Below are 55,035 nucleotides of genomic sequence, written 5' to 3' on the forward strand. Positions count from 1 at the left end.
CCGCCGCCCGTCCGGACCCGGTCAAATATATGCTCACATAGCTATGTATGCAACTGTCGGGTGACCGCCACCGGCGCCGGGGCGCCACGACGCCCGGGCTCAGCCGGTCGGGTCGATGGTGGTCAGCCGCTGGGTGGCCCGGGAGAGCGCCACGTACAGGGTGCGTACTCCGGAGCCCCGGTCGGCGCGGATCTCGCTCGGCCCGACCAGCACCACCCCGTCGTACTCCATGCCCTTGGCCTCCAGGCTGGTCACCACCTGGAGCCGGGGCGCGCCCAGCCCGCCCAGCCAGCCGGCGACCTCGGCCCGGCGCGGCACCGGGGTGATCACGCCGACCGTCCCCTCCACCTCGGCGAGCAGCGCGGAGGCCGCCTCCACCACGGCGGTCTCCAGCTCCGCGGCCGGCACCACCAGCTCGACCGGGTCGACCCCGGTGGAGCGGACCGCGGTGGGCAGTGGCAGGTCGGGATAGAGCCGGCGGATCTCCGTCGCCGCCACCGCGAAGATCTCCGCCGAGTTGCGGTAGTTGGTGGTGAGCGTGAACTGGTGCCGCTTGCGCCGGCCCAGCGCCTGGTCCCGGGCCCGGGTCAGCTCCGCCGGGTCACCGGTCCACGCGGTCTGCGCCGGATCGCCGACCACCGTCCAGGACGCCAGCCGGCCCCGCCGGCCGATCATGCGCCACTGCATCGGCGAGACGTCCTGTGACTCGTCGACCACCACGTGGGCGTACTCGCGGTAGTCCTCCGGGCGCTGCCGGGCCGCCTCACGGGTGGCCCGCTGCCGGTCGGCGAAGGTGCTCAGCTCGCGGACCCCGCCGGCCAACTGGAACGGGTCCCGCTTCGGTCGGGCCGGGCGCACCGGCTTGCCGAGCAGCGCGTCCAGCTCGTCCAGCAGGGCGACGTCGGCGATGGTCAACCCCGCGCTGTCCAGCGTCCGGTACGCGGCCGTGAGTAGGCGGATCTCCGGGCCGGAGAGGATGCCGCCGGCGTACCGGCGCAGCCGCTGCGGGTCGGCCAGCCAGCCGAGCACGTGCCGCGGGTGCAGCCGGGGCCACCACGCCTTGAGGAACTCCCGGAACTCCGGACGGTCGGCCAGCTCGTCCTCGAAGGCGCGCTGCTCCGGCAGCCGGCCGATGTGCAGCCGGCGGGCCTGTGCCCAGAGTGCGGCGAAGACACCGTCGAAGCCGGCCCGGCGCACCTCGTTGCGGCGGGCGCCCCGGGGCAGGGCGCGGTCCCGGATGGCGTCCAGCTCGGCCCGCTCCAGCCGGAGCAGTTCGCCCCGGTAGAGCAGCCGCAGCTCGGCCGGTTGGTCCGGCACCGCGTCCCGGACCGCCCGCTCCAGCACCCGGCGCATCCGCAGCGAGCCCTTCACCGCCGCCACCTCCGGCGGGTCGGTGCGGGTGGCGGTCATCCCGGGGAAGAGGCTGCCCAGCGAGCGTAGCGTGGCGGTGTCCTCGCCCAGCGACGGCAGCACCGAGGCGATGTACTCGACGAAGACCGTGGACGGGCCGACCACCAGGATCCCGCCGCCGGCGTACCGGCTGCGGTCGGAGTAGAGCAGGTACGCGGCGCGATGCAGGGCAACCGCCGTCTTGCCGGTGCCCGGGCCGCCGGACACGATCGTCACGCCCGAGCCGGGGGAGCGGATCGCCTCGTCCTGCTCCCGCTGGATGGTGGCGACGATGTCGCGCATGCCCCGGCCGGTGGCCTTGGAGAGGGTGGCGAGCAGCGCCCCGTCGCCGACCACCGCCAGGTCGGCCGGCGCGGCCGCCGGATCGAGCAGGTCGTCCTCGATCCGGGTGACCCGCTCGCCGGACGACTGGATCATGCGGCGGCGGACCACGTTCAGTGGCTGCGCCGGGGTGGCCCGGTAGAAGGCGGCGGCCGCCGGGGCCCGCCAGTCGACCACCAGGGTGGCCGCGTTCTCGTCCCGGATGCCGAGCCGTCCGACGTGCAGCACCTGACGGTCGCGCAGGTCGAGCCGGCCGAAGACCAGCCCCTCGTGCTCGGCGTCCAGCACGTGCCGGCGCTGCGCGGCGTGGAAGACCATCGCGTCCCGTTCCACCAGCGCGCCGAAGTTGCCCACCCGGGCGAGCCGGTAGCCCTCCCGCTCGGCGCGGACCGCGGACCGGCGCAGTTCCGCCAGTCGGGCGTACACCCGGTCGAGATGCCGCTGTTCGACGGCGATCTCCTGCTCCAGGGTGGTCTGGTCGGTCAACGCTCGCACTCCTCCGACAGCGGTGGGCGGCCGCGACGGGGCGTGCGGCCGCGCGCCGAGGCTGACCGGGTGAGGGTACGGCAGCGCCGTCACCGGCGGCCGAGGCGTACGCGATCCGTGACCCCGGTGACCCGTCGGCCGTCCGCCCACCCGGCCGGACCGGGTGACCCGCCGGCCGGGCTCAGCCGGCCGGCGCCGCCGGCGCCGCCGGCCGAGCCGTGACCTGCTGGACCACGCCGAGCAGGGCGGCGTTGACCTCCTCCGGCCGTTCCATCATCAGCATGTGCCCGGCGCCGGGACAGACGGTCAGCTCGGTGGCGGGCAGTGCCCCGGCGATCGATTCGGCGCACGGCGGCGGGGTGAGCCGGTCCCGGTCGCCGACCAGCGCGGCGGCCGGCAGCTGGCCGAGCGCGGCGAGGGTCTCCAGCCGGTGCTGCGCCCCGATGGAGGCGCGGAAGCCACCGATCGAGCGCAGCGAGGCCCGGGCCACCGCCGAGGTGACCAGCCGGATGTCGGATGGGTCGCAGCGGTCACCGAACAGCATCCAGCGGATGCTGGGGCGCAACGCGCGCAGCAACGCCCGCGGCGGCCGCCAGGACCCGCAGCGGGCCAGTACGCCGGCCCCGGTGGTCTCGGCCAACCGGATCAACCGGGCGATCCGGGGCGACAGGCCGTAGACGGTGTGCGTGTGCCCCTCGGCGGTGGTGGCGACGAACACCAGCCCGGCGATGCGGGCGGCGAAGTGCTCGGGGTGCCGGTGGGCGTACTCCATCACCGTCATGCCGCCCATCGAGTGCCCGACCAGCACGACCCGGCCGGTCGGGGCCGCCTCGTCCAGCACCGCTGCCAGGTCGTCGCCGAGCTGGGCCAGGGTGGCCGTCGGCAGCGCCATGCAGCTGGACCGGCCGTGCCCGCGGGCGTCGTAGGTGACCACCCGCACCGACCCGGCGGTGGCGTCGCGCAGCGCGGCGAGCTGCCGGTGCCAGCTGCGCCCGTCCAGCGTCCAGCCGTGCAGCAGCACCACGGTGACGTCGGCGTCGGCCGGCCCGGTGCACTCCACGTGCAGGCGTACGTCGTCGGGCAGACGTAGGTCGAGCTGCTCCGGCATCGCCACCTCCCCGGGCCGCACGGATCCGCAACACCGGGGATACCCGGTGGTAACACCGGCTACCCGTCATGACACCACGCCAACCGCACTCAGAGAAAGATTCACGACTGGGCGGCCTCGGGCGGCCGGTCCGAGCAGGCTGGGGGACATGCGCTCCCCACGGGCAGTCCCGACCGGTGCCGGTGGTGCCGGTGGTGCCGGTGGTGCCGGTGGTGCCGGTGGTGCCGGCGGTGGTCCCGGTGGTGCCGGCGGTGGTGCCGGCGGTGGTCCCGGTGGTGTCGGTGGTGCCGGTCGGGACGGTCGTGCGGCCGGCGGGACGCCGCGTGCCGCGCTGGCCGAGCTGCTGGCCGGCAACCGGCGGTTCGTCAGCGGCCAGCCGATCCACGGGCACGACGTGACCGCCGCCGCGGCCAGCGCCTCCGGCGACCAGCAGCCGTACGCGGTGGTGCTGGGCTGCATCGACTCGCGGGTGCCGCTGGAGGCGATCTTCGACCAGACGTTCGGCTCGATCTGCGTGATCCGCACCGGCGGGCACGTGCTGGACCGTGCGGTGCTGGGCTCGATCGAGTACGTCGTCGACGAGCTGGGCGTACCGCTGGTGATGGTGCTCGGGCACGAGCGGTGCGGAGCGGTCGCCTCGGCGCTGGACGCGGTGCGCGGCGGGCGGCGGCCGGCCGGCTCGCTGGCTCACCTGGTCGACCAGATCGCCCCGGCGGTGCACGAGGTGGGCGTCGACGACCCGGGCGCGCACCCGATGGCGATCCGCCGGCACGTGCTCCGCACGGTGGCCGCGCTGCGCGCCGACGACCTGCTGGCCGCTCCCGTAAAGGCCGGCCGGGTCGACGTGGTCGGCGCCCTCTACGACCTCTCCACCGCCCAGGTAACCCTCCTCAACCCCGCCCCCTGACCCGGTTGATCATGAGGTTGGCGGCGGTTTCCGAGATCGGGATCGCCGCCAACCTCATGATCAACGGGGTGGTGTCGGCAGGGGAGATGCGAAAACGCCCGTCGGGGGGTCCCGACGGGCGTTTCCGGATGGTGCTCGGGGAGGCTCAGGCCTCGAAGACGCCGGCCTCGACGAGACGCTTCTCGGTGGCGTCCCAGCCGTCGCCCGGGTGGGCGGCGTTGAGGGTGTTGAGCTCGGCCCGGATCTTGGCGGCGTGACCGGCCGCGGCCAGCACCCGGATCTCCTCGATGAAGGCCTCGGAGTCGGTGCGCAGGTGCGCGGTCTTGCCGTTGGTCAGGTTCCGCACGTAGGCGTGCTTGCCGCCGTTGAGCGGGATGACGTACTTGAACTCGCCCAGCACGCTGAGGGCGCCACCCTGGCCAGCCTGGCCGGCCCGGACGGACGCGCGCGCGGTCTTAGAGGTGTTGCTCGCCACGGAGGTACTCCTTGCAAGACGTACGGGAGGACGGAACGTCCGGGGGCTGTGCGGGTGATGCCCGGAAGGGGCGTCGGCCCGCGGAAGATGTGCGCGGCACAGGCCGCCGATGGAACTTTACACGACCACGATCCCTGGCTGGTCATCGCGTTCGAGAGGCTCAACCGAGCTCACCCGTCCGGCTATTCCGGCCGGCGAATTTTCCGATTCGGTGGCGCACCATCCGTCACACCAGTCATCATGTGTTCCAGTAGCCACTCGGGTGTGAGGTCGTAGGGGAAGACGCACCTCGCTCTCCGGGAGGTCACCGTGCCAACGCGTGGCGTCGTATACGTCCACTCGACCCCGCTCGCCGTGTGCTCACACGTCGAGTGGGCGATCGCGCGCGTCCTTGCCGCGCCGGTCGACCTGCAGTGGACGGCTCAGCCCGTCGATCCCGGCGCCCGCCGGGCCGAGTGCGGGTGGACCGGTCGTCCGGGGACGGGCGCCGAACTGGCTGCTGCCCTCCGGCAGTGGCCCATGATCCGTTTCGAGGTCACCGAGGAGCCGAGTCCCGGCGCCGACGGCGAGCGCTTCATGTACGTACCGGGCCGCGGGCTGTTCCGCGCCACGGTCGGGGCGGCCGGTGACATCCAGCTCGGCGAGGACCGGCTACGCAGCATCATGGCCGGCGCCCGGGCGCCGGAGGCGCTGGCGCACGCGCTGGACAAGGCCCTCGGCACCGCCTGGGACGCCGAACTGGAGCCCTACCGCTACGCCGGGGACGGCGCACCGGTGACCCTGCTCACCCGGGTCGGCTGACCGCCGCGTGCGCCGGGGGTCCGCGCCCCGGCGCGGCGGCACCCGGCGGATCGGCGCGCGTAAGGTCGGGTTGCCCCGATAAGCGTCGAACTGGTGGGATGGCTCGCGTGTCGATATCTCCGCGACGTGCCGGCGTCGCGCTCGCCGCACTGACCGCACTGCTCCTGTCCGGCTGCGCGGACAAGCCGGACCGTCCGCGTCCCGCCCCGCCGGCGAGCGGCTCCGCCCCGGCGGCGACCCCGAGCGCCACTCCCGCCGGCGACCCCGCCGCCCGGGCCGCCGCCCTGGTCGGCACGCTCGCCGACGAGGACCTGGTCGGGCAGGTGCTGATGCCCTACGCGTACGGGGACGCGGCGACCAAGGTCTCGCCCGGCTCGGCGGCCGGCAACCGGGCCCTCGCCGGAGTGGACACCCCGGCCGAGATGGTCACGAAGTACCGGCTCGGCGGGCTGATCCTGGTCGGCTTCAGCGCCGACGACCCGACCAGCGGCAACCAGGAGACCACCAACGTCGACAACCCGAAGCAGGTCCGCGAGCTGACCACCGGGCTGCGCGCCGCCGCCGGCAAGCTGCCCACCGGGGCGGCCCCGTTCCTGATCGGCACCGACCAGGAGCACGGCGTGGTCACCCGGATCACCGACGGGGTCACCCTGCTGCCCAGCGCGCTGGCCGCCGGCGCGGCCGGCGACCCGGCGCTGACCGAGGCCGCCTGGAAGGCCGCCGGCACCGAACTCGCCGCGATGGGCGTCAACCTGGACTTCGCCCCGGTCGCCGACGTGCTCGCCACCCGCAGCACGGTGATCGGCTCCCGGTCCTTCGGTGCCGATCCGCAGCGGGCCGCGGCGCAGGTCGGCGGCGCGGTGCGCGGCCTGCAGGGCGCGGGCGTGGCGGCCACCGTCAAGCACTTCCCGGGGCACGGCCACAGCGCCGCCGACTCGCACAAGGACCTGCCGGTCCTCAACCAGTCCCGATCGGCGCTCGCCGCCGGGGCGTGGCCGCCGTTCACCGCCGGCATCGACGCCGGCGCGATGGCGGTGATGTCCGCCCACCTCGACGTACGGTCGGTCGACCCGGGCACCCCGGCCACCTTCTCGCACAAGCTGCTCACCGAGGTGCTCCGCGGCCAGCTCGGTTTCCAGGGCGTGGTGATCACCGACGGAATGAACATGGCGCCGGCCAAGCGCTGGTCGCCGGGGGAGGCAGCGGTGCGGGCGCTCAAGGCCGGCAACGACCTGATCCTGATGCCGCCGCACGTCGGCCAGGCGTACGGCGGCCTGCTCGCCGCGCTCCGCGACGGCTCGCTGCCCCGGACCCGCCTGGTCGACGCGGCCACCCGGGTGCTGACCATGAAGTTCAAGCTGGCCGACCGGCCGGCCCCCGAGCTGTCCACGCTGGCCGCCCCGACCCACCGGGAGGCGGCGCAACGGCTGGCCGCGGCGGCGGTGACGGTGCTGCGCGGCACCTGCGGCGGCGGCGTCCGGGGCCCGGTGACGGTGACCTCCTCCGGCGGTCGGGACCACACCCGGGCGGCGCTGACCGAGGCGCTGACCTCGGCCGGCGTGAAGGTGGTGCCCAACGGCGGGACGGTGGTGCACCTGGTCGGTTACGGCGACGGCGCCGGCGACCTGCGCGCCGACGCCGCCGTCACGGTGGCCATGGACACCCCGTACGTGCTGGGGAGCGCGAAGTCGCCGACGCTGCTGGCGACCTACTCGTCCAGCCGGGCGTCGATGACCGCGCTCGCCGGAGTGCTGGCCGGCAAGGCGCAGCCGTCCGGCCGCTCCCCGGTCAAGGTGCCCGGCCTGCCCGCCACCACCTGCGCCGCCTGACCTGGTACGGCGTCGGCTCAGCCGGCCGCGCGGAGGGCGGCGACCAGCCACTCCACGGCCGGCACCGCCGGCTCGAACGGCGGCCGGCGGTTGAGCACGCCGATCAGCTGCCAGTACCGCTCCACCCGCCGGTCGGTGAAGGCGGCGATCGAGTCGGCCAGCGCCCGGCGCTGCTCCGGGCTGAGCGTCGGGTCCACCATCTGGTCCAGCACCGCCCGCCCCTCGGGCGAGGCCGGATCCGTGCCGGCGGCCAGCGCGGCGCGCGCCAGCTCCAGCCTCGTCATCGGCTCCGGCGGGGGCGGCGTCGCGTCGCCCGTCCCGGCCACCGCCATCTGGCGTACCCGGCGGCGGAAGTCCGGGTCGGCCACCAGCTCGGCCAGCTCCAGCCAGGCGTCCACCTCCTCGTCGCTGGGCTCGTCCGGCAGGTCGGCGGGGAGCGCCCGCATGGCCTGCGCCAGCCCGGCGGCCGGGCCGTTGACGCCGGCGAACACCTCGGCCACGAAGTCGTCGATGATCTGCTGCCGCTCCCGCGCGGAGAGCCGGGCAAGGTCGTTCACGAGTCTCAACTCCTCGGTCGTACTGCCACGTCGGGTGACCGACCGCAGCACCGCCCGGCGCAGCCGCAACGTCCGGATCTCCGCGTCCAGCGCCCGGGCGTGCGCCTGCGCCACGTCCCGGACGGTGCTCTGCCGGTCCACGATCCGGCGCGCGTCGTCCAGGCCGATGCCCAGCTCACGCAGGGTGCGCAGCAGCTCCAGGCGGGCCACGGCGGCCGCGTCGTAGAGCCGGTAGCCGCCGGGCGAACGGCGGGTCGGCGGCAGCAGGTCGAGGTCGGACCAGAAGCGGATGGTCCGGACCGACAGGCCGGTCCGGCGGGCGAGCTGCCCGATGGTGAACAGTTCGGTGCGGTCGTCCACGTCGGTCAGCCTCCTGTCTCCAGCCACTGGAGAGTCAACCCGGAAAACCACTCGCGGTGGTGGGCCGCGGCTGGCAGCCTCGCCGGCATGGGAACGGCGCAGGGTTTTCAGTACGTGCAGCGGACCGACGGCACGGTGGTGATCACCCATCACGGGCGGGTGGCCGGCACCCTGCGGGGCGGTCGGGCCGCGCAGTTCCTCGCCGAGGTGGAGGACGACCCGCAGCTGGTGATGGCGCGGTGGACCGGCAACTACCGCCGGGGCAACGAGCGCACCGCGAAGCGTCACCCGCGCAACCAGGGCTGAAGGGCGCGCGAGCGCGGGCTCCGCGACGGTAGGTGCGGCCTCCGGAGCAGGTGGTCGACCGGGCCGTGCGTGGTGCCGCCGGTGCTGGTCGGGCTGCCGCTAGAGCGGGATGTTGCCGTGCGCGCCCCGGGCGGCCGGCGCCGCGACCAGCGCCTCGGCGATCCGGCGTCGGGTCTCCGCCGGCTTGATCACGTCGTCCACCACGCCGATCTCCAGCGCCCGGTTGACCCCGCCGGCCACCCGGACCTGCTCCTCGATCAGCTGGGCGCGCAGCGCCTCCCGCTCGTCCGCGGGGGCGGCGGCCAGCCTCTTGCGGTGCAGGATGTTCACGGCCGCGCTGGCACCCATCACCGCGACCTCCGCGTTCGGCCAGGCGAAGACCGCGGTCGCGCCGAGCGAGCGGGAGTTCATCGCGATGTACGCCCCGCCGTACGCCTTGCGGGTCACCAGGGTCACCCGCGGCACCACCGCCTCGGCGAAGGCGTGCAGCAGCTTCGCGCCGCGCCGGACCACGCCGTCCCACTCCTGGCCCAGGCCGGGCAGGTAACCGGGGACGTCGACCAGCACGATCAGCGGCACCCCGAGCGAGTCGCACATCCGCACGAACCGGGCCGCCTTCTCGGCGCTGGAGGCGTCCAGACAGCCGCCGAGGCGCAGCGGGTTGTTGGCGATCACGCCGACCGTCCGGCCGGCGAACCGGCCGAGCGTGGTGACGATGTTCGGCGCCCACTTGGCGTGCAGTTCCACGCCGGGGGCGTCGAGCAGCGCCTTGACCACCGGCTTGACGTCGTACGCCCGGTTGGCCTCGGCCGGCATCTTCGCGGCCAGGTCGTGGCCCTCCCGGGCGTCGGCCGGCACGTCGTCCGGGCAGAGCCGGCCCTGGCGGCCCAGCAGCGCGGCGAGCCGGCGCGACTCGGCCAACGCGGTCCCGTCGTCCGGACACGTCACGTGCACCACGCCGGAGCGCCGGCCGTGCGGCTCGGGGCCGCCGAGGCGCTCCATGTCGACCTGCTCGCCGGTGACGCTGCGGACCACCTCGGGACCGGTGACGAAGATCCGGCCCGCGCCGCTCATCACCACGATGTCGGTGAGCGCCGGCCCGTACGCGGCGCCGCCGGCCGCCGGACCGAGCACCACGGAAATCTGTGGCACCCGGCCCGACGCCCGGACCATGGCGGCGAAGACCTGACCGACCGCGTCCAGCGCGACCACGCCCTCGGCGAGCCGGGCCCCGCCGGAGTGCCAGAGGCCGAGCACCGGGACCCGCTCCCGCACCGCGGTGTCGATCGCGTCGACGATGTGCCGGCACCCGTCGGCGCCCATCGCGCCACCCATCCGCGTGGCGTCGGTGGCGTACGCGACGGCCGGCGTGCCCTCGATCTCGCCCCGCGCCCAGAGCACCCCGGAGGTGTCCCGGGGTGCCAGCAGGCGCAGCGTGCCGGCGTCGAAGAGCGCCCGCAGCCGCACCTCTGGGTCGCGGTGGTCCACTGTCGAGGTGTCGGCGCCGACGGCGGTGCTGGTCACATCAGCCTCCCGGGAGGTGGGGTCAGGCCCGCGCGAAGACGAGAGCCACGTTGTGGCCCCCGAAACCGAACGCGTTGTTCAACGCGGCGGGGATCTCCATGTGGCGCGCCTTGTGGGCGGCCACCTCCATGGTGAGGCCGTCGTCCGGGTCCTCGAGGTTGATGGTCGGAGGAACGACACCGTCGCGGATGGCCAGGATGGTGGCGATCGACTCCAGCGCCCCGGCCGCGCCGAGCAGGTGACCGGTCATCGACTTGGTCGCCGCCAGCACCGGGTGGTCACCGAGCGCCTGGTGCAGCGCGCCGATCTCCAGCATGTCGCCGACCGGTGTCGAGGTGGCGTGCGCGTTGACGTGCACGATGTCGCGCTTGGCCACGTCCGCGTCGGCGATGGCCTTCGCGATCGCCCGGATAGCGCCCTCGCCCTCGGCGTGCGGCTGCACGATGTCGTACGCGTCGGAGGTGATGCCGGCGCCGGCGAGGCGGGCGTACACCCGGGCCCCCCGGGCGGCGGCGTGGTCGGCGCGCTCCAGGACGACCACCCCCGCGCCCTCGCCGAGCACGAAGCCGTCCCGGCCCTTGTCCCACGGACGGGAGGCCCGCTCCGGCTCGTCGTTGCGGGTCGACATGGCCCGCATCGAGGCGAACCCGGCGATCGGCAGCGGGTGGATGACCGCCTCGGTGCCGCCGGCCACCACCACGTCGGCGCGGCCGGCGCGGATGATGTCCAGGCCCAGCGCGATCGCCTCCGCACCGGTCGCGCAGGCGCTGGCCACCGAGTGCACGCCGGCCTTGGCGCCGAGTTCCAGCCCGACCCAGGCGGCCGGGCCGTTCGGCATCAGCATCGGCACGGTGTGCGGGGAGACCCGGCGCGGCCCGGACGACTCGAGGATGTCGTCCTGGGCGAGCAGGGTGGTGGCGCCGCCGATGCCGGAGCCGACGCTGACCGCCAGCCGCTCCGGGTCCAGCCCGGAGTCGGCCAGGCCGGCGTCCGCCCAGGCCTGCTTCGCCGCGATGATGGCGATCGCCTCGGACCGGTCCAGCCGGCGCAGCTTGACCCGCTCCAGCACCTCGGACGGCTCCACCGCCAGCTGTGCGGCGATCCGGACCGGCAGTTCCGCCGCCCACTCCTGGGTGAGCGGACCCACCCCGGAGCGGCCGGCGACCATGGCGTCCCAGGTCGACGCGACGTCCCCGCCGAGCGGGGTCGTCGCGCCGAGCCCGGTGACGACGACGTCGGGGCGATTCATGATCAGGACTGCGCCTCGATGTAGCTGACGGCGTCCCCGACGGTCTTCAGGTTCTGCACCTCGTTGTCCGGGATCTTGACGCCGAACTTCTCCTCGGCCGCCACCACGACCTCCACCATGGAGAGCGAGTCGACGTCCAGGTCGTCGGTGAAGGACTTCCCCTCGGCCACGTCGTCCGGGTTCACCCCGGCAACCTCTTCGAGGATCTCGGCGAGGCCGGCGGTGATCTCGTCACGGGTCATTGCGGTCTGGTTCCTCTCATCGGGGGTTTCACTCGACGGCGGCGGCGCCGGCCGTCTCTCCGGCGCTGGCGCACCGGAGGGGTCTTCAGGGGCAGCGGACGACCTGACCGGCGTAGGTCAGGCCGCCGCCGAAGCCGAACAGCAGCACCGGGGCGCCGGAGGGCACCTCGCGCCGTTCGACCAGCTTGGACAGGGCCAGCGGCACGCTCGCCGCCGAGGTGTTGCCGGACTCGACGATGTCCTTCGCGATGATCGCGTCGGGGATGTTCAGCCGCTTCGCGATGCCGTCGATGATCCGGGCGTTGGCCTGGTGCGGCACGAACGCGGCCAGCTCGGCCGGGTCCACCCCGGCGCGCTCGCAGGCCTGCCGGGCCAGCGGCGCCAGCTCGGTGGTGGCCCAGCGGAACACCGCCTGCCCCTCCTGCTGGATGTACGGCCGCCAGCCCTCGATGCGCACCGCGTCGCTCTTCTCCGGCACCGAGCCCCAGACCACCGGGCCGACCCCGGCGGGCTCGCCGTCGGCGCTGGCGGTGACCACCGCGGCGCCCGCGCCGTCGGCGAAGATGATGCAGGTGGAGCGGTCCGTCCAGTCGGTGAAGTCGGAGAGCTTCTCGGCGCCGATGACGATGGCGTTGCGCGAGGCACCGGCCCGGATGGCGTGGTCGACGGTGCCCAGCGCGTACGCGAACCCGGAGCACGCGGTGTTGATGTCGTACGCCCCGGGCGCGGTGATGCCGAGCTTCGCGGCGACCCGGCAGGCCACGTTCGGGCTGCGGTCCACCGACGTGCAGGTCGCCACCACGACCAGGTCGATGTCGGCGGCGGTCAGCCCCGAGTTGGCCAGCGCCTTGCCGGCCGCGGCCGCGGCCATGTCGGCCACCGTCTCGCCGTCGGCGATCCGCCGGGTGACGATGCCGACCCGGTCCCGGATCCACTCGTCGCTGGTCTCCACGAGCTGGGCGATCTCGTCGTTGGTCACCACCCGGGAGGGCTGGTAGTGGCCGAGGGCGACGATGCGGCTTCCGGCAGCCATCAGTGCTGTCCTCCGATGCGGGCGAGCGGTTGGCCCGGGGCGACCGGGTCGTCGTGGTGGGCGAGCCACTCGGTGAGCACGCCGCTGTCGTGGGCGGTGACCTCGACCGGCCCCTGCCGGGTGGCCACCTGGCCGATGGGCTGGCCGGCCCGGACCGATGCGCCCTCGGCGAGGCCCTGGGCGGGCGCGAAGGTGCCGGCGGCGGGGGCCACCACCACCCGGAACGCGATGGTCGGTTCGTGGCTCGGCGCCATCCCGTGGCGGGCGATCAGGTCGCGGGCGGCGGGCAGGTCGTCCGGGGTGTTCACGGTGACGATCTCCGGCGCGCCAACGCCCTTGAGCTCCCGCTTGACCAGGCCAGCCAGCGTGCCGGCCGGGGGCAGCTCGATCACCCCGGTCACCCCGAGGTCGGCCAGCGTCCGCATGCACAGGTCCCAGCGGACCGGCGCGGTGACCTGCCGGACCAGCCGCTGCACCAACTCCCGACCGTGGTTGACCGCGGTGCCGTCGAGGTTGGACAGCAGGATCCGGCTCGGGTCGGCCGGGGTGATCCCGGCGGCCACCGCGGCCAGCGCCGACTCGGCCGGCGCCATGTACGGGGTGTGGAACGCCCCGGCCACCTGGAGCCGGATGACCCGGGTCCGGGCCGGCGGCTCGGCGGCGAACTTGTCCAGGTTCTCCACCGCGCCGGCGGCGACGATCTGGCCGGCGCCGTTGCGGTTGGCGGCGTGCAGCCCGTGCGCCTCGATCGCGGCGAGCACCTCGTCCGGGTCGCCGCCGAGCACGGCCGCCATCCCGGTGGGCTCCAACGCGCAGGCGGCGGCCATCTCGCGCCCCCGCACCCCGGCCAGCGTGATCGCCGCCTCGGCCGGCAGCACCCCGGCCAGCGCCGCCGCGCCCAGTTCGCCGACGCTGTGCCCGGCGGTCAGCGCGACGTCGTACATCGGCAGGTGCTCGCCGGCCAGCAGCGCCGCCGCGACCAGCAGCGGCTGGGTGCGGGCGGTGTCCTTGATCTCGTCGGCGTCGGCGGCGGTGCCGAGGTGCACCAGGTCGACCCCGGCCAGCGCCGACCACCAGCGCAGCCGCGCCTCGGCGCCGGGCAGGTCGAGCCAGGGGGTCAGGAAGCCGGGTTTCTGGGAACCCTGGCCGGGAGAGAGTACGGCGAGCACGTCTACAGACTCTCCCGGATACGCGTCGGTAGCGCTGTGCCGACCGCCACCAAACCACACTAGGACCTTTGGAGGGATCCTACAAAAATCGGCGGTGGTCATCACCCGTCTGTGAGGTTTTACTGACCCCTGGGGCCATTGTCTGGCTCGGGACCACCGGGACCACTGGGTCGAGCCGGCCCACCGTCAGCGCCACCCGGAGCGCGAACGCGTCCCGCGGCGCGAGCGGGGAGAAGCCGGTGACCTCGGCGATCCGCCGCAACCGGTAGCGGACCGTGTTCGGGTGCACGAAGAGGGCGCGCGCCGCGCTCTCCAACGTCCCGCCAGCGGCGAAGAAGGCGTCCAGCGTCTCCAGCAGCTCACCCCCGGCGCGCACCAGCGTCGCGTACACGTCGTGCCGCAGCCGGCGGCGCGCCTCCGCGTCCCCGGCCAGCGCCCGCTCCGGCAGCAGGTCGCCGGCCGGCACCGGCCGGGGCGCGGTCGGCCAGGCCGGCGCGGCGCGGAAACCGGCCAGCGCCGCCCGGGCCGACTCGGTGGCCTCGTCCAGGCTCGGCACCGCCGGGCCGACCACCACCGGCCCGTCCCCGAAGGCGCTGAGCAGCTTCCCGGTGGCGGCCACCGGGTCGGCGGCGCCACCGAGCACGATCACCAGCCGGTCGCCGTGCACGCCACCGATCACCTCGACGCCGATCCGCCGGGCCTGCCGGTAGACGGTGTGCAGGACGGCGGAGACCTCGCCGCCGGGGGAGCGGCCGACCGCGACCGCCACCGGCGGCGCGTCCGACCAGCCCAGCGCGGCGGCCCGGCTGGCCAGCACGTCCGGCGAGTCGCCGCGCAGCAGCGCGTCCACCAGCAGGGCCTGCAACCGGGCGTCCCACGCGCCGCGGGACTCGGCGGCGCGGGCGTAGACCCGGGCGGCGGCGAAGGCGATCTCCCGGGAGAAGCGCAGCACGGCCTCGCGCAACTGCTGCTCCTCGCCCTCCGCGGCCAGGTGGGAGACCTGCTCCTCGACCACGTCGATGGTCACCTTGATCAGCGCGACGGTCTGCTGGAGGCTGATCGACCGGGCCAGCGCCTGCGGTGCGGCGGCGAAGACCTCGTCGGAGACCTCCTGGGTGCTGTCGGCGGTGCCGCCACCGTCGCGCAGCCACTGCACCAGCGAGCGGGCGCCGGCCTGGGCCACCAGCATGACCCAGGAGCGCTGGTCGGCCGGTAGGGTGCGGAACCAGGGCAGGGTCTCGTCCATCCGGGAGACGCTGGCGGTGGCCAGCGCCCCCGCCGCGCGTTCGATCCGGCGCAGCGTGGCCGACAGCTCGCTACCGCCCGGCTCGTTCACCGCTCCAGCCTGACATGTCCTGACCAGGCGCTTCACGCCGCCCCGGCGGTCAGGCCGACGGGGGAGCGGGCAGGCCCAGCTCCTGGGCCAGGATGGCGGCCTGCACCCGGCTGCGCAGGTCGAGCTTCGCGAGGATCCGGCTGACGTGGGTCTTGGTGGTGCTCTCCGCCATCGACAGCCGGTCGGCGATCTGCTGGTTGGACAGGCCGAGCCCGAGGCACGCCAGCACGTCGCGCTCCCGCGGGGTCAGCGCCGCCACCGCCGCCCGGGTGGCGGCGGAGGCGGCCGGGGCGGTCGCCGCGAACGCCGTGATCAGTCGCCGGGTCACCGCGGGAGCGATGAACCCCTCGCCCCGGGCGACCGTCCGCACGGCCGCCACCAGCCCTTCGGCGTCGGTGTCCTTGAGCAGGAAGCCGGCGGCCCCGGGCTGGCCGCCGCCTATCTCGGCTTCTCGGTGGCCTTCGGCCACTCGATGGTCCGCTGGGCCGACCAGCGGTTCGCGCACCGGTTCGCCGGCGGCCCGCCGCCGGTGAAGCCGCCGCGCGCCGGCTGGGCCCGGACCCGTTACGAGTGGCGGGAGTGGAAAAAGCCTGGTCGGCTGGGCGATCGCCCTGCGGGCTGCTCGGCGCCGCGATCCTCTGGGTCGACGACGCGGAGCGGACCCGGGAGCTGGCGAACTGGATCGGCAAGCTCACCATCGCCATCGTGATCTGGCTGGTCGCCTTCCCGCTCGGGGAGACGATCTTCCCCCGCCGGGCCCGCCGCTGACCCGGGTATGCGCTGCACGGCTCGTCGGTCCCGGCCAGTACGGTGACAGGGCACGTCGGGGCCAGCACCGGCGGGCGACGGCGAGCGTGAGGAGACCGGGATGGCGCACGGGGAGGCCGACCACGGCTGCGCCCAGGGTGAGCCCTGCCGGTCGGGTCACCACGAGCAGCAGCCGGTCACCAAGCACCACCGCCGGCTGGTCGGCGGGCCGCCGGTCGGGCCGGGCGAGCCGGGCCGCCAGCCCGAGCGGGACGAGGATCCGCCGGTGCCCCGGCAGCGGGCCGTCGAGCCGGTCGTGCCGGAGGTGGAGCCGGTCGGCACCGGCGGCTGCCGCAGCGACCTGCCCGGCTGGGCGGGCGCGCACCGGCACGGTCCGGTCCGCCCGCCGCGGCGCGCGACCCGCCGGGAGCGGCCCCCACACCGTTGGTGCTGACCACGCGGGCGCGCCCCGCCGGTTAGCGTGGTGGTCGTGGAGGCGATCGCCATCGACGCGTACGGGCCGGCCGACCTGCTCGCCGTGCGTGAGCTTCCGGAGCCGCCGGTCGGCCCGGACACGGTCCTGGTGCGGGTGCGTGTCGCCGGGGTGAACCCGGTCGACTGGAAGGTGCGCGAGGGTCACCTGGCCGCGGCCTTTCCCAGCCACTTCCCGCTGGTGCCGGGGTGGGACGCGGCCGGCGTGGTGGCCGCGGTGGGCCCCGCGGTGACCGGGTTCGCGGTGGGCGACGAGGTCATCGGGTACGTCCGGCGCGACGACATCCAACACGGCACGTACGCCCAACTCGTGCCCGCCCCGGAGCGGACGCTGGCCGACAAGCCGGTGCAGGCGTCCTGGGCCGAGGCGGGCGGGCTGCCGCTGGCCGGGCTCACCGCCTACCAGGCCCTCCGGTCGGTCCGCACCGGTAGCGGGGACACCGTGCTGGTGCACGGCGCGGCCGGCGGGGTCGGCCACCTGGCCGTGCAGCTCGCCCGGGCCCTCGGTGCGCAGCAGGTGATCGGCACGGCGAGCCCGGACAACCACGACTTCGTCCGGTCGCTGGGCGCGGAGCCGGTCAGCTACGGCGACGGCCTGCTCGACCGGGTCCGGGCGGTGGCGCCGGACGGGGTGGACGTGGCGCTCGACCTGTTCGGCGGCGCCGCGCTGGATGTCTCGGCCCAGCTGCTGGAGCGGCCGGCCCGGCTGGTCTCCACGGCCGACCCGGAGCACGTCACCCGGCTGGGCGGCAGCTACCTGTTCGTCAAGCCGTCGACGGCGGATCTGAGCCTGCTCGCCGGGCTGGTCGACGCCGGCCGGCTCGCCGTCCACGTGGCACGTACGTTCCCGCTGGCCGAGGCCGCGGCCGCGCACCGGCTGGTGGAGGCCGGGCACGTCCGGGGCAAGGTGGTGCTGGAACTCTGACCCGGCGCGGTCGCGGCTGCCGGGGCCGGCGCCCGCGCCGCCGGTCAGCTGGTGCGGCGACGGATCAGCAGCGCGATCCCGGCCAGGCCGAGGGTGATCACCAGCACCACCGCGCCGTTGAGCAGCAGCAGGCGCTGCATCTCGCCGAGCGCCTCGTCGATGTCCCGGGCCGGGTCGAGGGCGTCCTCGGGGATCACCCGCTCACCGCCGCCGACGCCGCCACTGACCGTGTCGAACTCCCGCTCCAGCGGCACTCCGGCGGTGCGCAGCGTCTCGGACATGGACAGCCGGCCGAGGAACCAACCCGCGCTGGTCTTGCGGTTGTCCGGCTGCTTGGCCGGCCGGAACACCCGCGGCCCGCCCTTGGCCTTGGGGTAGAGGTCGAAGGTCTGCTTCGGCGTGTCGCCGGCGAGCACCACGATCGTGTACTTCGGACCGAGGTCGGCCGCCTTCGGGCCGGTCTTCTGCCCGATGCCGGGCAGGAAGTTGACCTGGTCGATGACGGCGACGACGTGCTGCGGGTGGGATTCGGCGCGCAGCCGCAGCGGCTCCGCCAGCCCGTCCCCGGTGATGTCCACCCCGGCGGGCGGGGGCTTCGGGGCGGCCGTCGCCGGCCCCGCGGTGGCCACCGCGACCAGCGTCGCCGCCAGCCCACCCACCAGTACCGCGACCAGTCGCCTCATCCTTCGGACCATCGCCGCCTCCTCGCCCCGTTCGATGGATGGCTTCGCTGCAGGTCACGTGCGTGGTTGGTGGACGGAGGTGACCGTGGCCACAGGCCGGGGCCTACCTCAGAGACTCCGCGGAACGTCGCTCGGTTGCAGCTGGTGGAACAGTATTTGGAACTATCTGCGATCTCGGCTCGACTAATGTGCGGCAGCCGTTGATCAGCGGGCGGATCGTACCTTTGCGGAGGGTGTCATGGGGGGCAGGGTCGCACGTGTGGCGCGTACCTGGCCAGCGGCGTTCGGCGTGGCGCTCGGCGTGTCTCTGTTGCCGGCGGCGCCGGCGGCCGCGCACAACTCGCTGACCGGCAGCGATCCGCGCGACGGCGCCCGGGTGGCGACCGCGCCGGCCCGGATCGAACTGCGGTTCCTGGCCAAGCCGGACCCGGCCACGACGAAGATCACAGTCACCGGGCCGGACAATGTGGCCGCGTCGGGTGGGGCGCCGACCTTCACCGGCAACCGGGTCCGCCTGCCGTTCAAGCCCGGCAAGGCGGGGCTCTACATCGTCGGCTACCGGGTGGCCTCCAGCGACGGGCACCCGGTCTCCGGCGAGGTGCGGTTCACCCTCACCACCGGCACGCCGGCCGACCCCTCGGCGTCGGCCACCGCCCCGGCCACCACCTCGGCCACCGCCGTCCCCCCGGCGTCGCCCTCGGGCGGACCGGCGGCCACGTCGAGTGCGGACGCCAGCCGCTCGGCGGTGCCGGCCGCCGAGGAGCGCGCGGACTCGGGCGGCCGGGGCTGGCTCTGGGCGCTCGGCGGGGCCGTGCTGCTCGCCGCCCTTGTCGTCGGTCTGCTGCTGCGCCGCCGCTCCGCCCGCGGCTGACGCCCGGGGTCGACCGAGGTCAGACCAGGCGCACCCGGGCGGCGCGCAGCCGGGTCAGGGTGCGCTCGCGGCCGAGCACCTCCAGCGACTCGAACAGCGGCAGGCCGACGGTCCGACCGGTGACCGCGACCCGGACCGGGGCCTGCGCCTTGCCGAGCTTGAGCCCGCGCTCCGCGCCGACCGCCTCCAGGGCGGCCTTGAGCGACTCGGCGTCCCAGGACTCCAGCGCCTCGAACGCCGCGATCGCCGCCTCCAGCAGCTCCGCCGAGCCCTCCTTCATCGCCTTGGCCCAGGCCGCCTCGTCGATCAGCGGTGAGGCGAGGAAGAGGAAGTCGACGTTCGGCACGATCTCGCTGAGCACCGCGATCCGGGTCTGCGCCAGCGGGGCCACCGCGGCGAACGCGTCGGCGTCGAACTCGGCCGGCTGCCACGGCGGCGGCGCGATGGTGCCGGTGCCGGTCAGCCAGGGCTGGCAGGCCTCGACGAAGTCCTCGATCGGCAGCGCCCGGATGTACTCCCCGTTGAACGCGCGCAGCTTCTTCTCGTCGAAGAACGCCGGCGACGGGTTGACCTCCGCCAGCCGGAACTCCTCCTCGATCACCGACCAGGGCACGATCTCCCGGTCGCCGGAGGGCGCCCAGCCGAGCAGCATCAGGTAGTTGCGCATCGCGGCGGCGAGGTAGCCCTCGTCCCGGTACGCCTCCAGGGCGACCTTGTCCCGGCGCTTGGAGAGCTTCTGCCGCTTCTCGTTGACCACCACCGGCACGTGCGCCCAGGTCGGCGGCTTGACCCCGAGGGCGTCCCAGAGCAGCTGCTGCTTCGGGGTGTTCGGCAGGTGCTCCTCGGCCCGGATCACGTGGGTGATCCCCATCGTCATGTCGTCCACGACGTTGGCCAGCAGGAACACCGGCGAGCCGTCGCCGCGGGCGATGACGAAGTCCTCGATCAGCTTGTTCTCGAAGGTGGGCTCGCCGCGGATCAGGTCGACCACCACGGTCTCGCCCTCGTCCGGTGTACGGAAGCGCAGCGCCCGGCCCTCGCCCGGACCCAGGCCGCGATCCCGGCAGAAACCGTCGTAGCCCTGGTACTGCGAGCCGGTGCGGGCCTGCACCGCCTCCCGGGTGCAGTCGCAGTAGTACGCCCGGCCCGACTCGTGCAGCCGCGCCGCGGCGGCCCGGTGCTCGCCGGCGTACTGCGACTGGAAGTAGGGGCCCTCGTAGCTGCCGCGCTCGATGCCGATCCAGTCCAGCGCGGAGAGGATGCCCTCGGTCCACTCCGGCTTGTTCCGCGCCGCATCGGTGTCCTCGATGCGGAGCACGAACACCCCGCCCTGCTGCTTGGCGTAGATCCAGTTCTGCAGGGCCGAGCGGGCGCCGCCGACGTGGAACATACCGGTCGGGGAGGGGGCGAAGCGTACACGTACCGTCACGTCCTCCAGCCTACGGCGATGCGCCACCGGATTCGGCCAGGGGTACCGGTCAGGGCACCGTGCGGATCTTCAGCACCAGCACGCTGCCCAGCACGGTGACCGCCGCGGTGACCGCGTAGAGCGTCGGATAACCGCCCAGATGCACCACGAGCGGGGCGGAGAGCGCCGGGCCGAGCACCTGCGGGGCGGAGTTGGCGATGTTGATCACGCCGAGGTCCTTCGCCCGGTCGGTGGCCCGGGGCAGCACCTGGGTGATCAGCGCGGCGTCCACCGACAGGTAGACGCCGTAACCGGCGCCGAGCAGCAGCGCGGCGAGCACCGCCATCGGCCAGACCGGTGCGACGGCGAGCAGCAGCGCCGCGACCGCCATGATCCCGCCGGCGGCGATCACGAAGACCTTCCGCCGGCCGGAGCGGTCGGAGAGCCGCCCGGCCAGCACCGCGGTCGCGGCCAGCCCGGCCGTGTAGAGCAGGATCAGCACCAGCAGGCCGCCCTCGGGGTCGGCCAGCCGCACCTGGTCGGTGAGGAAGTAGAGCAGGTACAGGGTGCCGAGGGCGTTGCCGAGCTGGACCAGGAACCGGGTGATCCAGGCCCAGCCGAAGTCCGGGTGGGCCCGCGGGGAGACCCACATCGAGGCGAGCAGGGCGCGCAGCCGCAGCGCCGGCCGGTGCCCGCGGGGCAGCGGGTCGTCGGCGGTGACCAGGGTGAACGGCAGCGCCAGCAGCAGCACCGCCACGGCGATCGCCAGGTAGCCGTTGGCGTTGCCGGTCACCACGGCGGTCACCAGCACCACGCCGAGCACCAGCCCGAGTGCCTGCGGGATGCCCACCCAGCCGGAGACCCCGCCGCGCTGGGTGACCGGCACCCGGTCCGGCACGGCGGCGGTGAGGCTGGCCAGCATCGCGTTGAAGCAGACCTGCGCGGCGACCCAGCCGAGCGCCACGCCGAGCACGGTGCGCTGCTGCGCCAGCAGCGCCAGGGCCGCCGCGCCGAGCAGCGCCCCGCCGGCGGTCCAGACGTGCCGGCGACCGAACTCCCGGCCGCCCAGGCGCAGGCAGGTCCGGTCGGACAGCGCGCCGGCGAGCGGGTTGGCGAGCACCGCGGCGAGCGCGCCGAGGCCGGTGACCAGCGCGAGCGCGGCCTCCTTGTCGGCCGGGGCGATCCGTTCCACCTGCTGCGGCAGCAGCACCTGGATCGGGGTGAAGAAGGCCATCCACACGCCCAGGTTGGCCGCGAAGATCAGCGCGATCCAGCCGCGCCGGACCGGGACGGTCGGCTCGGCCAGCGCCGCCGGCAGCGAGGCCGGCGTCGGGTCGACGGTGGTCACGCGGCCGGCGCCCGGCGACTGGCCGCGATCAGGTCGCGGAGCCAGGCGTACGAGGACTTCGGGGTGCGGACCTGGGTGTCGAAGTCGACGTGCACCAGGCCGAAGCGCTTGGTGAAGCCCTCCGCCCACTCCCAGTTGTCCAGCAGCGACCAGACGAAGTAACCACGCACGTCCACCCCGTCGTCCAGGGCGGCCCGGACCGCGCGCAGGTGGCCGTCGAGGTAGGCGATCCGCTCCGGGTCGGGCACCCGGCCGGTGCCGTCCGGGGCGTCGTCGTAGGCGCAGCCGCCCTCGGTGATCTCGATCGGCGGCAGGTCGTCGCGGTAGGTGTCGCGCAGCCAGCCGAGCAGGTCGCGTAGCCCGTCCGGCGCGACCGGCCAGTCGAAGGCGGTCCGCGGGTAGCCGTCCAGCGGCACCAGGTCGAACGGCAGCGGGGAACCCTCCTCCGGGGCGCGTACCGCGGTGGGGTTGTAGTAGTTGACGCCGAGCACGTCGATCGGCGCGGCGATCACCGCCAGGTCGCCGTCGCGGACCACGCCGGCGTCGAAGTCCTGTCCGGCCGGGTAGCCGCGGCCGAGCAGCGGGTCGGTGAAGAGCCGGTTGTGCAGCGCCTCGTACGCGGCCGCGGCCGCCCGGTCGGCGTCGGTGTCGCCGGCCAGCCGCACCGGCGAGTAGTTGTTGGCGATGGCGACCGGGCTGGTGCTGCGGGCGCGCAGCGCGCCGACGGCGAGACCGTGGCCGAGCAACTGGTGGTGGGCGACCGGGAAGGCGTCGAAGAGCAGCATCCGGCCCGGCGCGTGCACCCCCATGCCGTGGCCGAGGCTCATGTGGACGAACGGCTCGTTGAGGGTGATCCAGAGCTTCACCCGGTCGCCGAGCCGGGCCGCGGTCAGGTCGGCGTACTCGGCGAAGCGGTGCGCGGTGTCCCGGTTCAGCCAGCCGCCGGCGTCTTCGAGCGGCTGCGGCAGGTCCCAGTGGAACAGCGTGGCGACCGGGTCGATGTCGCGGGCCAGCAGGTCGTCGACCAGCCGGTCGTAGAAGTCCAGGCCGGCCGGGTTGGCCGCGCCGGTGCCGCCGGGCTGGACCCGGGGCCAGGCGATCGAGAAGCGGTACGCGCAGACGCCGAGGCCGGCCATCAGGTCGACGTCCTCGGCGTGCCGGTGGTAGTGGTCGCAGGCCACGTCGCCGGTGCTGCCGTCGACGATCCGGCCGGGGGAGTGCGCGAACGTGTCCCAGATGGACGATCCCCGGCCGTCCACCCCGACGGCGCCCTCGATCTGGTAGGCGGAGGTCGAGACGCCCCAGCGGAAGCCGGCGGGGAAGTCGGGCATCGGTTCGGTCGGCATGCGCCCTCCCGGTGAACACGAAACGTGTTCGGACTCTAGGACGCGGCCGGCGAATACGCCATAGGCGCTCGTCGCCGGCAAGGCAATGGTTTTCGGCGTGTCTTTTCCGAACCCGTCCAGGTAAGTCCGAATTTGTGCATAGAGTGCCGATATCGTGGGATGTCCTCACTGGAGGAAGACGGAAATGATCCTCGTGGAACGCAGTGCGCACGTGGCGGCGCCGATGGAAGCGGTCTGGGACGTCGTGCAGCGGGCCGAGCAGTTGCCGGCCTGGCTGGCGGGGGTCCGCGCGGCCGAGGTGCTCTCGGGGGAGGGCTTCGGGCGGCGGCAGCTGGTCCAGGCCGGACGTGGCGCGGCGCATGAGGCCGAAGTGATCGCCTATCAGGAGCCGACCCTGATCGGCTGGCGCGAACGTGCCAGGGGCGCCGGTGCCCGGGCGGAGGCGCGCACCGAGATCTACGTCCAGCTCACCCCCGACGAGGAGGAGGGCGGGACGATCGTGCGGCTCATCGTCGTACGCTGGCCGGCCGGTCCGGTCAAGGCCGCCCTGCTCCGGCTCGGCCTGCGTCGGGTCGGCGCCGACCTGGAGGACTCGCTCGCCCGGCTGACCGACCTGGCCGCCGTCGGCTGACCGGGCTCCGTCCTGGCGTCACCCGCGACGGCGGTGGCCCGGGTCCCCGCCAGGGACACCGGACCACCGCCTGATCGCGCCTGCCCCGCTCTCGGGTCGCGGGGACGACGAAGGGCCCGGCGCGGATCGCGCCGGGCCCTTCCTCGCGTGCTGCCTAGCTGTCGCCGCCGGTCTCGCCGACCGGGGCGGCGTTGACGTCCTCGATGGCGTACTTCTTGGCCGCCTCGGCCGGCACGGTGGCCGGCACCACGCCGCGGAGCGCGAGCTGCCGCAGCGTCGCCACCACCACTGACTCGGCGTCGACGTGGAAGTGCCGGCGCAGCGCGTGCCGGGTGTCCGACATGCCGAAGCCGTCGGTGCCGAGCGAGGTGTAGTCACCGGGCACCCAGCGGGCGATCAGGTCCGGCACCGCGCGCATCCAGTCGCTGACCGCGATCTTCGGCCCGTCGGCGTCGGCCAGCTTCCGCTGGACGTACGGCACCCGCTGCTCGGCGCCCGGGTTGAGCAGGTTGTGCTCCTCGCACTCGACCGCGTCCCGGCGCAGCTCGGTCCAGGACGTCACCGACCAGACGTCGGCGGCCACGCCCCAGTCCTGGGCGAGCAGCTGCTGCGCCCGCAGCGCCCACTGCATGCCCGTGCCCGAGGCCAGCAGGTTGGCCTTCGGGGCGTCGCCGTCGACCTGCGGCGCCGGGGAGTAGCGGTAGATGCCCTTGAGCAGCCCCTCGACGTCGACGTCTGACGGCTCGGCCGGCTGCAGGATCGGCTCGTTGTAGACGGTGAGGTAGTAGAAGATGTTCTCCTGCGCCTCGCCGTACATCCGGTGCAGGCCGTTCTCCACGATGTGCGCGATCTCGAACGCGAACGCCGGGTCGTACGCGACCACCGCCGGGTTGGTGGCGGCGAGCAGGTGCGAGTGGCCGTCCTCGTGCTGGAGCCCCTCACCGTTGAGCGTGGTGCGGCCGGCGGTGGCGCCGAGCAGGAAGCCCCGGGCCATCTGGTCGGCGGCCGCCCACAGCCCGTCGCCGGTGCGCTGGAACCCGAACATCGAGTAGAAGATGTACATCGGGATCATCGGCTCGCCGTGCGTCGCGTACGACGAACCGGCGGCGGTGAACGAGGCGACCGAGCCGGCCTCGTTGATCCCCTCGTGCAGGATCTGCCCGCCGAGGGCCTCCTTGTACGACAGGAACAGCTCCCGGTCGACGGCGGTGTACCGCTGCCCGTGCGGCGAGTAGATCTTCGCCGTCGGGAAGAGCGAGTCCATGCCGAACGTGCGGGCCTCGTCCGGGATGATCGGCACCCAGCGCTTGCCGAACTCCTTGTCCTTCATGATGTCCTTGAGTAGGCGGACGAAGGCCATCGTGGTGGCCACCTTCTGCTTGCCCGAGCCCCGCTTGACGTCGGAGAACCGCTCCGAGCCGGGGATGACCAGCCGCTTGCCCTCGGTGCGCCGCGACGGCAGGTAGCCGCCGAGCTGCTTGCGCCGCTCGTGGAGGTAGGCGATCTCGTCGGACTTCTCACCCGGCGTGTAGTACGGCGGCAGGTACGGGTTCTCCTCCAGCGCCTTGTCCGGGATGTCGAGGAAGAGCCGGTCGCGGAAGGTCTTGAGGTCCTCCAGCGTCAGCTTCTTCATCTGGTGCGTGGCGTTGCGGGCCTCGAAGTGCGAGCCGAGCGTCCAGCCCTTGATCGTCTTGGCCAGGATCACCGTCGGCTGCCCGGTGTGCTCCATCGCCGCCTTGTAGGCCGCGTAGAGCTTGCGGTAGTCGTGGCCACCCCGCTTGAGGTTCCAGATCTCGTCGTCGCTGAGGTGCTCGACCATCTTGCGGGTGCGCGGGTCGCGGCCGAAGAAGTGCTCCCGCACGTACGCCCCGGACTCCGCCTTGTAGGTCTGGTAGTCGCCGTCCGGCGTGGTGTTCATGAGGTTGACCAGCGCGCCGTCGGTGTCCGCGGCGAGCAGCGGGTCCCACTCCCGGCCCCAGACCACCTTGATGACGTTCCAACCGGCGCCCCGGAAGAACGCCTCCAGCTCCTGCATGACCTTGCCGTTGCCGCGGACCGGGCCGTCCAGCCGCTGCAGGTTGCAGTTGATCACGAAGGTGAGGTTGTCCAGCTCCTCGCGGGCGGCCACGCCGATCGCGCCGAGCGTCTCCGGCTCGTCCATCTCACCGTCGCCGAGGAACGCCCAGACGTGCTGGTCGGAGGTGTCCTTGATGCCCCGGTGGTGCAGGTAGCGGTTGAACCGCGCCTGGTAGATCGCGTTCAGCCCGCCCAGGCCCATGGAGACCGTGGGGAACTCCCAGAAGTCCGGCATCAGCCGCGGGTGCGGGTACGACGGCAGGCCGCCGCCCGGGTGGGACAGCTCCTGGCGGAACCCGTCGAGCTGGTGCTCGGTGAGCCGGCCCTCGAGGTACGCCCGCGCGTACATGCCGGGCGAGGCGTGGCCCTGGTAGAAGATGTGGTCGCCGCCACCCGGGTGGTTCTTGCCCCGGAAGAAGTGGTTGAAGCCCACCTCGTAGAGCGAGGCCGAGCTGGCGAAGGTGGAGATGTGCCCGCCGACGCCGATCTCCGGGCGCTGCGCCCGGTGCACCAGCATGGCCGCGTTCCACCGGACGTACGCCCGGATCCGCCGCTCGACGTGCTCGTCACCCGGGAACCACGGCTCGCGCTCCGGCGGGATGGTGTTGATGTAGTCCGTGGTGGTCAGGGACGGCACCCCGACCTGGCGCTCGCGGGCCCGCTCCAGCAGGCGCAGCATGACGTAGCGGGCGCGCTTGGTTCCGCGCTCGTCGATGACACCATCGAGCGACTCGACCCATTCGCTGGTTTCTTCAGGGTCGATGTCCGGAAGCTGGCTCGGCAGACCGGCGGTGATCACCGGGCGCTTGCGTTCCGTGGCCACTGGCGTTCCCTCGGTTGTGTGTGGGATAGGTCTCTAGCGCCATCCTGCCCCCTTGTGCCGCCTGCCGTCACGTCCACCGCCCCGAGACGCGACGCTCGACACAGGTACCCACCAGTAACTTTGCGCAATCGGCCGGCCGGGCCACGTTCCGCGGCGATCCGGCCGGCCGCGGGCCGCTCGCGCCGGGTGCCGGTCGCCCGCCGGGCGGGCTTGTCCGGCCTCCCTACCCTGCCGGCATGAGATGGCGACCGGTGGTGCTCGGCGGGGCGATGACCGCCGTCGGGGTGGTCGGCACGGCGGTCGGCGGGGTGGCCGGCTGGCTGGTGTCACCGGGGGCGTTCATGATCGCGGCGGCGGGCGCGACCCTGGCGCTGCTCGGGGTCGGGCTGATCCGGGACGCGCGGCGACCGCGCGGCCGCCGCCGCCCGCAGGACGCGGCGGGGGGCGCGCTGTACGCCGGCCCCACCGGGGACGTCGGCACGGACTACAGCGACCGCGACTACGGCCGGGACGACCCGGCCGGCGACCGGTCCGGCGCGGGTTCCGGCGGCGGCTGGTGGGGCGGGGGCGACTCCGGCGGCGGCTGGTGGGGCGGGGGCGACTCGGGCGGCGGCTGGTCCGGCGGTGGTGGCGGGGGCGGCGACTCCGGTGGCGGTGGCGGCAGCTACTGACCGCACCCTGCGGCAGAATGCGACGTATGCGCAGTGAGGTGATCAGCGTCCAGACCGGTTCCCGGCCCACCGTCCGGGACATCACCGGCGAAGCCGAGCGGTTCGTCTCCGGTCAGGGCGACGGTCTGCTGCACGTCTTCGTGCCGCACGCCACTGCCGGGCTGGCGATCATCGAGACCGGCTCCGGCTCCGACGACGACCTGCTCGCCGCGCTGGAGGACCTGCTCCCCGCCGACGACCGCTGGCGGCACCGGCACGGCTCGGCCGGGCACGGCCGGGACCACGTGCTGCCCGCGTTCCTCCCGCCGTACGCGACGCTGCCGGTGCTGGACGGGCGGCTGGCGTTGGGCACCTGGCAGTCGCTCTGCCTGGTCGACACCAACGGCGACAACACCTCCCGCAAGGTCCGCCTGTCCTTCCTCCCCGGCTGACCCCGGGCCCGCGCCGACCGCCGGCCCGCGAGCACGAACAGGGAAAGAGTGGCCATCCCAGCCGGAATGGCCACTCTTTCCCTGTTCGTGCGGTCGCCCTGGGTGCGCGTCCGGTACGGCCCGGGGGCGGGCGGCGGGGTGGGTCAGGGGTGGGTCAGGGGCGGGCGGTTTCCGCCTCGACGGTGCGGCGGCCCTCGTCGACGGCGTCGGCCGAGCGGCGGGCGGCGGCGGCCGGCAGCGGGTGGTCCGCGGTCAGGTGCAGGCCCGGCACCCGGTCCTCGATGACGAACCGGGCCCGGGTGTGCGCCGGCGCGCCCGGCCGGCTCACGTACGGCAGCACGTCGAAGTCGGCGGTGAGCTGACCCGGGGTGATCGTGGTGCGGACGTAGCCGCGCAGGTTGTTCTGGAACCGCAGGTGCGGGTTGAACGCCAGCCACGGGTGCGAGCCGGTCGCCGAGTCGGCCCCGTCGCCGCCCGAGGTGATCGAGGAGCAGACCAGTTCGCTGCCGACCGTGCGGGAGGTCGGGTCGGCGTAGTCGAGCTTCAGGTCGCTGGCCCAGTGCGCGTGCACGTCCCCGGTGAGCACCACCGGGTTGCGGACCCCGGCGGCCAGCCAGCCCCGGGTGATCCGGTCGCGCGAGGCGACGTAGCCGTCCCAGGCGTCCATGCTGGTGACGGTCAGCGGCCCGGAGTTGTTGTCCCGCTGGGCGAAGAAGACCTGCTGGCCGAGGATGTCCCAGCGGGCGTCGGAGCGGCGGAAGCCGTCCAGCAGCCACGCCTCCTGCTCCGCGCCGGTGATGGAGCGGGCCGGGTCGGCGGCCGCGGCGCAGTCCCGGTAGCCGTCGCCGCAGGCCTGGTCGTCGCGGTACTGCCGGGTGTCGAGCATGTGGAAGGTGGCCAGCCGGCCCCAGCGGACCCGCCGGTAGAGCTGCATGTCGATGCCGCGCGGCACCGAGGTCCGGCGCAGCGGCATGTTCTCGTAGTACGCCTGGAAGGCCGCCGCCCGCCGGGCGGCGAACTCCGGGTCCGGCGCCTCGGGCGTCTCGTCGGCCCAGTTGTTCTCCACCTCGTGGTCGTCGAAGACCACCACCCACGGCGCGACGGCGTGCGCGGCCTGCAGGTCGGCGTCGGTCTTGTACTGGGCGTGCCGCTGCCGGTAGTTGGCCAGCGTCCGGGTCTCCGGGCCCTCGTGGTCACGCGGGTTGCCGCCGGGCGCGTTGTAGGTGTCCGGCGCGTACTCGTACTGGTAGTCGCCCAGGTGCAGGATCAGTTCCGGCTCGGTCTCGGCCAGCCGGCGGTAGGCGGTGAAGTATCCGTGCTCGTACTGGGAGCAGGAGGCGAAGCCCATGGCCAGGGCGGCCGGCATGCTCCACGGCGCCGGCGCGGTGCGGGTGCGGCCGACCGGGGAGAGGTGGCCCTCGGCCCGGAACCGGTAGAAGTACTCCCGGCCGGGCAGCAGCCCGTCCAGCTCGACGTGCACGCTGTGCGCCGACCCGCGCCGCGCCCAGGCCACGCCGCGCCGGACGACGTGCCGGAACCGCTCGTCGGCGGCCAGTTCCCAGCGCACCGGCACCACCCGGTCCGGCATCCCGCCGAGGCCGTCCTCGGCCAGCGGCCGAGGCGCCAGCCGGGTCCAGAGCACGAAGCCGTCGTGGTCCGGGTCACCGGAGGCCACGCCGAGGGTGAACGGGTACGCCAGCCGGCGGGTGCCGGTGGACGGCGCCGGGCCCGCGGCGGGTTCCGCGCCGGCGGCCGCGGGCAGGCCGACGGCGCCGGCCGCGCCGAGCGCCGCGCCGCTCAACAGGATCGTTCGTCGGGACAGTGCCACGAATTCCTCCCCAGAGTCCGGTTCTTGCCGACCTGGGGAGCGTCCCGAGCGTGGGTGACCGCCAGATGACCGGAAGGGCTCCTCGTCGTCGCCAACGGCCGAACAAGGAGCCCTTTCCGGCTTGCTCAGACGGCGAGGTCCCGCCGGTCGAAGGCGACGGTGCCGGCGGCGACCAGCAGCACGGTGGTGCCGATCAGCAGCAGCGCGCCGGCCGGCTGCACCCCGTCGACCAGCGGCGAGCCGCCCAGGTACCAGTGGAACGGGGACAGCTCCCGTACCCAGGTCAGCCCCTCCACCTGCGGGAAGACCGAGTTCGCCAGGTAGCCGAGCACGGCCACCGCGGCGCCGGTGCCGAGCGCCGCGGCCCGTCGCCCGGTGGCCGCGCCGACGGCGAAGGCGAGCGCCGCGAAGGTCAGCCCGAACAGGGTGAGGTGCACGGTCATCGCCGCGAAGCCACCGGCGCCGATGCCGTCGAACTGGGCCGGCCCGCTCAGCGCGACCATGGCCAGGCCGAGCAGGACGGCCACCGCGACGATGCCGGCCGCCACCGCCGCGAAGCGCAGCAGCGCGAGCCGGGCCCGGCTGACCGGGTGGGCCAGCACCAGGTCGAGGGTGCCGGCCTCCTCGTCGCCGGCCACCGCCCGGGTGCCGGCGGCGATGGCGAAGACCGCTACCAGCAACGGCACCAGCAGGCCGTAGACGGCGCTGCCGAGGTAGCCGGCCGCGGTGGTGAGGTCGCTGTAGTTGAACGCCTCCAGCACCCCTTCCGGATACGCCGCCAGCGCCTCCTTCATCTCCGGCGTCTGCACCGTCGGCCAGAACGAGGCGTACATCGCGCCGACGGCGACGATCGCCACGGTCCAGCCGAGCAGCGACCGGCGCGCGTCGTGCAGCGCCTTGGTGAACGGGTCACGCAGCAACACGGGTGTCCTCCTCGCGGGCGTAGTAGCCGAAGAAGATCTCCTCCAGGTCGGGCTCCTCGGACAGCAGCCCGACGACGGTGTGCCCGGCCGCCGCCTTGACCAGCGCGTCGGCCCGCCCTTCGAGCCGGCACCGCAGGGTGGTGCCGGTGACGGTGACCTCGCTGACGCCGGGCAGGACGCTGAACTCGGTCTCGGTGACCGGGTCGGCGAAGTGGATCTCGACCTTGCGGACGGCCTGCTCGCGCAGCTCCTCGACGCGGGCGACGGTCACCAGCCGGCCCTCGCGGATGATGCCCACCCGGTCGGCGGTCTGCTGCACCTCGCTCATCACATGCGAGGACATGAAGACCGTCCGGCCGTCGGCCCGCGCCTCGCGCACCAGGGACAGGAACTCCTGTTGCAGGAACGGGTCCAGCCCGCTGGTCGGTTCGTCGAGGATGAGCAGCTCCGGTTCGTGCATGAACGCCTGCACCACGCCGACCTTCTGCCGGTTGCCCTTGCTCAGCCCCTTGATCCGCCGGCCGAGGTCCAGGTCGAGCCGGTCGGCCAGCTCCTCGATCCGGGCCCGGGGCACCCCGCCGCGCAGGTTGCCCAGGTAGGTCAGCAGCTCGCGGGCGGTCTGCCGGCCGTCGACGACGAAGTCGCCGGCCAGGTAGCCGACCCGGCGGCGCAGCGCCACCCCGGCGCGGCGGGGGTCCGCGCCGAGCACGCTGACCCGGCCGCTGGTCGGGCGGATCAGGTCGAGCAGCAGCCGGATGGTGGTGGACTTGCCGGCCCCGTTCGGGCCGAGGAACCCGTACACCTCGCCGGGCTCGACCCGCAGGTCCAACCCGGTCAGGCCGCGGTTGCGGCCGTACGTCTTGACCAGCTTCTCCGTCTCGATGGCGAGCTCAGCCATCGCGGTCTCCCTTCCCCTGGTACTCGGCCTCGAAGCGTTCGACGAGCTTGGGCACCTCGCGTTCGACGAACGCGTAGAAGTCGCGCATCACGCGCAGCCGCTCGCTGCCGGGGGCGTCCGCACCCCCGACCATCGCCAAGCCGCGTTCCATCAGCTCCCGGAACGCCCGGAACTTGGTGGCGTCGGCGGCGATCCGGATGATCGCGTCCGGCCGGACCTCGTAGGCGTGGCCGCGGTGGCCCGGCACCGGCACCCGGCGGGCCACGCCGCTGGTCTCCAGCAACCGCATGCCGGTGCTGACCGACCCCTTGGAGAGCCCGAGCCCTTCGGCGAGCTGGCTGCTGGTCTGCCACGGGGGGTCGCAGACCAGCAGCCAGCCGAGCAGCTTGCCGTATGCCGGCTGCAACCCGAGCCCGCTGAGGACGACGGCGGCGTCCTCGGCGTACCGGCGCTGGGCGGTCAGTTCCGTCATCATCTCCTCGTTCCGAACGTTCAATAAGTTCTGAACAAAGAGTACGCGCTGCGGCCGAGATGCGGAAGTCCGGGTGGGTCAGCCCTCGCGGAGCAGGTGGCGGAGCCGGCCCGGGGTCTGCCCCAGCTGGGCGCGGACCGTCCGGGTCAGGTGTGCCTGGTCGGCGAAGCCCAGCTCCGCCGCGACGGTGGCCAGGTCGGCCCCCGCGGCGAGCAGGTCGAGTGCCCGCCCGACGCGCAGCCGGTTGCGGTACCGGGTCAGCGGCACCCCGACCAGCGCCTGGAACGAGCGGCTCAGCCGGTACGGCGACACCCCGAGGGCTCGGGCCAGGGGCAGCAGTCCGGCCGCCTCGGGTGCTTCGTCGCGTACCGCCGCCCGGGCCGCGGCCACCAGCGGCCGGTCCCGCTCCGGCGCGCCGGGTGCCGGTCCGGCGGCTCCGGCGACCAGCCGGACCAGCCGCTCGGCGGCGGCGAAGTCCGGGTCGGGCTGGGCGGCGGCGCGTAGCAGCAGCCGGTGGGCCAGGTCGAGGCGGGCATCGACGTGCACCACGGCCGGTGCCGGCCGGTCGGCGAAGAGGTCCCGCCAGAGCCGTTCCGACAGGTGCAGCGAGGTGCAGTCGTCGCCGCCGGCCGGGTGGGCGAAACGCTCCTCCTCGCCGGGCACCGTCAGGTAGCCCACGGTCGGGTCGACGAACTCCTCGCCGCCGCGTCCGTGCCGCCGGAAGCCGCCGCGGCGGGTGAGCACCATCCCGTACGCCGAGTTGCGCTCGGGTGTCGACCAGCGGGTGTGGTCGTCGCGGCAGCGCACCGCCTGGATCCGGAAGTCCGGACGGCTGGCGAGCACGGTGCTGGTCCGCATGCCCGCCAGGGTAGCCAGCGCCGGCGGGCGCAAGGATCGACAAGACGCCGGGCCCGGCCGCCGGCAGGGTGGCGGAATGAGCGAGCCGAACTCGAAGCGGCGTGCCGCGCTGCTCGTCGTCCTGCTGACCGGGCAGGCGATGGCCTCGATGGACACCTCGATCGCCGCGGTCGCCGCGCCGACGATCCGGGCCGACCTGGCCGGCCCGCCGGCGCTGGCGCAGCTGGTGCTGGCCGGTTACACGTTGGCCTTCGCCGTGCTGGTGGTCACCGGCGCACGGCTGGGCAGCCGGCATGGTCCGGGCCGGGTCTTCCTGCTCGGCCTGGCCGGCTTCACCGTCGCCTCGCTCGCCTGCGGGCTGGCCCCCGGACCGGGCAGCCTGGTGCTGGCCCGGGTGGTCCAGGGCGCCACCGCGGCCCTGCTGGTGCCGCAGGTGCTGACGCTGATCCAGGCCCGGTTCGACGGCGCGGCCCGGGCCCGGGCCATCGGGGCGTACTCGATGATCCTGGCGCTCGGGGTCGCGGCCGGGCAGGTGGTCGGCGGTCTGCTGGTCACCCTGGACCTCGGCGGGCTCGCCTGGCGGGCCGCGTTCCTGGTCAACGTGCCGGTCGGGGTGCTGCTGCTGGCGCTGGGCCGGCGGGTGCTCGCCGCGGCACCGGACCCGCGCGGTCGGGAGGCGCTCGACCCGCCCGGGGTGCTGCTGCTCTGCACCGCGATGCTCACCCTGGTGGTGCCACTGGTGCTCGGCCGGGACCTGGGGTGGCCGGGGTGGTCGGTGCCGGCCGTGGCCGCCGCCGGCGCCGTCGGGCTCGGGCTCTTCCTGCGGTACGAGGACCGGCTCGCCCGCCGGGGCGGGGCGCCGCTGCTCGACGTGACCGTGCTGCGGCTGCCCGGCGTCGCGGTCGGCCTGCTGGCGGCCGCGACGGTGATGGGCTGCTACGCCGGCTTCCTGTTCAACCTCACCCTGTGGTTGCAGGACGGGCTGCGGATGAACGCGCTCGGCGCCGGGCTGGCCTTCCTGCCGTACGCCGCCGGGTTCGCCCTCTGCGGCCTGGGCGTGCCGCGACTGCCCGGGCGGTGGCGCGACGCCCTCCCGGTGGCCGGCCCGCCGGTGCTGGCAGTGGTGGTGCTGGCGGTCTGGGCACTGTCCCGGGACGGCTGGCCGTGGCCGGGAGCGGCCGCGTTGCTGCTGGTGGGCGGCGCCGCGCACGCCGCCGCGTTCAGCCCGCTGGTCGCCCGGCTGGCCGCCGTCGTGCCGGTCGGCGCGGCCGCCGCGCTCTCCGCGCTGGTCTCCACCGGCACCCTGCTGGCCGCCGTGCTGGGCGTCGCGCTCCTCGGCGGGCTCCACCTGAGCCGGTCGCCGGTGGTGGCCGCCACGGCGACGGCCGCGCTCCTGCTGGCGGGCGCCGGGGCCGCCCACCGCTCCCGCCGGGCGGCCCGGCTGGATCACCAGCCGGATGACCCCCGGGCGGCGGCCCGGCCGGATCACCAGCCGGATGACCGGCGCGACGGGTCGCGGCAGGAGCGGGCCACCTCGGCGAGGTAGTGGGCGCGGACGCCGGATCCGGCTGACCTGGGCCTGCTCAATAGTGGAGCCGCTCAACTATTCGCTGGCAAAGTAGGATGGGAGCGTGGCGCAGAGCACCGCTTCCTCCACCGGGCCCGACGTGGACCGGCCCTCCGGGCTGGCCGGCGACGCGGTGCGGCGGATCATGCACGTCGCCGCCGCCCTGCGGCACCACCAGGACGTCGAGATCGCCGCGCTGGGGCTGACCCCGGCGGTCGCCCGGGCCCTGCACGAACTCGACCCGGACCATCCGCTGCCCGCCCGCGACCTCGCCGAGCAGTTGCGCTGCGACCGCTCCAACGTCACCGCCCTGGTCGACAAGCTGGAACAGGCCGGGCTGGTCCAGCGCAAGGTGGACCCGGCCGACCGGCGGCAGAAGACCCTGGTGGTGACCGACGCCGGCCGCCGGATGCGGCAGCGGGTGCACGAGGTGATGTCCGACTCCCGACTGCTCGCCGGGCTCACCACCGACGAGCTGTCCACCCTTCGTGACCTGGTCTGGAAGGTCTCCGACGGCGGCTGCCCGGAGGCCTGCGGCACCGACTGATCCGCCCGGGGCGGTTCGTGTCCGACTGGGCGAGCCGGCCCATCGTCGGTAATGCTGTCCGACGTGACCACCCCGCAAGATCTCGACGACCGGCTCCGGGAGGCGCTGGCCGCGCTGGCCGCCCCCGAGCAGCGGCGTGACCCGGCCGAGCCGGTCACCGACGGCGCGGCGCTGACCGGCGCGCAGGCGCTCGACCTGTTCGACGCGCAGGTCACCAGCCGGCAGCTCGACCTCGCCGGGCGCTGGCTGCGCAGCTTCGGCGAGGGGTACTACACGATCGGCTCGGCCGGCCACGAGGGCAACGCCGCGGTCGCCGCCGCGGTACGGGCCACCGACCCGGCGCTGCTGCACTACCGCTCCGGCGCCTTCTACTGCGTCCGGGCCGCGCAGGTTTCCGCCGAGCCCGATTCCGCCGGCCCGGCGGACGCGACCGGTCCGGCGCGCGACGCGGCCGACGCCACCGCCGACCAGGACCCGGCCGCCGCCGACGGCGCGGACGCCGCCGGAAGTGGCGAGGCCACCGCCGGGCCCGCCGGGGACCGGCCGTTCGCCCGGGGGTACGCCGAAGCGGCGCGGGACGTGCTGCGCGGGATGGTCGCCTCGGCGCGCGAGCCGATCGCCGGTGGCCGGCACAAGGTCTTCGGCCGCGCCGACCTGGCGGTCGTGCCGACCACCTCGACCATCGCCTCGCACCTGCCGCGCGCCGTCGGGATGGGGCTGGCGGTGGAACGGCTGCGCCGGCTGGACATGGCCGGGCGGCGCACCGGCACCGGGGTGCGGATCGGCAGCGGCGGCGGCGCCGAGCACGCGCCCTGGCCACCGGACGCCATCGTGGTCTGCTCCTTCGGCGACGCCTCGGTCAACCACGCCAGCGCCACCGCCGCGTTCAACACCGCCGGTTGGTACGACCACACCGGCCTGCGCATCCCGGTGCTCTTCGTCTGCGAGGACAACGGGCTGGGCATCAGCGTCCGCTCCCCGAGGGGCTGGGTGGCCACCGCGTTGCAGGCCAGGCCGGGGCTCCGCTACTTCGCAGCGGACGGCACCGACCTGCGGCGGGCGTACGAGGTGGCGGCGGAGGCGGCCGCCTGGGTGCGCCGGCACCGGCGGCCGGCGGTGCTGCACCTGAGCACCGTGCGGCTGATGGGGCACGCCGGCGCGGACGTCGAGACCGCGTACCGCGGGGCCGAGGAGATCGCCGCCGACCTGGAGCGGGACCCGGTCGTCGGCACCGCGCGGCTGCTCGTCACGGCGGGCGTGGCCACCGGTGCTGACCTGCTGGCCCGGTACGACGAGATCGGCTGGCGGGTGCGGCGGATCGCCGAGGAGGTGCTCGACGAGCCGAAGTTGACCGCCCCGGCCGAGGTGGTCGCCCCGCTCGCGCCCCGGCGGCCGGTGCGGGTGGCCCGCGCGGTGGCCGACGCGGCGGCCCGGGCCAGCGGCCCCGGCGCGGCCGCCCGGGCGGAGTCGTTCGGCGGCAAGCCGCCCGAACTGGCCGGCCCGCTGACGCTGGCGCAGAGCATCAACGCCGCGCTCGCCGACGGGATGCTGGACCACCCGCAGATGGCCGTCTTCGGCGAGGACGTGGCCGCCAAGGGCGGGGTGTACGGGGTGACCAAGGGGCTGCGGGACCGGTTCGGGGCGGCCCGGGTCTTCGACACGCTGCTCGACGAGACGTCGGTGCTCGGGCTCGGGCTCGGCGCCGGGCTGGCCGGGATGCTGCCGGTGCCGGAGATCCAGTACCTGGCGTACCTGCACAACGCCGAGGACCAGTTGCGTGGCGAGGCGGCCACCATGCAGTTCTTCTCGCAGGGGGCGTTCCGCAACCCGATGGTGGTGCGGGTGGCCGGGCTGGCGTACCAGGAGGGCTTCGGCGGGCACTTCCACAACGACAACTCGGTGGCCGTACTCCGGGACGTGCCGGGCCTGGTGATCGCGGTGCCGGCGCGGCCGGACGACGCCGCGCCGATGCTGCGGACCTGCCTGGCCAGCGCGGCGGTGGACGGCAGCGTCTGCGTCTTCCTGGAGCCGATCGCGCTCTATCACACCCGCGACCTGTACGCCGAGGGCGACGGGGAGTGGCTGGCCGGCTATCCCGAGCCGGGCGCCTGGGTGAGCGGGCACGTGCCGATCGGCCGGGCCCGGGTCTACGGCGTCGGCTCGGCCGAGGACATCACGATCATCACCTTCGGTAACGGCGTACGGATGTCGCTGCGCGCGGCCGCGACGCTCGCCGACGAGGGGATCGGCACCCGGGTGGTCGATTTGCGCTGGCTGGCGCCGCTGCCGGTGGCGGACATCATCCGGGAGGCGGCCGCGACCGGGCGGGTGCTGGTGGTGGACGAGACCCGGCGGTCGGGCGGGGTCGGCGAGGGGGTCATCGCCGCTCTGGTCGATGCCGGATATGTCGGTGCGGCGCGGCGAGTCGCCGGAGTTGACTCGTTTGTACCATTAGGTCCGGCGGCACGTCAGGTTCTGGTCTCCGAGGAAGCCATTACCCAGGGTGCCCGTACGCTCCTGGCACGGTAAATTCCGTTCCACCCGGTGCGCCACTTGCGCGGGGAGCCACAACTGTGTGGACTTTGCCTGACGGCGTCGCCGACGTCGGCAGCAGGGATGAGATGAGGAGGCACGCGACAGTGAGCGCGACCGCTGGTCAGGCCGCCGACGGGGTACGCAGCCTGGCGGACCGGTTCGGGATCGAGCCGGGGATGGTCGTCATGGAGATGGGGTACGACGACGACGTCGACCAGGATCTCCGGGACGCCCTGACCGACCGCTGTGGAGAGCTGGTCGACGAGGACACCGACGAGGTGGTCGACGCGGTGCTGGTCTGGTACCGCGACGGCGACGGTGATCTCTTCGAGCTCCTCGTCGACGCCCTCGGCCCGCTGGCCGACAACGGTGTCGTGTGGCTGCTCACGCCCAAGGCGGGGCGCGAGGGGCACGTCGAGCCGAGCGAGATCGCCGAGTCCGCACCCACCGCCGGCCTCCAGCAGACCTCGACCGTCAACGCCGGCCGGGACTGGAGCGGCGCCCGGCTCGTCCTGCGCCGCGGCGCCAAGAGCCGGAAGTAGGCCGGCTCCGCCCGTCCGGCAGCCGCTGCCACCGGCGGCCGCACCCGGCAGCCCGGCCCGGCCGCCGCCGGGTGTGACAGGCTGGGTGCCGTCCCGACTTGATCCCCAGGAGCTGGCATGCCGATCGAGGTGGGCGCCGAGGCGCCGGACTTCGTGCTGAAGGACCAGAACAACCAGGAGGTCCGGCTCTCGGACTTCCGCGGCCGGCGCACCGTGCTGCTGGTCTTCTACCCGCTCGCCTTCACCGGTACCTGCCAGGGTGAACTGGCCGAGGTACGGGACAACCTCGACGACTACGTCAACGACCAGGTCCAGGTGCTGACCGTCAGCGTCGACTCGGTCTACAGCCACAAGGTGTGGGCCGACCGGGAGGGCTACCAGTTCCCGCTGCTGGCCGACTTCTGGCCGCACGGCGCGGTCGCCCAGGCGTACGGCGTGTTCAACGAGACCGCCGGCTTCGCCGACCGGGGCACGTTCGTGATCGACAAGGCCGGCCTGGTCCGCTTCGCCGAGCGCAACGGCCCGGGCGAGGCGCGCGACCAGCAGGCGTGGCGCAAGGCGCTGGCCGAGGCCGCCGCGGCCTGACCCGGTCGGGCACGCCGTGCGACCGGGCCGGTGGCGGGCAGGGTAAGCTTGCCAACCTCCGGCCCCGTACGGGCGTTCCGGGCGCGTAGCTCAGTGGGAGAGCACTCGCCTTACAAGCGAGGGGTCGCAGGTTCGAAACCTGCCGCGCCCACCAATCACCACCAGCATTAACGCCGGCACACAAGATCAGAGAACCGGCCGATGACAGCAACGCCGGGGAACTGGAGACGTCCCTCCTGCTCCATGTCGCCCCAGAACTGATCAAGGCGGGCAACGAGACTGCCGACTGGACAGCCGACGACTGTAGTGCCTCAGATCGCGGATGCCACGTCTGAAATCCGCCAGCATGCTCGCGGTCAGTCGGGCGACGATCCGTTCGTGATCGCTGAAACGCGGGGAATCCGCATCCGGCATCGCGGGCGTGAGCCGCAGGTCCATCCCACCGCCTACGTCGCCCCGACGGCCACGCTGGTCGGTGATGTCCGCGTGGGCCCGAGGGCGCGGGTGATGTACGGTGCGGTGCTCGATGCCGAGGGGTCTCGGATCGAGGTCGGGGAGGCGGCGGTGATCTGCGAGAACGCGGTGTTGCGCGGGTCTGCGGTCGCCGGCGATCAGCCGGTGCTTGTCGACGACCATGTCTTCGTGGGGCCGCATGCCACGCTGCTGGGTTGCGAGGTCGGCAGGTGCGTCTATGTGGCGACCGCGGCGACGGTCCTGCAGTGCGCGCGGTTGGGGGCCGGCTCGGTTGTCGCAGTTGGCGCGCTCGTCCATGCGCGCACCGTTCTGCCGGACGAGTACTTCGTGCCGCCGCACACCGTGGCGCTTGACGCGCCGGTGCGGCTGCTGGCCCCGGGCGATCCGGGCTTGGCCGAGGCCGTCGGCCGGGTGGGCTTCGCGCAGGTGGCGTTCGGGGTCGATGCGGAGTGGACCGACCGGATCAACCGGTACGAGCACATCGCGGAGGTGCGCGTCGCCGAGTTCGGCGCGCACGCGGACGATGAGGTTCTGAATCTCGGCTAGCGCCGCACCGTTCGCCGCCTACGACCTGGCCAAAGACAAGCTCTAGGCCAATCAAGCCGAAGAAGAACCGGACCAGGTCCGTGCCATGGCGTCGGGATGCGGACGTATCCGAGCTAGGTCGCGCGATCAAGCGACTGACGGCCCCCTGAGGCCTGGACCGAGGCCGCCCGTGCAGCGGGGCCGCCCGGTTTCAGGCCAGGCCGCATATCCGAATTCACCGGCGCTGCGCCGTGGTACGAAGGCTTCAAGCCTGAGACAAAGCCGGCAGAACGGGCGGGTTGATGACGACGAGCGGTGCCAAGCTGCTGCGAAGACCCGAAGCGCCGCGGCGCGCAAACTTCCTGGAGCTGTTCTTCGACCTGGTGTTCGTCGTCGCGCTCGTCCAGCTCTCGAACGAGCTGATCCAGGATCTCACGTGGAGCGGCGCTCTCCAGACGCTGGTGCTGCTGCTGGCGATGTGGTGGGTCTGGTCCGTCACGGCGTGGATAACCGACTTGTACGACCCGCAGCGGCCGGGGATACAGCTGCTGGTGACCGCGACCATGCTCGGCAGTTTGGTGATGGTGGTCGCGCTGCCCGACGCGTTCGGCGAGCGAGGTCTGGTCTTCGCGGGCATGTACGTCGCCATCCATGTCGGCCGCCAAATCTTCCTCGTCCTCGCTCTGCGTGGCCATGAATTGCAGAGCAGAAGCGTGCGGGTGTTGTTCTGGTTTGGTGTGTCGGCGGTGCCGTGGATCGCGGGGGCGCTCGCGCACGGCGGGGCGCGTGGGGCGTTGTGGACGCTGGCGGTCGCCGTGGACTACACGGCACGCGGATTCCGCTTCCCCACGCCGGGGTTGGGTCGCTCGCCCGAATCGGAGTACCCGATCGCTGCCGAGCATCTGGCCGAGCGGTACCGGCAGCTTTTCGTCATCGCGCTCGGCGAGTTGATCCTGGTCACCGCGTTGACCCTCAGTGGCACCGGCTTCGCGGCTGATCGGACCGCGGCGTTCGTGGTGTCGTTCGTCGGCACGGCGCTGTTCTGGCGGATCTACATCTACCGCTCGGGACAGTTGTTGCCGGCTGCCATCGCAGCGGCGCCCCACCCAGACCGCTTAGCCGTGTCGGCGCTAACCGCTCATCTGCTCATGATGGCCGGCATCGTCGCGACCGCGGTGGGCGACGAAATCGTCATCGCCCATCCACTCGGGCACACACGGCCGGCCTGGGTCGCCGTCATCCTCGGCGGGCCCGCGCTATTCCTGGTCGGGCGTTCCTTCTTCGAGTACGCGGTGTTCAGCCGCGTATCCCGGGACCGGGTGATCGGGCTGCTCGTGTTGGTCGCCCTGACACCGCCGATGCTCCTCCTACCGCCGCTACTGGCCGCCATCGCCGCTATCGCGGTCCTCACCGGGATCGCCATCGCCGACGCGGCACGCGCCCGCGGACGCCCACCCGAGCCGCCGTCACCGCCCGGCTAGACGGAGCCCGTCCTGGGGGCGCTGCTTGCGCCGTCCGAGCCAAGCGCCGACAGCCGCCGCGGCGGCGAATAGGGGCATCATGAAGATGGGAAACAGGTAGCCGAAGAACTCGAGGCCGCTACCCCAGCCCCCGTCCATGTAGCCGTAGACCACTACGGTCGGTAAAGCAAACTGCGGTACGAGAGCTGCGACAACGGAAATGGCAGCGTGCTTCGGGTAGCGGCGGGACGACAGGTATATCGGCACGAAGAGGAGAAATCCGGCCAGCCACCACGTTGGATTCGCGAACTCCGTGTTGTACGAGCTGCCGCCCAGATAGGTGACGCCGGTGGCCGTCTGCAGAGCCAACACGACTAACACGGTGGAGATGAGGAAGACGCACAGTAGCGCGCGTCCTGCCGGGCCGAGGCCGTGGCGCCCTGCCTGTGGTGCTGAACCTTCCCGGTTCACGAGGGCCGCCCGCCGAACTGCCAGCCGTGGACCTCGATGTCGGCGTACCGGTCCGGGCTGAGGACGGCGCGTGCGGCATCCGGGTCGGGCGCACTGAGCACCACCGCCGTGCCCAGCCATGTGGTGCCGTTGTCGGACAGCAACGGCCCGTACGCGATCAGCTCATCCCGGTCGGGCGGCGCGACGAGATCAGCAGCCTCCCCCGAGCCGAGGCCGAGCACCAGGTAGCGGTTGCCACCGGTCCGGCCACCTGGGAAATCCCACATGGTCCGTCCCAGCACGTTTCGCCACCGGCGCAGCAGCACGTCCCGATACACGCCGGCCTGGTAGTTGGGCTCGTCGAAGGCGAAGGCCCGGGCAGCGGCATGATCCAGCAGGTCGACGATGTGCAGACTGCCGGTGGGGGTGCCGTCGCTGGCAAGGGTCGGGCCGCGGGCGATCATCTGCGACGCGTATCGGTCCATGTAGGACCAATGCTCCTCCAGCAGGTCTCTCCGCAGCGCCAGGGAACCGGGCCGATCGCGGTGGTAGCAGAAGAACTCCATGCCTCAGTGTCACGCATCATCGGCGTTCCGCTTCAGCTCCCCGATCTGCTGGCCGGCGGCACCCACGGCGTCGAGGACTGCTCAGCGGGACAAGCACGTGCCATCGGGCAGCGTCCCAGCTACGCCGGCCGCCTCGCGACCGGAAAGCACGTAGCCGAGCACGCAGGCACCTTCAACCCGCGCGGCGAACACGAGCCCCTTGCCCTCGGTGATGTCGTCGGACCGCGCAGGCCGTACGACATGGTCGACCAGACCCACCCGGTTCAGCGCGTTCCGCAGTTCGCCGGCGTCGATGTTGTCGCGCCTACATGGCCCGGGACCGCCGCCCGCAATCGTCACGCAGACCGCCGGCTGTCGATCAACCACGGCCGACAACTCCATTCGCAGTGCACCGGCTGCGAGTCGGGCGGCGTCCCGCGCCGCTTGGCTCGGCGTGCTCCGGCCAGCCGCGATGGCGAGGTCCCAGCATGGATCGGGCATCGCTCCGGTCGGGTGCGGGGGTTGGAAACAGGTGATGGCTCGGGGGGCGGTCGGTTCTGCCGCGGTATTGCCCCGTTGACCGCTCTGGACCAGGATCGGCGCGGTGAGCGCGACGGCGGCAGAGAGGACGAAGGCAGCACCGAGCGCTGCCGCTATGACGGCCGGTCTCGGTGAGCGCCAGGTCACCTGGCAGACGGTACGCGGAACGGCTTGGCTCCGTGGTCCAACCCTTTTCCGATGGTCGCTCGCTGGCGATCGCCACCGCCCACCGCGGATTCGTCCGCCGTCGCGGCATCGACCTGCCGTCCTGCCAGCCAGCCTTGAGCATGCGGAGGATGTCTCAGGACCCGCTCCCTGGCTCCTGACCCAGGTCGAATCGGATCGGTGCTTACGAGGTGGCGTGTTGGCCGTGGTCGCTGACCTGGGCGTCGAACCAGTGGTGCAGGGCGCCGCGAAGCTCGGTGTCGCTGGTCGTGTAGGTGAGGCGGGCCCCGTCCGGGGTGGTCGTGTAGTCGATCGTGATTCGTCCGCCGTGTGCGCGTAGGGCGTCGAGGCCGGGCATCTCGTTGCCGTGGATGCGGCCGGGGTCGGTGAAGTCGCCGCGCCGGAAACGGTCCGCCTCCTCGGTCAGGTGCTGCCGGATGAGGGTGATCTGCGCGGCGTCCTGCGGATCGTCGGTGACGACGGTTTGCACGCCGCCGGTGTCGGTCTTGGTGAACCGGTGGGTCGTGCGTTCCAGGTCGAAGGGCATGACGGAGGCGCCCTTCTGGGCGACCTCGGCCTGGCGGCTGGAACTCGCCGTTGTGGGCGTCGGCGTTGACGGCGGTGCGCCGTCGGCGCAGCCGCTGCTCAGCACGGTGGCAGCGGTGGCCACCAGGAGTAGGGCTCGACGGGCCGCTGAGCGGTCAAGACGGGTCAACGGTGGCCTCCGCAAGGGCTTGGAGTGCGCGTACCACGGCGGCACGCTCGTGGTCGGGGATGCGATCGAGTAGGGCGGTGAGCCGGTCCCGGCGGGCGTCGGCCTGCCGTGCGGCTGCGGTGGCGCCGGCATCGGTGAGCACGAGGAGGACACCACGGCCGTCGCCGTCGGCGGGCGCGCGGTGAACCCAGCCGCGATTGACGAGGTTGGCGACCAGGCGGCTGACGGTGCTCTTCTCCAGCCGCAGCCGGCGAGCCAGCTCCGCCTGGCGGAGTTGACCGTCGCGGGCGATCTCCACCATGGCGTGGGCCTCGGAGACCGGCAGCGGCTGCCCGCAGGGGGTGCGGTCGGGCTGGTGGAGGCCGAAGTTACGGACGAACCGCATCAGGGCTTCCTGTGCCGCATCCACCTCGCCGCTCTCCATGGTTCGACCGTACAACCAGGTGGTTCGACAATACAACAATCTTTGGTTTAGCGTGGCTGACCGACGCCGGCACGGGCCAGCGGGGCGATGTGGAACCCCGCACGGGGGAGTCCTGACCGGACGATCAGGTGCTGCCGCTTGGAGACGAAGGTATGACGAGGGAAGACGGCCGTTACGTGGTCCGGGCGGGTCGAGCCAGCGACGTCGTCGAACTCGCGCGTCTGCATGCGTCGGTCCAGCTCCAGGCGGTGACCGGCGGGCAACCCCACCGGGGAATCGCTGCCTGGGTCGAAGACCTGCTGGATGCCCACCCCTCGGTCGTACCCGACGACTTCCTGGTGGCCGAGGACTCGGCCACCGGCCGTCCGGTGGCCAGCCTCGTCGGGCTGCGGCAGGACTGGGCACTGGGCGGGGTCCGGCTGCCGGTAGCCCAGATCGAGCTGGTCGGCACGGCGCCGGAGCACCGCGGGAACCGGCTCACCGAACGGCTGTTCGCCGCGCTGCATCAGCGGTACGCGGCCGAGGGTGTGCCGGTCCAGATGATCGAGGGGATCCCGTACTTCTACCGACGGCTCGGTTACGACTACGCCCTGGCCAACGACGGTGCTGCAACGGTGCCCGCCGCAGCGCTGCCGGCCGCCGGGCAGCACGACTCCTCCGGCGTCCTCACGGTGCGCCCGGCCACGGTCGCCGACGCGGACGACCTCGCCGCCATCGACCAAGGGCTGGCCGACGGGCAGGCCCTGGTGTGCCCGCGGGACGCTGCGGTGTGGCGGTACGAGATCGCCGGCCGCCGCCCGCGGGACATCGCCCGGCGTACCGTCGCCGTTCTGGTGAACGACGGTGAGGTGCGGGGATACCTGGTCCACACCCCCCGGCTCACCAGCAGCGGAGAGCTGACAGTGGTCGCGGCGGCCTGTGCTCGGCCGGCCGAGTGGCCGCGGGCCGCCACTGCCATGCACGCACACCTGGGCCGCGTCGGCCGGCGATGTTCGGCATCGGCGGCGCTGCCGTTCACCGCGGTCCGTTTCCTGCTGAACCCGGACCACCCGTTGGCTCGCCTGGGCCCGCCCGGCGTGCCGAAGCGGCCCCGAGGCTGGTACGTGCGCGCCGGCGACCCGGCCGACCTGCTCGCCCGGCTGCAACCGCTGCTACGGAAACGCTGGCAGGTAGCCGATCTCCGATGGCCCGAGAAGACCCTGACCATCGACTCGTACGGCCGCGCCGCCAGACTGGAATTCGCTGACGGTGAACTGATCGCGGTGACCGCCATGCCCGGCAGCGTCAGCCCGACGACCGACCCCCACACCAACGCGGCGATCCCACCGGGCGCTCTGCTCCAGCTGGCCCTCGGCCACCGCACGCTGCCCGAGGTGCTGGACACCTGGCCAGACTGCATCCTGCGCGACCATCTCACCGAACACTTCCTGACCACGGCGTTCCCCCGAGTGTCGGTCCAGGTCTGGCCCCGCAACTGACCGACAAACCGCGAGCAGGTGTGCCGATCCCGCCCCCCCGGCACCCGGCACCCGGCACCGGGACGAAAATGGGTGGCCTCGCCAACCCGTCCCGCCCAACCTTGTAGCTGGACCTTCTCCGACCAAAGCACGAGAGGACTTCACCCCGCGTGACGCCGCCTGCTCTCTAGACCTGACACCTGCCAGCGCATCGGTCGCCGACGTCGCCGTCGGCTTTTTTCCCATGCCTTCCGTCATGTCTGAAGAGAGATCATGTCTACGCGTCCTCATATCGTGCCGCCGGGCCACCGCGGCAACTCCGCTGCCTCCGTCGCCCGCGTCTTTCTCGACCCGCTGGTCGCCCGGCGCAACCGGTTGGCCCTGGCGTGGGATCCGTGCTGGGAGGTACCCGGCCCGCGCCCTCCGGAAAGCCCTCGGCCCGTCCAGGTCTCGGTCATCTTCGACGAGGTCGAGCGCCTCCGTCCCGACCGGCTAATCGCCCGGTCGGCTGGGCGCCAGCCGCGGCGAGGTCCCTCGCCGCGTCAGGATCGGCGTTCGGCTCAACCGCAGAACTCACCGGCACTGCTCGGCTGTCCTGCGGTGACTCGCCGCCGTGGACCTGAGCCTGGGCGAGAGGCAAGGTGGCCTTGCCCCGGACGGCATCACCCGGCGCTCCGCGCGCGGTCGCTCGTGACCGGGCGCGGACGAAGCTCAGGGCCGGCCCGGTACTGGCGACGACGGTGAACGCCTCGACTCCATCGTCGACCCTCACGGGGTGGTGGTCAGCCACCCGGTCGTACGCGACGAACCGGTCACCGTCCGGTTGTGCCGCGCACGGAACGGGCTGGCCGCGCACGTCGGTCAGCCGGCGAGCTGGTCGCGGCGACGGGTGAGGTAGGTCCGCTCCGCGGGGTTGCCGGCGAGACCGATGGCCCGGTCGTACGCCGCTCGCGACTCGCCGCTGCGCCCGAGTCGTCGCAGCAGGTCAGCGCGCGCGGCGTGGAAGGCGTGGTAGCCGTCGAGGACCTCGGCGAGCCGGTCGACCTCGGCGAGCCCGACCCCGGGGCCGTCGACCTCGGCGACCGCGACCGCCCGGTTGAGCCGCACGATCGGTGAGGGGTCGAGCAGCACCAGGCGTCCGTAGAGGGCGAGGATCGTGGACCAGTCGGTGTCCCGGGCGGACGGGGCATTCGTGTGGACCGAGTTGATCGCCGCCTGCAGTTGGTAGCGCCCGGGTGGGTCACCGCCGGTCGCCACCGCCTCGATCCGCTCGCGAAGCAAGGCGTTGCCCTCGGCGATCAGGGCGCGGTCCCATGCGCCGCGGTCCTGCTCGTCGAGGGTCACCAACTCCCCGGTGCGGGACACGCGCGCCGGCCGCCGGGCGTCAGTGAGGAGCATCAGGGCAAGCAGACCGGCCACCTCGCCGTTGTCCGGAAGGAGAGTTCGGAGCAGGCGGCCGAGGCGGATCGCCTCGTCGGTGAGGTCGACGCGCACCGGCGCGTTCCCCTCGCTGGCGAGATAGCCCTCGTTGAAGACGAGGTAGACGACCGCGAGCACGCCGGCGAGCCGCTCGCGGATGTCGTCGGTCGAGGGCACCCGGTAGGGGATGCGAGCCGCCTTGATCTTCGCCTTGGCCCGGGTGATCCGTCGCGCCATCGTGGTCTCCTGCACCAGAAAGGCGCGGGCGATCTCGGCGACGGTGAGGCCGCCGAGCAGGCGCAGGGTGAGCGCCACCCGGGCCTCCATCGCGAGCGCGGGGTGGCAGCAGGTGAAGAGCAGTCTGAGCCGGTCGTCCTCGACCGGGCCGGTCGGCTCGGGTGGGGTGTCGTCGTACACGATCCGGGCCGCCCGGTGCTTGGCGTCGCGCTGCGACTCGCGACGGAGCCGATCGATCGCCCTGCGGGTCGCGGTGGTGGCGAGCCAACCGCCGGGATTGGGCGGTACCCCCTCGCGCGGCCACCGCTCCGCGGCCGCTACGAACGCCTCGGCTGTCGCTTCCTCGGCGACGTCGAGGTCGCCGAACCGGCGCGCGAGGTTGGCGACCATCCGCGCCCACTCCTCGCGGTGAACACGGGTTATCGCCTGCTCGACGGTGGGATCGGTCACGGCTCCAGCCGGCTCACTTCACCCCGGAGCCGCTGCGCCGGGCCTCCCCGGGCCCGCGGAACCGGTGCACCTCCTGCGGCCAGTCGAGCACGGTCGCCAGCCGGCCGGCCCAGTATCGCGCCGCCGCGTCGTCCGGCACGTCCACGACGGCGAAGCCGCCGAGGTGCTCCTTGGTCTCGACGTACGGGCCGTCGGTGAAGACGGGCTCGCCGTCGACCAGCTCGACACTGCACACCGCGGTGGACCGGTCCAGCCCGCCGTTGCTGAAGATCAGGACACCCTCGGCCTGCATCTCCGCGACGACGGCCCGGGCGGCCTTGCCCTTCTCGCGCACCTCCTCCGCCGTGTGCTCGGGCACCCACTCATCGTTGAAGGTGATCAGGTACTCCGCCATGGTCATCTCCTCTCGGCCCCGGACGGGGGCCTCTCCCGACTCCTCGTATCCGGCGGCCTGGCCGTCGCCGCACATCAGTTCCACGAACGGCCGCGCCTCGATACGACACCATCCCGGTGACTTCGTTCAAGACAGCTCTGGTCAGGTTCGGGCCCGGAACGGGGCGAGGGTGGCCCGGATCTGGTCCGCCGCGCCCCAGTCGTCGTCGAACTGGGCCAGCACGGCGAGGTGTTGTCGCAGCTGGACGATCGGCATGCGGGTCGGCCAGTCGCGGTCGAGCGAGGTCAGCTCCGCATAGGTCGCGAAGAACCGGTGCGCCTCGGGTGGGGGCGCGGTGGACCACACGTGGGCGAGGTCGACCTCGGCCCACATGTAGGACACCGCCGGGTCGATCAGCGCGGGCTGGCCGTCCGGGGTGGCCAGGACGTTCTGTGCCCACAGGTCGCCGTGCGTCAGGCATGCCGGCCGCTCCGGCAGTACCTCCGGAAGCCGGTGACACAGCCGCTCCAGCGCCGCCCGGTCTTCGCGGTCGAGCGCCGCCTCGACGCGGGGCTGCCCGAGCCACCGGAGCAGCCGGTGCTCAGCGAAGAACGCGAAACCGTCGTCGTCCCACGTGTTGATCTGCCGGCGGCGGCCCAGCCAGTTGTCGCGGTGCCATCCGAAGCGAGGGTGGACCGTGCTGGTGTGCAGGCGGGCCAGCGCATGCGCGAACTGCTCCCAGAAGGCCTCGCTGCGCGGCCTCGGCCGCAGCACCGACAACACCAGCAGTTTCCGGTCCGCCAGGATCACCTCGGGGGTCGCCATGCCGCCGAGCTCGCGCAGGGCGGCCAGCCCTTCGGCCTCCGCGGCGAAGACATCGTCGGCCGGTGCGTCGGCGAAGGCCTTGACGAACACCGGCGGCGCATCCCGGCGGGTGGCGATGCCCGCGAGCGCCGCGAGCCCACCCGTCGCCGGCTCCACCGCGACGACATCGCCCATCTCGGCCCGGAGCAGGCACTCCTGCAGGTACGTTGCCGAGCGCATCATGACGGGCCGCTCCCTGTCCGGCTGCTTGTTCGCAAGATCTTATGTGCACACAGCCGACCAGTCCCCGGCAGCGAGCGTTCGGCAACCTGGCCGACCGGTCGCGTGGATGCGGGAGACCAGAGCTTTGACATCAGCGCCCGCATTCATGACCATCGGCTGGTGACCGACGCAACGGACAGCCCCCGGAACCAGGTCGAGGCGGCATGGCGCAGCAGCGAGGACCGGATCGAGGCCGCACGCGAGAGCGGTGCCTCGTCGTTGGATCTGAGTCACCTGTCGTTGGCGGCCCTGCCGGAGTCGCTGGCCGACCTGACCGCCCTCACCGAGCTGCGGCTGGTCGGCAACGACCTCACCGAACTGCCGGACTGGCTGGGTGACCTGGCCGCCCTCACCCGGCTGGGCCTGGGCGGCAACCAGCTCACCACCTTGCCGGAGTCGCTCGGCAACCTGACCGCCCTCACCTGGCTGGGCCTGTCCGGCAACCAGCTACGAACGGTGCCGGAGCCGATCCGTCGCCTGACCGCTCTCACCTGGCTGGACCTGTCCGGCAACCAGCTCGAGGAGCTGCCGGAGTGGTGGGGTGAGCTGACCGCCCTCACCCGGCTGGACCTGACCGAGAACCAGCTCACCGGGCTGCCCGAGTCGATGGGCGAGCTGACCGCTCTCACCCAGCTCTTCCTGACCGGCAACCGGCTCACCGCGCTGCCGGCGTCGCTCGGTGCCCTGGCCACTCTCACCCGGTTGGACCTGGCCGGCAACCAGCTCACCGCGCTGCCGGAATGGCTGCGCAACCCCACCGCCGGCGAGCCGACGACCGGGCCGCTGCACGCCTGGATCGACGGCACCCAACGCACGGTCGCCGGCCCGGCCGACCTCGACGCCATCCTCGACCGTGTGCCGCCCAGCGGCGTGTCCCTGGTCAGCGGGGACGGTGTGCGGAGTCTGCACATCACCCTGCACGGGGACAGCTCCGGGCTGGTCTGGGAGGACGAGGACGAGGTCATGCTCAGCTGGGGACCGGTGCCGGCGGGCGCCCCGCCCGGCCAGACGGCGGGCGACGCCGAGTACGCCTACGACGACCCGTGGTTCACCGCCGAGGACGCGGAACCCTTCGACCTCAGCGAGGAGCAGGCCCGCCGGGCGGGGCACGAGTTCCTCCGCACCGGCCGGCGCCCCGTCACCGTCCAGTGGGTCGACAAGCCCTAGGGTCGCCCACTCCCGGCCAGGGGACCAGGCGCCGGGACGCGGTATCGGCCGGTCAGCCGGGCAGCTTCTCGAAGAGTTCGTGCGGGGCGTCGTAGTACCGCGTCGTACGGCCGAGGTGGGTCATGCCGAGCCGCCGGCAGACGGCCTGCGAGGCGTGGTTCTCCGGATCCGTGACGGCGACCACCCGGGTCAGCCCCCGGGCGAACGCGTCGTCGAGGGCGGCCGCCGCCGCCTCGGTCGCGTAGCCGTGCCCCCAGGCGTCCGGGTGCAGGTGCCAGCCGATCTCGACCTCGCTCGGCCCGCCGGTGGGCTCGCCCGCCGACCGGGGGATCGGCTTGAGCAGCAGGTTCCCCACCAGCCGTCCGTCCCCGGCGGTGGTGACGGCCCAGATCCCGTGGATCGGGTGGTCGACGGCGCGCCGCCGGCCGATCGAGGCGAGGGCGTCGTCGCGGCCGCGCATGGTGGCGGGCTGCGTGCCCAGGAAGCGGACGACCTCCCAGCGCGACTCCAGATCCAGCAGGAAGTCGGCGTCGTCGTCGCGCCAGGGGCGCAGCAGGAGGCGGTCGCTGGTGATGGTGCGCACGGCAGGCAATCTAGTCAGCGCCGGTCGGGCCACCTGCACTCGGTGGCAGAAAGTCGCTGGCCGCCGAGGCCCGGCCCGGGGAGGATGCGTCGATGGCGCGTTCCACCCCGCTGCACCGCGCGCAGGATCTCTGGGTGCACCTGGCCGGTGTGCCGACCAACTTCCCCGCCGACGGCGTACGGGTGGTGGTGGCCGCCGATTCGCGGCTGTGCCCACCGGGGTGGACGGGCGTCGTGGTGCTGGGAGACGCCGGCCTCGCCACCGCGCCGGACGCCGCCACCGCGCGCTTCCTGCGCGACTCGCTCGCCGGCCGGTCCGCCCGGGCCGCCGTCGGGGCGCAGCGGTGGCACGGCGTACCCGGAATCCGGGACGTGCTCGGTCCCGCCACCCTGGCCTACCTGGACGAACCCGAGTTCCGGCCGGCGACGGGGGCGGTCGACGTGGCGCCGCTGCCGCCGGGCACCCGGACGTCGCCGGGTTGCTCGCGGAGGTCCCCGCGGACGACGCCGCGGAGAGCGGTCTGGGGGACGTCACGTCAGCGGTCTTCGTCGTACGGGAGGACTCCCGGGTGGTCGCGGCGGCCGGATACCGCCGGTGGCCGGGCTCCGTCGCCCACCTCGCCGTGCTGGCCGGCGTCCGGTCGCGGGGCCGGGGGCTCGCTGGCGCGGCGGCCTCCGCGGCGGTGGCGGACGCCCTCCGCGACCACCTGCTGCCGCAGTGGCGGGCCCGTCCCGAGCCCTCCCGACGGCTCGCTCGCCGGCTCGGGTTCCGCGAACTCGGCAACCAGGTGAGCATCAGGGTCGAACCGAACGCCTGACACCTGCCGTTGACAGGGAACGACACCATTCACGTGTGAGCCTCCCTCCCGTCTTTCCGCCGCCCGAGGCCGCTGCTGCCGGGCCGGCGCGGTCGGGGCGGGGCACGGCGGGGTGGTGGGTCGTCGGTGCCATCCTGATCGTCGTGATCGCGGTCGGCGGCGTCGTCGTGTTCTGCGCCGGGCTCTGGACGTACGCGAACCACGACCGGCCCGAGCTGATCGACAACCCGCCGGTCAGCGAGGTGGCGGAGAACGCGTGCGCCACGATGCGCGCCACCGTGGCGGCGCACACCGCGCCGCCCGGCGCTTCGGTCGACGCGCGGGTGCGCTCGATCCGCGAGCAGAACGCCGCGGTGACCGCCATGGTGGCGCAGGTGCGCGGCCTGGACCGCGACCTGCTCGCGGACGACCGGCCGACCAACCTGTGGCTGGCCGACTGGGAGACCCTCGTCGAGGCCCGCGAACGGTACGCCGCCGACCTCGCCGCCGGCGGTCGGCCGCACTTCGTGGTGCCGACCTCCGACGGCGAGCCGCTCACCCGGCGGATGAACTCGGTGGGGCTGATCTGCGAGGTCCCGCCGCAGCTCGTCGACCTGACGTAGCCGGGCGAGCCCGCCCGGTCAGTGCGACGTCGCCCCGCCCACGTTCAGGGTCACCACGCCGGCGACGATGAGGCCGACCCCGACCACCTTGACCACCGTGATCGGTTCGCCCAGGAACGCCGCGCCGATCGCGACGATCGCCGCGGTGCCCAGCGCCGACCACAGCGCGTACGCGACGCCGACCGGGATGTCCTTCACCGCCTGCGACAACGCCGCGAAGGAGACCAGGTAGCCGGCCAGGCAGGCGACCGTCGGCCAGAGCCGGCTGAACCCGTCGGTCGCCTTGAGCGTGCTGGTGGCGAAGACCTCGGCCGCGATGGCGGCGAGCAGGAAGACGTACGGCACGGGCACTCCTCGGTGCGGGGCGGTCAGGCGAACCGTTCGGTCGTCACGGGGATGAGCCCGTGCTTCGGGGTTCCGGCTCGTGCGCGTCGCCGGGCACCGTACCCGGCCCGGTCCGCCACGGCGCGCTGTCCACGTTCGATCCTCCGGCTGCTGGAGCTGGTCGGCGTCCCGCCGGTCGTTGTGCCGGGCGATCCGCCAGCAGGTCGTCGGTGGCGGCCCGCAGCGCGCGTACGCAGGCGGCCACCGCCGGGTGGTCGCCGGCGCCCCGGCGGTACGCCACCCGGGTGCGCCGCCGGACGTCCAGCGGCATCAGGCGGACCCGGGGTACCGGTTGCCCGACCGCGAGTTCGGGCACCAGGCCGACGCCCTGGCCGGCGGCGACCAGGGCGAGCACGGCGGTGAAGTCGTCGGCGTGGTGCCGCACGCTGGGACGGAAGCCGGCCAGCTGGCAGGCGTGCAGGGCCACGGCGTGGCACAGCGTGCCGGGGCTGCCGACGATCCAGTCCGCCGACCGCGCGGCGCGCACCGGGTCGCCGTCCGCGGCCGGAGCCGGCTCCGCCGGCACCGCCAGGTAGACCGTCTCGTCGAGCAGCGGGGTGGACTCGAGCGCCGGATCCGGTTCGACCGGGGCGATGTCGTAGTCGTGCAGCAGCGCCACGTCGAGCCGCCGGTCGCGCAGCGCGGCGGGCACCGCGACCGGGTCCAGTTCGGTCACCATCAGGTCGAGCGCCGGGTGGTCGCGGGTCAGCGTCACCAGCGCCGCCGGCAGCAGGGTGCGGACGGCGCTGGGGAAGGCGCCGATGCGTACGGTGCCGGACAGGCCCGCCCGTGCGGCGGCCAGGGTGGCGTCGGCTGCCTCCAGCGCGGCGAGGACGGCCTCGGTGTGCCGGACCAGGGCCTCCCCGGTCGCGGTGAGCGCGACCCGCCGGCCGGCCCGCTCCAGCAGCGGTACGCCGGCCTGGCGTTGCAGCGCCGCCAGCTGCTGGCTGACCGCGGAGGGCGTGTACGCGTGGGCCTCGGCGACGGCCGCGATGGTGCCGAGCCGGGCCAGGTCGCGCAGCAGGCGGAGACGGCGAACGTCGAGCATCAGCTCAGCTTACGTTTCCGTTCAGGAATCTGAACTGGTGCTGCACGATCCTCCGGCCCAGGCTGGAGGCATGACACTGACCGGCCTGTACGTTCCGCTGATCACCCCGTTCGACGACGCCGGGGCGGTGGCCCCCGACGCGCTCGCCGCGCTCGCCCACCAGGTGCTGGCCGCCGGCGCCACCGGGGTGGTCGTCCTCGGCACCACCGGGGAATCCACCGCGCTGACCGAGCGGGAGCGCCGGGAGGTGGTGGACGTGGTCGCCGGGGTGTGCCGGGAACGCTCGGCGCCGCTGCTGGTCGGCGCGAGCAGCGTCGAGGCGCTGCGCGCGCTGGCCGGCCGGCCCGAGGTGACCGCCGCGCTCTGCCTGGTTCCGCCGTTCGTCCGCCCCGGAGAGGCGGGCGTGCTCGCCCACTTCGCCGAGCTGGCCCGGGTGAGCCCGGTGCCGCTGGTCGCCTACCACGTCCCGTACCGGACCGGGCAGCCGTTGTCGGCGGACGCGTTGCGCCGGCTGGTCCGGCTGCCCGGCGTCGCGGGGGTCAAGTACGCGACCGGGATCGACGCCGACACCACCGCGTTCCTCGCCGACCTGCCACCCGACGTCGCGGTGCTCGGCGGCGACGACGCGGTGGTCGCGCCGCTGCTCGCCCTCGGCGCGCACGGCGGCATCCTGGCCTCGGCGCACCTCGCCACCGCCGAGTTCGTCGCGCTGATCGACGCGTGGCGGGCCGGCGACGTGACCCGGGCCCGGCCCCTCGGCCACCGCCTCGCGGCGCTGTCGCGTGCGCTGTTCGCCGAACCCAACCCCGCGGTGGTCAAGGCCGTCCTGCACGCGCACGGCCGCATCCCGACCCCGACGGTACGGCTGCCGCTGCTGCCCGCCGGCCCGGCGACCGTCCGGGCGGCGCTGGCGCACCTCGACGGTTAGCCGTCGTCGTTGCCCTGGTGTGGGCTCGGGACGACGACGGCGGGAGGCGACGTGAGCTACGCGGAGGTCAACGGGCTGCGGCTCTGGTACGAGTCGCACGGCACCGGGCGACCGCTGGTGCTGCTGCACGGCGGCTACGGCGCGGCCGAGACGTTCGCCGGGATCCTGCCGGCGCTGGCCGAGCGTCGCCGGGTGATCGGGGTCGACCTGCAGGGCCACGGGCACACCGCCGACGTCGCCCGCCCGCTGCGCTACGAGTCGATGGCCGAGGACATCGCCGCCCTGATCGGTCACCTCGGTCTGGCCGACGCCGACCTGATGGGCTACTCGCTCGGTGGCGGGGTGGCCCTGCGTACCGCGATCCAGCATCCGGGGCTGGTCCGCCGGCTGGTGGTGGTCTCCGCGCCGTGCCGCCGGCAGGGCTGGTATCCCGAGGTGCTGGCCGCGATGGCGGAGCAGGACGAGCGGGTCGGCGAGCGGATGCGCGGCACCCCGCCGCACCAGCTCTACGCGCGGCTCGCGCCCCGGCCGGCGGACTGGCCGGCGCTCTGGGCCAAGTCCGGCGCCCTGCTGCGGCGCGAGTACGACTGGTCGGCGGAGGTGGCCGCGCTGACCGTACCGACGCTGCTGGTCTTCGCCGACGCCGACTCGATCCCGGTCACGCACATGGCGGAGTTCTTCGGGCTGCTCGGCGGCGGCCACCGGGACGCCGGCTGGGACGGCGCCGGCCGGCCGGCCGCCCGGCTGGCGGTGCTGCCCGGGCTGACCCACTACGACATCGTCCGCTCGCCGGCGCTGCCGGCCGCCGTGCTGCCGTTCCTCACCCACCCGGCCGGCGCGCCCGGCTGACCGGCGGCCCCGAGCGT

55 protein-coding genes, 1 tRNA gene and 1 pseudogene are annotated in these 55,035 nt (G+C 73.7%); 25 read left to right on the plus strand and 32 right to left on the minus strand.

Features of this window, described 5'->3' with window-relative positions; translation table 11 throughout:
• Nucleotides 1-99 precede the first annotated feature (99 nt).
• Nucleotides 100-2,217, minus strand: a complete 2,118-nt coding sequence (locus tag GA0070609_RS04005) for a HelD family protein (protein WP_088992544.1) — start codon at nt 2,215-2,217, stop codon at nt 100-102.
• Between the two features lie 181 nt (nt 2,218-2,398).
• The gene (locus tag GA0070609_RS04010) at nt 2,399-3,325 is read right to left on the minus strand and encodes an alpha/beta fold hydrolase (protein WP_088997478.1); all 927 of its coding nucleotides are present in this window, start codon (nt 3,323-3,325) and stop codon (nt 2,399-2,401) included.
• A 148-nt stretch (nt 3,326-3,473) separates the two neighbouring features.
• Between GA0070609_RS04010 and GA0070609_RS04015 the strand changes: the two genes are divergently transcribed.
• Nucleotides 3,474-4,232 carry a carbonic anhydrase gene (locus GA0070609_RS04015; protein WP_088992545.1) on the plus strand — a complete coding sequence of 253 codons (759 nt, stop codon included), beginning with the start codon at nt 3,474-3,476 and terminating at the stop codon, nt 4,230-4,232.
• Nucleotides 4,233-4,377: 145 nt separating this feature from the next.
• Here GA0070609_RS04015 and GA0070609_RS04020 read toward each other — a convergent pair whose 3' ends face one another.
• Nucleotides 4,378-4,707: a hypothetical protein gene (locus GA0070609_RS04020; RefSeq protein ID WP_088992546.1), complete on the minus strand. Its 330-nt coding sequence runs from the start codon at nt 4,705-4,707 to the stop codon at nt 4,378-4,380.
• Nucleotides 4,708-5,016: 309 nt separating this feature from the next.
• Here GA0070609_RS04020 and GA0070609_RS04025 point away from each other — a divergent pair, with 309 nt between their 5' ends.
• Both GA0070609_RS04025 and GA0070609_RS04030 read left to right on the plus strand, forming a co-directional pair.
• On the plus strand, nt 5,017-5,508 hold the full coding sequence (locus GA0070609_RS04025) for a DUF3145 domain-containing protein (RefSeq protein WP_088992547.1): 492 nt from the start codon (nt 5,017-5,019) through the stop codon (nt 5,506-5,508).
• Nucleotides 5,509-5,606: 98 nt separating this feature from the next.
• Nucleotides 5,607-7,337, plus strand: a complete 1,731-nt coding sequence (locus tag GA0070609_RS04030; RefSeq protein ID WP_088992548.1) for a glycoside hydrolase family 3 protein — start codon at nt 5,607-5,609, stop codon at nt 7,335-7,337.
• 17 nt (nt 7,338-7,354) lie between these two features.
• On the opposite strand, the gene GA0070609_RS04035 is transcribed toward GA0070609_RS04030, so the two are convergent.
• Nucleotides 7,355-8,254, minus strand: coding sequence for a helix-turn-helix domain-containing protein (locus GA0070609_RS04035; RefSeq protein ID WP_088992549.1), 900 nt, complete (start codon nt 8,252-8,254; stop codon nt 7,355-7,357).
• A gap of 87 nt (nt 8,255-8,341) precedes the next feature.
• On the opposite strand from GA0070609_RS04035, the gene GA0070609_RS04040 reads away from it, so the two are divergent.
• Nucleotides 8,342-8,560 carry a hypothetical protein gene (locus GA0070609_RS04040; protein ID WP_088992550.1) on the plus strand — a complete coding sequence of 73 codons (219 nt, stop codon included), beginning with the start codon at nt 8,342-8,344 and terminating at the stop codon, nt 8,558-8,560.
• A gap of 99 nt (nt 8,561-8,659) precedes the next feature.
• Here GA0070609_RS04040 and GA0070609_RS04045 read toward each other — a convergent pair whose 3' ends face one another.
• The 7 genes from GA0070609_RS04045 to GA0070609_RS35000 form a co-directional block, all read right to left on the minus strand.
• Nucleotides 8,660-10,084: an acyl-CoA carboxylase subunit beta gene (locus tag GA0070609_RS04045; RefSeq protein WP_088992551.1), complete on the minus strand. Its 1,425-nt coding sequence runs from the start codon at nt 10,082-10,084 to the stop codon at nt 8,660-8,662.
• A gap of 22 nt (nt 10,085-10,106) precedes the next feature.
• A complete protein-coding gene (gene fabF / locus GA0070609_RS04050) occupies nt 10,107-11,333 on the minus strand; it encodes a beta-ketoacyl-ACP synthase II (RefSeq protein ID WP_088992552.1) in 1,227 nt (408 codons plus the stop codon).
• A 2-nt stretch (nt 11,334-11,335) separates the two neighbouring features.
• A complete protein-coding gene (locus tag GA0070609_RS04055) occupies nt 11,336-11,575 on the minus strand; it encodes an acyl carrier protein (RefSeq protein ID WP_007072348.1) in 240 nt (79 codons plus the stop codon).
• Between the two features lie 85 nt (nt 11,576-11,660).
• Nucleotides 11,661-12,608 (minus strand): beta-ketoacyl-ACP synthase III, encoded by a 948-nt coding sequence (locus GA0070609_RS04060; protein WP_088992553.1) that lies wholly within the window; start codon nt 12,606-12,608, stop codon nt 11,661-11,663.
• The gene (locus GA0070609_RS04065) at nt 12,608-13,777 is read right to left on the minus strand and encodes an acyltransferase domain-containing protein (protein ID WP_088992554.1); all 1,170 of its coding nucleotides are present in this window, start codon (nt 13,775-13,777) and stop codon (nt 12,608-12,610) included. Before GA0070609_RS04065 ends, GA0070609_RS04060 begins: the two co-directional genes overlap by 1 nt.
• A gap of 79 nt (nt 13,778-13,856) precedes the next feature.
• Nucleotides 13,857-15,149 carry a PucR family transcriptional regulator gene (locus tag GA0070609_RS04070; protein WP_269459271.1) on the minus strand — a complete coding sequence of 431 codons (1,293 nt, stop codon included), beginning with the start codon at nt 15,147-15,149 and terminating at the stop codon, nt 13,857-13,859.
• Between the two features lie 13 nt (nt 15,150-15,162).
• Complete coding sequence (locus tag GA0070609_RS35000) at nt 15,163-15,618, minus strand: response regulator transcription factor (RefSeq protein ID WP_331716911.1); 456 nt, start codon at nt 15,616-15,618, stop codon at nt 15,163-15,165.
• On the opposite strand from GA0070609_RS35000, the pseudogene GA0070609_RS04080 reads away from it, so the two are divergent.
• The 3 genes and pseudogenes from GA0070609_RS04080 to GA0070609_RS04090 form a co-directional block, all read left to right on the plus strand.
• Nucleotides 15,538-15,881 (plus strand): annotated as a pseudogene (locus tag GA0070609_RS04080) (hypothetical protein); the annotation flags it as partial. The gene GA0070609_RS35000 and the pseudogene GA0070609_RS04080 sit on opposite strands and share 81 nt — an antisense overlap.
• A 100-nt stretch (nt 15,882-15,981) precedes the next feature.
• A complete protein-coding gene (locus tag GA0070609_RS04085) occupies nt 15,982-16,314 on the plus strand; it encodes a hypothetical protein (RefSeq protein WP_088992556.1) in 333 nt (110 codons plus the stop codon).
• Nucleotides 16,315-16,350: 36 nt separating this feature from the next.
• The gene (locus GA0070609_RS04090; RefSeq protein WP_088997479.1) at nt 16,351-17,277 is read left to right on the plus strand and encodes an NADP-dependent oxidoreductase; all 927 of its coding nucleotides are present in this window, start codon (nt 16,351-16,353) and stop codon (nt 17,275-17,277) included.
• 44 nt (nt 17,278-17,321) lie between these two features.
• Here the strand turns inward: GA0070609_RS04090 and GA0070609_RS04095 are convergent, their stop codons facing one another.
• Complete coding sequence (locus GA0070609_RS04095) at nt 17,322-17,972, minus strand: hypothetical protein (RefSeq protein ID WP_088992557.1); 651 nt, start codon at nt 17,970-17,972, stop codon at nt 17,322-17,324.
• A gap of 247 nt (nt 17,973-18,219) precedes the next feature.
• Here GA0070609_RS04095 and GA0070609_RS04100 point away from each other — a divergent pair, with 247 nt between their 5' ends.
• A complete protein-coding gene (locus tag GA0070609_RS04100) occupies nt 18,220-18,831 on the plus strand; it encodes a copper resistance CopC family protein (protein ID WP_231928530.1) in 612 nt (203 codons plus the stop codon).
• A gap of 19 nt (nt 18,832-18,850) precedes the next feature.
• Here the strand turns inward: GA0070609_RS04100 and gltX are convergent, their stop codons facing one another.
• The 3 genes from gltX to GA0070609_RS04115 are packed head-to-tail and all read right to left on the minus strand — an operon-like array spanning nt 18,851 to nt 22,933.
• Nucleotides 18,851-20,260, minus strand: a complete 1,410-nt coding sequence (gene gltX, locus GA0070609_RS04105) for a glutamate--tRNA ligase (protein WP_088992559.1) — start codon at nt 20,258-20,260, stop codon at nt 18,851-18,853.
• A gap of 49 nt (nt 20,261-20,309) precedes the next feature.
• Nucleotides 20,310-21,587, minus strand: a complete 1,278-nt coding sequence (locus GA0070609_RS04110) for an MFS transporter (protein WP_088992560.1) — start codon at nt 21,585-21,587, stop codon at nt 20,310-20,312.
• Nucleotides 21,584-22,933: a GH1 family beta-glucosidase gene (locus GA0070609_RS04115; RefSeq protein WP_088992561.1), complete on the minus strand. Its 1,350-nt coding sequence runs from the start codon at nt 22,931-22,933 to the stop codon at nt 21,584-21,586. Before GA0070609_RS04115 ends, GA0070609_RS04110 begins: the two co-directional genes overlap by 4 nt.
• A 184-nt stretch (nt 22,934-23,117) precedes the next feature.
• Between GA0070609_RS04115 and GA0070609_RS04120 the strand changes: the two genes are divergently transcribed.
• Entirely contained in the window at nt 23,118-23,564 is a 447-nt protein-coding gene (locus tag GA0070609_RS04120) for an SRPBCC family protein (protein ID WP_088992562.1), read from the plus strand.
• A gap of 154 nt (nt 23,565-23,718) precedes the next feature.
• Here GA0070609_RS04120 and aceE read toward each other — a convergent pair whose 3' ends face one another.
• Nucleotides 23,719-26,463, minus strand: coding sequence for a pyruvate dehydrogenase (acetyl-transferring), homodimeric type (gene aceE, locus GA0070609_RS04125; RefSeq protein ID WP_088992563.1), 2,745 nt, complete (start codon nt 26,461-26,463; stop codon nt 23,719-23,721).
• A 236-nt stretch (nt 26,464-26,699) separates the two neighbouring features.
• Here aceE and GA0070609_RS04130 point away from each other — a divergent pair, with 236 nt between their 5' ends.
• Nucleotides 26,700-27,134: a hypothetical protein gene (locus GA0070609_RS04130; RefSeq protein ID WP_157748052.1), complete on the plus strand. Its 435-nt coding sequence runs from the start codon at nt 26,700-26,702 to the stop codon at nt 27,132-27,134.
• 26 nt (nt 27,135-27,160) lie between these two features.
• On the plus strand, nt 27,161-27,565 hold the full coding sequence (locus GA0070609_RS04135; RefSeq protein WP_172899285.1) for a YjbQ family protein: 405 nt from the start codon (nt 27,161-27,163) through the stop codon (nt 27,563-27,565).
• Between the two features lie 154 nt (nt 27,566-27,719).
• Here the strand turns inward: GA0070609_RS04135 and GA0070609_RS04140 are convergent, their stop codons facing one another.
• The 5 genes from GA0070609_RS04140 to GA0070609_RS04160 form a co-directional block, all read right to left on the minus strand.
• On the minus strand, nt 27,720-29,393 hold the full coding sequence (locus GA0070609_RS04140; protein ID WP_088992566.1) for an alkaline phosphatase D family protein: 1,674 nt from the start codon (nt 29,391-29,393) through the stop codon (nt 27,720-27,722).
• Between the two features lie 125 nt (nt 29,394-29,518).
• A complete protein-coding gene (locus GA0070609_RS04145) occupies nt 29,519-30,316 on the minus strand; it encodes an ABC transporter permease (RefSeq protein ID WP_231928531.1) in 798 nt (265 codons plus the stop codon).
• Nucleotides 30,303-31,214, minus strand: coding sequence for an ABC transporter ATP-binding protein (locus GA0070609_RS04150; RefSeq protein WP_088992567.1), 912 nt, complete (start codon nt 31,212-31,214; stop codon nt 30,303-30,305). Before GA0070609_RS04150 ends, GA0070609_RS04145 begins: the two co-directional genes overlap by 14 nt.
• The gene (locus GA0070609_RS04155) at nt 31,207-31,686 is read right to left on the minus strand and encodes a GbsR/MarR family transcriptional regulator (RefSeq protein WP_088992568.1); all 480 of its coding nucleotides are present in this window, start codon (nt 31,684-31,686) and stop codon (nt 31,207-31,209) included. The genes GA0070609_RS04150 and GA0070609_RS04155 overlap by 8 nt, the downstream gene beginning before the upstream one ends.
• A gap of 78 nt (nt 31,687-31,764) precedes the next feature.
• A complete protein-coding gene (locus tag GA0070609_RS04160; RefSeq protein ID WP_088997481.1) occupies nt 31,765-32,544 on the minus strand; it encodes an AraC family transcriptional regulator in 780 nt (259 codons plus the stop codon).
• Nucleotides 32,545-32,620: 76 nt separating this feature from the next.
• On the opposite strand from GA0070609_RS04160, the gene GA0070609_RS04165 reads away from it, so the two are divergent.
• The 8 genes from GA0070609_RS04165 to GA0070609_RS04200 all read left to right on the plus strand — a co-directional run bounded on the left by GA0070609_RS04165 (nt 32,621) and on the right by GA0070609_RS04200 (nt 40,800).
• On the plus strand, nt 32,621-34,090 hold the full coding sequence (locus GA0070609_RS04165; RefSeq protein WP_088992569.1) for an MFS transporter: 1,470 nt from the start codon (nt 32,621-32,623) through the stop codon (nt 34,088-34,090).
• Nucleotides 34,091-34,256: 166 nt separating this feature from the next.
• A complete protein-coding gene (locus GA0070609_RS04170) occupies nt 34,257-34,658 on the plus strand; it encodes a MarR family winged helix-turn-helix transcriptional regulator (protein WP_088997482.1) in 402 nt (133 codons plus the stop codon).
• Nucleotides 34,659-34,709: 51 nt separating this feature from the next.
• The gene (locus tag GA0070609_RS04175) at nt 34,710-37,187 is read left to right on the plus strand and encodes a transketolase C-terminal domain-containing protein (protein WP_088992570.1); all 2,478 of its coding nucleotides are present in this window, start codon (nt 34,710-34,712) and stop codon (nt 37,185-37,187) included.
• A 110-nt stretch (nt 37,188-37,297) separates the two neighbouring features.
• The gene (locus GA0070609_RS04180) at nt 37,298-37,735 is read left to right on the plus strand and encodes a DUF3052 domain-containing protein (protein WP_088992571.1); all 438 of its coding nucleotides are present in this window, start codon (nt 37,298-37,300) and stop codon (nt 37,733-37,735) included.
• A gap of 117 nt (nt 37,736-37,852) precedes the next feature.
• Nucleotides 37,853-38,320: a peroxiredoxin gene (locus GA0070609_RS04185; RefSeq protein ID WP_088992572.1), complete on the plus strand. Its 468-nt coding sequence runs from the start codon at nt 37,853-37,855 to the stop codon at nt 38,318-38,320.
• Between the two features lie 79 nt (nt 38,321-38,399).
• Nucleotides 38,400-38,474 (plus strand) — tRNA-Val (locus GA0070609_RS04190).
• Between the two features lie 152 nt (nt 38,475-38,626).
• Complete coding sequence (locus tag GA0070609_RS04195) at nt 38,627-39,340, plus strand: gamma carbonic anhydrase family protein (protein ID WP_197700212.1); 714 nt, start codon at nt 38,627-38,629, stop codon at nt 39,338-39,340.
• 281 nt (nt 39,341-39,621) lie between these two features.
• Nucleotides 39,622-40,800, plus strand: coding sequence for a low temperature requirement protein A (locus tag GA0070609_RS04200; protein WP_088992573.1), 1,179 nt, complete (start codon nt 39,622-39,624; stop codon nt 40,798-40,800).
• On the opposite strand, the gene GA0070609_RS04205 is transcribed toward GA0070609_RS04200, so the two are convergent.
• The 5 genes from GA0070609_RS04205 to GA0070609_RS04225 all read right to left on the minus strand — a co-directional run bounded on the left by GA0070609_RS04205 (nt 40,786) and on the right by GA0070609_RS04225 (nt 43,618).
• A complete protein-coding gene (locus tag GA0070609_RS04205; protein ID WP_157748053.1) occupies nt 40,786-41,151 on the minus strand; it encodes a hypothetical protein in 366 nt (121 codons plus the stop codon). The two genes, GA0070609_RS04200 and GA0070609_RS04205, sit on opposite strands and share 15 nt — an antisense overlap.
• 95 nt (nt 41,152-41,246) lie before the next feature.
• Complete coding sequence (locus tag GA0070609_RS04210; protein ID WP_088992575.1) at nt 41,247-41,795, minus strand: YciI family protein; 549 nt, start codon at nt 41,793-41,795, stop codon at nt 41,247-41,249.
• An 81-nt stretch (nt 41,796-41,876) separates the two neighbouring features.
• Nucleotides 41,877-42,461, minus strand: a complete 585-nt coding sequence (locus GA0070609_RS33035; protein WP_157748054.1) for a hypothetical protein — start codon at nt 42,459-42,461, stop codon at nt 41,877-41,879.
• A 202-nt stretch (nt 42,462-42,663) separates the two neighbouring features.
• Nucleotides 42,664-43,149 carry an aspartate carbamoyltransferase gene (locus GA0070609_RS04220; RefSeq protein WP_157748055.1) on the minus strand — a complete coding sequence of 162 codons (486 nt, stop codon included), beginning with the start codon at nt 43,147-43,149 and terminating at the stop codon, nt 42,664-42,666.
• 31 nt (nt 43,150-43,180) lie between these two features.
• Nucleotides 43,181-43,618 carry a MarR family winged helix-turn-helix transcriptional regulator gene (locus GA0070609_RS04225; RefSeq protein WP_088992578.1) on the minus strand — a complete coding sequence of 146 codons (438 nt, stop codon included), beginning with the start codon at nt 43,616-43,618 and terminating at the stop codon, nt 43,181-43,183.
• A gap of 152 nt (nt 43,619-43,770) precedes the next feature.
• On the opposite strand from GA0070609_RS04225, the gene GA0070609_RS04230 reads away from it, so the two are divergent.
• Complete coding sequence (locus GA0070609_RS04230; RefSeq protein ID WP_088992579.1) at nt 43,771-45,096, plus strand: GNAT family N-acetyltransferase; 1,326 nt, start codon at nt 43,771-43,773, stop codon at nt 45,094-45,096.
• Nucleotides 45,097-45,936: 840 nt separating this feature from the next.
• Here the strand turns inward: GA0070609_RS04230 and GA0070609_RS04235 are convergent.
• The 3 genes from GA0070609_RS04235 to GA0070609_RS04245 all read right to left on the minus strand — a co-directional run bounded on the left by GA0070609_RS04235 (nt 45,937) and on the right by GA0070609_RS04245 (nt 48,601).
• Nucleotides 45,937-47,121 carry an RNA polymerase sigma factor gene (locus GA0070609_RS04235; RefSeq protein ID WP_408630656.1) on the minus strand — a complete coding sequence of 395 codons (1,185 nt, stop codon included), beginning with the start codon at nt 47,119-47,121 and terminating at the stop codon, nt 45,937-45,939.
• A gap of 73 nt (nt 47,122-47,194) precedes the next feature.
• Nucleotides 47,195-47,575: a YciI family protein gene (locus tag GA0070609_RS04240; protein WP_088997484.1), complete on the minus strand. Its 381-nt coding sequence runs from the start codon at nt 47,573-47,575 to the stop codon at nt 47,195-47,197.
• Nucleotides 47,576-47,716: 141 nt separating this feature from the next.
• Nucleotides 47,717-48,601 carry a fructosamine kinase family protein gene (locus GA0070609_RS04245; RefSeq protein ID WP_088997485.1) on the minus strand — a complete coding sequence of 295 codons (885 nt, stop codon included), beginning with the start codon at nt 48,599-48,601 and terminating at the stop codon, nt 47,717-47,719.
• A 159-nt stretch (nt 48,602-48,760) separates the two neighbouring features.
• On the opposite strand from GA0070609_RS04245, the gene GA0070609_RS04250 reads away from it, so the two are divergent.
• Nucleotides 48,761-49,807 (plus strand): Imm1 family immunity protein, encoded by a 1,047-nt coding sequence (locus GA0070609_RS04250; RefSeq protein ID WP_172899286.1) that lies wholly within the window; start codon nt 48,761-48,763, stop codon nt 49,805-49,807.
• 52 nt (nt 49,808-49,859) lie between these two features.
• Here the strand turns inward: GA0070609_RS04250 and GA0070609_RS04255 are convergent, their stop codons facing one another.
• Nucleotides 49,860-50,390: a GNAT family N-acetyltransferase gene (locus GA0070609_RS04255; RefSeq protein ID WP_088992582.1), complete on the minus strand. Its 531-nt coding sequence runs from the start codon at nt 50,388-50,390 to the stop codon at nt 49,860-49,862.
• Nucleotides 50,391-50,868: 478 nt separating this feature from the next.
• On the opposite strand from GA0070609_RS04255, the gene GA0070609_RS33775 reads away from it, so the two are divergent.
• On the plus strand, nt 50,869-51,207 hold the full coding sequence (locus GA0070609_RS33775; protein WP_197700213.1) for a GNAT family N-acetyltransferase: 339 nt from the start codon (nt 50,869-50,871) through the stop codon (nt 51,205-51,207).
• 35 nt (nt 51,208-51,242) lie between these two features.
• On the plus strand, nt 51,243-51,809 hold the full coding sequence (locus GA0070609_RS04265; protein WP_157748056.1) for a hypothetical protein: 567 nt from the start codon (nt 51,243-51,245) through the stop codon (nt 51,807-51,809).
• 18 nt (nt 51,810-51,827) lie between these two features.
• Here the strand turns inward: GA0070609_RS04265 and GA0070609_RS04270 are convergent, their stop codons facing one another.
• Together GA0070609_RS04270 and GA0070609_RS04275 are read right to left on the minus strand one after the other, a co-directional pair.
• Nucleotides 51,828-52,154 (minus strand): DMT family transporter, encoded by a 327-nt coding sequence (locus GA0070609_RS04270; RefSeq protein ID WP_088992584.1) that lies wholly within the window; start codon nt 52,152-52,154, stop codon nt 51,828-51,830.
• A 43-nt stretch (nt 52,155-52,197) separates the two neighbouring features.
• On the minus strand, nt 52,198-53,241 hold the full coding sequence (locus GA0070609_RS04275; protein WP_088992585.1) for a LysR family transcriptional regulator: 1,044 nt from the start codon (nt 53,239-53,241) through the stop codon (nt 52,198-52,200).
• 70 nt (nt 53,242-53,311) lie between these two features.
• Here GA0070609_RS04275 and GA0070609_RS04280 point away from each other — a divergent pair, with 70 nt between their 5' ends.
• Together GA0070609_RS04280 and GA0070609_RS04285 are read left to right on the plus strand one after the other, a co-directional pair.
• Nucleotides 53,312-54,169, plus strand: coding sequence for a dihydrodipicolinate synthase family protein (locus GA0070609_RS04280; protein WP_088992586.1), 858 nt, complete (start codon nt 53,312-53,314; stop codon nt 54,167-54,169).
• Between the two features lie 51 nt (nt 54,170-54,220).
• Nucleotides 54,221-55,018 carry an alpha/beta fold hydrolase gene (locus GA0070609_RS04285; protein WP_088992587.1) on the plus strand — a complete coding sequence of 266 codons (798 nt, stop codon included), beginning with the start codon at nt 54,221-54,223 and terminating at the stop codon, nt 55,016-55,018.
• The last annotated feature ends 17 nt before the right edge of the window (nt 55,019-55,035 follow it).

Source organism: Micromonospora echinaurantiaca (assembly GCF_900090235.1).
GTDB lineage: Bacteria > Actinomycetota > Actinomycetes > Mycobacteriales > Micromonosporaceae > Micromonospora > Micromonospora echinaurantiaca.

Excerpts from the sequence above, each read along its gene's own strand:
- GA0070609_RS04225 (WP_088992578.1), bottom strand. The coding sequence starts at position 43,618 with ATGGAGAGCGGCGAGGTGGATGCGGCACAGGAAGCCCTGATGCGGTTC.
- GA0070609_RS04160 (WP_088997481.1), bottom strand. The coding sequence starts at position 32,544 with ATGCGGACCAGCACCGTGCTCGCCAGCCGTCCGGACTTCCGGATCCAG.
- GA0070609_RS04245 (WP_088997485.1), bottom strand. The coding sequence starts at position 48,601 with ATGATGCGCTCGGCAACGTACCTGCAGGAGTGCCTGCTCCGGGCCGAG.
- GA0070609_RS04040 (WP_088992550.1), top strand. The coding sequence starts at position 8,342 with ATGGGAACGGCGCAGGGTTTTCAGTACGTGCAGCGGACCGACGGCACG.
- GA0070609_RS04280 (WP_088992586.1), top strand. The coding sequence starts at position 53,312 with ATGACACTGACCGGCCTGTACGTTCCGCTGATCACCCCGTTCGACGAC.
- GA0070609_RS04150 (WP_088992567.1), bottom strand. The coding sequence starts at position 31,214 with ATGGCTGAGCTCGCCATCGAGACGGAGAAGCTGGTCAAGACGTACGGC.
- GA0070609_RS04115 (WP_088992561.1), bottom strand. The coding sequence starts at position 22,933 with ATGCCGACCGAACCGATGCCCGACTTCCCCGCCGGCTTCCGCTGGGGC.
- GA0070609_RS04185 (WP_088992572.1), top strand. The coding sequence starts at position 37,853 with ATGCCGATCGAGGTGGGCGCCGAGGCGCCGGACTTCGTGCTGAAGGAC.
- GA0070609_RS04120 (WP_088992562.1), top strand. The coding sequence starts at position 23,118 with ATGATCCTCGTGGAACGCAGTGCGCACGTGGCGGCGCCGATGGAAGCG.
- GA0070609_RS04175 (WP_088992570.1), top strand. The coding sequence starts at position 34,710 with ATGCTGTCCGACGTGACCACCCCGCAAGATCTCGACGACCGGCTCCGG.
- GA0070609_RS04015 (WP_088992545.1), top strand. The coding sequence starts at position 3,474 with ATGCGCTCCCCACGGGCAGTCCCGACCGGTGCCGGTGGTGCCGGTGGT.
- GA0070609_RS04095 (WP_088992557.1), bottom strand. The coding sequence starts at position 17,972 with ATGGTCCGAAGGATGAGGCGACTGGTCGCGGTACTGGTGGGTGGGCTG.
- GA0070609_RS04200 (WP_088992573.1), top strand. The coding sequence starts at position 39,622 with ATGACGACGAGCGGTGCCAAGCTGCTGCGAAGACCCGAAGCGCCGCGG.
- GA0070609_RS04240 (WP_088997484.1), bottom strand. The coding sequence starts at position 47,575 with ATGGCGGAGTACCTGATCACCTTCAACGATGAGTGGGTGCCCGAGCAC.
- GA0070609_RS04060 (WP_088992553.1), bottom strand. The coding sequence starts at position 12,608 with ATGGCTGCCGGAAGCCGCATCGTCGCCCTCGGCCACTACCAGCCCTCC.
- GA0070609_RS04170 (WP_088997482.1), top strand. The coding sequence starts at position 34,257 with ATGCACGTCGCCGCCGCCCTGCGGCACCACCAGGACGTCGAGATCGCC.
- GA0070609_RS04085 (WP_088992556.1), top strand. The coding sequence starts at position 15,982 with ATGGCGCACGGGGAGGCCGACCACGGCTGCGCCCAGGGTGAGCCCTGC.
- GA0070609_RS04030 (WP_088992548.1), top strand. The coding sequence starts at position 5,607 with ATGGCTCGCGTGTCGATATCTCCGCGACGTGCCGGCGTCGCGCTCGCC.
- GA0070609_RS04010 (WP_088997478.1), bottom strand. The coding sequence starts at position 3,325 with ATGCCGGAGCAGCTCGACCTACGTCTGCCCGACGACGTACGCCTGCAC.
- GA0070609_RS04055 (WP_007072348.1), bottom strand. The coding sequence starts at position 11,575 with ATGACCCGTGACGAGATCACCGCCGGCCTCGCCGAGATCCTCGAAGAG.
- fabF (WP_088992552.1), bottom strand. The coding sequence starts at position 11,333 with ATGAATCGCCCCGACGTCGTCGTCACCGGGCTCGGCGCGACGACCCCG.
- GA0070609_RS04275 (WP_088992585.1), bottom strand. The coding sequence starts at position 53,241 with ATGCTCGACGTTCGCCGTCTCCGCCTGCTGCGCGACCTGGCCCGGCTC.
- GA0070609_RS04155 (WP_088992568.1), bottom strand. The coding sequence starts at position 31,686 with ATGACGGAACTGACCGCCCAGCGCCGGTACGCCGAGGACGCCGCCGTC.
- GA0070609_RS04135 (WP_172899285.1), top strand. The coding sequence starts at position 27,161 with ATGCGCAGTGAGGTGATCAGCGTCCAGACCGGTTCCCGGCCCACCGTC.
- GA0070609_RS04230 (WP_088992579.1), top strand. The coding sequence starts at position 43,771 with ATGACGAGGGAAGACGGCCGTTACGTGGTCCGGGCGGGTCGAGCCAGC.
- GA0070609_RS04235 (WP_408630656.1), bottom strand. The coding sequence starts at position 47,121 with ATGGTCGCCAACCTCGCGCGCCGGTTCGGCGACCTCGACGTCGCCGAG.
- GA0070609_RS04165 (WP_088992569.1), top strand. The coding sequence starts at position 32,621 with ATGAGCGAGCCGAACTCGAAGCGGCGTGCCGCGCTGCTCGTCGTCCTG.
- GA0070609_RS04210 (WP_088992575.1), bottom strand. The coding sequence starts at position 41,795 with ATGGAGTTCTTCTGCTACCACCGCGATCGGCCCGGTTCCCTGGCGCTG.
- GA0070609_RS04130 (WP_157748052.1), top strand. The coding sequence starts at position 26,700 with ATGAGATGGCGACCGGTGGTGCTCGGCGGGGCGATGACCGCCGTCGGG.